We start from the raw sequence: 57,671 nt of genomic DNA, 5'->3' as shown, positions 1-57,671 counted from the left end.
AAAGAGACATATGAGCATGAAGTGTTAACGAAATTGGGAGATGATCGTCTTATTTTGTTAACGGCACATCGCCGCGAAAATTTAGGCGAACCAATGAAAAATATGTTCCGTGCTGTTAAGCGTATTGTAGATGAACATGAAGATGTGCAAGTTGTGTATCCTGTTCATTTGAATCCAGTAGTTAGAGAAACAGCAAACGATATCTTAGGAAATGACCCGCGCATTCATTTAATTGAACCGTTAGATGTAATTGACTTCCATAACTTCGCTGAGCGCGCTCATATTATTTTGACAGATTCGGGCGGTGTTCAAGAAGAAGCTCCTTCATTAGGCGTACCTGTATTGGTACTTCGCGATACAACAGAGCGCCCGGAAGGAATTGAAGCAGGAACGCTCAAACTAGCAGGCACGGAAGAAGAAACGATTTATACGCTAGCAAAAGAGCTGTTAATAGATGAAGGCGTATATAAGCAAATGTCACAAGCATCGAATCCTTACGGAGACGGCTTAGCTTCTAAACGCATTTGTGATGCTATTAGCTACTATTTCAACCGCCGTGAAAACAGACCGGAAGCTTTTAATCCGCTTTCGTAAGATTTCTAAACACCTTTCACATGAAAAGCGTCTCTTTGAGACACGATAGTGTGAGAGGTGTTTTTTTATGTGGATTAAATGGTTAATGATTAGCTTTATATTGGGGAGTGGGGGAGGGCAAATGTCGCTCAATCCGACATTTCCTTCTATAAAACAAGAAATGAATCATCAGGAAAAATCAATCATTGTGATGATTAAAAAAGAAAAATTCACGAAATTTAAAAGTCAGCTACAAAAAAATTATCCTAATATAAAGATTAAGAGCGAATTTCACACGGTGTTTACAGGACTTTCATTAAACGGCTCCATCTCTGATTTGGAAAAACTATCTCAGAATCCATCTATTATTAGTTCACATTCTATTAAAAACTATCAGGTTACAGAAGAAAATAGCGTAACGTTCATTGGCTCAGAACAGGTAAGAGGCTTGTTTGATACTCACAATCAGCGCTTAACAGGAAAAGGGATCAAAGTAGGCGTTATCGATACGGGGGTTGATTATTCTCATCCTGATTTAAAACAAACCTACAGAGGGGGTTACGATGTAATAGATGAAGATTATGAGCCGATGGAAACCACTCGTGAGCAAGGAGAACCGACTCTGCACGGTACTCATGTAGCTGGTATTATTGCAGCGAATGGGAATATTACAGGCGTAGCACCCCAAGCGGAAATCTATGCATACCGAGCTCTTGGACCTGGAGGAGCTGGAACGTCTGAAAGTGTTATTCTAGCTATTGAAAAAGCAATTCAAGATGATGTAGATATTATTAATTTATCATTAGGAAATGATGTGAATGGCCCTGATTTACCAACAAGCTTAGCGTTAGATCGAGCTGTTGAAAAAGGAATTGTAACGGTTACATCTAGCGGCAATTCAGGTCCAGGTTTATGGACGGTGGGCTCTCCGGGTACAGCGGGAAAAGCTATTTCCGTTGGCGCTTCTGTTTCTCCGACAACAGTTCAATTTCTAACAATTGGATTTAACAAAGAAAAAATTATGATGGCGCCAGTAGAAGGGTCTCGTCCATGGACGTTTAATCAAACGCTGCGTGTAATAAATGAAGAAGATTCCAAAGAGCAAAAGCATGCGTCGGGTAACGTCATTTTGCTAAAAGCAGAAGGAAATGCGGTTCAAAAAAAGATTAAACAAGCTGAACAGGCGGGAGCAAAAGCGGTTATTTTATATAGCCCGACAGAAAAAAGCATAGTCAGTAAACTAAAAGAGTCAGTAAATATTCCCGTGATATGGGTAAGTAAAAAAAGCGGTGACACCATTACCCAACACATTCAGTCTCAACAACCGTACTTACGCACTGGCCAGCAAGTGGTGCAAGACTTGCTCACATCTTTCAGTTCAAGAGGGCCTGTAACGACTACTTGGGGAATCAAACCAGACGTCGTCGCACCAGGTTACTTCATTAATAGTACAGTTCCTGGAGGATATGAACGCATGCATGGCACAAGTATGGCTGCGCCCCATGTAGCTGGAGCGTGTGCGCTGATTTTACAAGCTCACCCGAACTGGTCTCCTGAACAAGTCAAAGCTTCATTGATGAACACCAGTAAAGTAATGCAGCAGCTAAACGGTCAAACGTATCGCGTATATGAACAAGGAGCGGGAAGAATTCAAATAGCAAAAGCCGTCACAGCAGAATCTTTGTTTTATCCATCTTCTTTATCTTTTGGTATTTTTACGCGTCCATCAAAGAAAGTTTTATCTTTTAAAATTGATAACCAGTCTGATAAAGCAAAAACGTATCGCTTAAACGTTCCAAAAAGGGATGAAGGAGTGAACTGGGATGTTCCATTACCCGTCACGGTGCCACCCCGTCAGACAAAAGAGATAGCTGTCACTTTATCGGTGCAGCCCCGTTTTAAAAATAAAGGTATATATGACGGATATTTGGAAATAAATGATTCACGTGAAACATTTTCGCTTCCCTATATGTACATGATTAGCATTCCAGATTATCCTCGTGTCATGGGATTGCAAGTAGCAGCGGAAAAAGAGAAAAATACGTATAGCTATGAACTGTTTTTGCCTGAAGGAGCAGATCAGTTAGGCGTCGCTCTTTTTGATAAGCAGTCTTTACAGTTTGTATCGTATTTAGATGTTGACGTGGATGTAGAAAGAGGCATGAGAAAACGAAAAATAACGATTGATGAATCGCTTGTACCAGGAGTGTACCAAATATTTGCATTTGTGAAAAAGCATAGACAAGAGCAGGTTGTACACAGTACAATAACGATTGAATGAACCTCTTTAAATGTTTTCATTTGAAGAGGTTTTATGTGTGGCAGAAATGTGAACAATAAGAAGAGATTGTGAAGTTTTTAGCTTAAACACATTGACATTAAATATACGCTATTGTATGCTTACAGGGAATATAAATGATAAGGTTTTCAACCTGTGAAAACCGTTGATATTTCTGCGTATTTTATTAGCTGTTTTTACCTTTTTTAGCAATTTTTTTTGCCTTTCTATCATATATTGAGCTATGAAAACGATAGAGAATTCGGAAAAAAGAAAATTTTGCAAAAGGGGTATGAGCTTATGAAAGATCGCAACCGTCATCCTTTGCAAGCGATGGCATTAGTGTCAATCATTCTATCACAGTTAGCAGGTTCAGTCTTAATTGGCTTATTCTCTGGAAGATGGGCTGATCAATGGCTTGACACCGAACCACTATTTTTGATTTTAGGCCTTCTTTCAGGGCTAGCAGCAGGTGTTTTTATGATGCTGCGGACAGTCCACCATTTTTTTTCAGGAGATTAATAATTCATGCAGGATTTGCAGCACGTTTTTCCAAGACTTCGTTCATACATATTGTATTTGTTAGCATTATACGTTCTCGGCTGGGGATTTACAAGTTATAAGGCTGTTTTTGCAGGTTTAATTTTAGGAACCGCCCTGAGTTTGTATAATTTGTGGAACTTAGTAAGAAAGTTTGAGCAGTTTGGACAGGCGTTGGATGAGGGGAAAAAGCCCCGTTCAATTGGGACTGTTGTAAGATTTGCAACAGCTGCTCTCGCAGTTGTGATTACCATCTCTTATCCAAAAACCTTTCATATTATTAGTGTAGTTGTGGGATTAATGACGTATTATGTTGTCATTATCATAGATTTAGTTGTTCAAAATATGCGTAGAAGATAGAAAGAGAGGTGAACACAGTTGGGTCATGAATCACCAACTATAGAGTTTCTAGGCCTTACTTTTAGTCAAAGTAACTTGCTTATGGTTACCGTAGCTTCTGTTATTGTATTCTTAATTGCAGTTTTATGTACTCGTACTCTTGCTATGAAGCCAAGCGGTGCACAAAACTTTATTGAATGGGTCTTAGATTTTGTCAAAGGACTCGTTAATAGCAATATGGATTGGAAAACAGGTGGCCGCTTTTTGACGCTAGGTGTAACTTTACTTATGTACATTTTTGTGTCAAATATGTTGGGTCTTCCATTCGCCATCGTGATTGACCATAACTTATGGTGGAAATCGCCAACCGCTGATCCAGCAATTACGCTGACGTTAGCCGTTATGGTAGTTGTACTATCACATTATTATGGTATTAAAATGCGAGGTTTCTCTGCATACACGAAAGATTACTTCAAGCCAATGGCATTTTTATTCCCGCTTAAGATTATCGAGGAGTTTGCCAATACGTTAACGCTTGGCCTTCGTCTTTACGGTAATATTTATGCTGGGGAAATTTTGTTAAGCTTGCTAGCTGGTTTAGCAACAACAGGCTTCCTAGGTACAATTGGAGCTGCTATCCCAATGCTTTTATGGCAAGGATTCAGTATTTTTGTAGGCGCAATTCAGGCCTTCATTTTCACAATGTTAACGATGGTTTATTTATCTCACAAAGTGAGTAGCGACCATTAATTTATAAAGCTTTGTTCAAGTAATACCCAATTTGGACAAAACAAAACTTAGTTAAACAAAATCATATATATTAAGGGAGGACTTTATAAAATGGGTTTAATAGCATCTGCAATTGCGATTGGTTTAGCGGCACTAGGTGCTGGTATTGGTAACGGTCTTATCGTTTCTAAGACGATTGAAGGCACAGCTCGCCAACCAGAAGCACGTGGTACATTAACTTCAATGATGTTCGTTGGGGTTGCCTTAGTTGAGGCGCTTCCAATTATCGCCGTAGTTATTGCATTCATGGTACAAGGTAAATAATAATGTGTTACATGTGGCGAAGATCATTCAAAAGAACCTTCGCCATTACTTTATGTCTTTAAGAAGTAAATTATATATGTGGAGTCTCTGAAGGGAGTGAACATGGCCGTGTCGAACATGTTTGTGTTAGGAGCAGCAGGCATTAATGGTGGAGATATTCTTTTCCAATTAGTGATGTTCCTTATCCTACTTGCGTTACTTCAAAAATTCGCGTTTGGTCCTGTAATGGGAATCATGAAAAAACGTGAAGAGCATATTGCCGGTGAGATTGATGAAGCAGAAAAGCAAAATGAGGAAGCGAAGAAGCTTGTTGAAGAGCAGCGTGAAATCTTAAAGCAATCTCGTCAAGAAGTGCAAGTAATGATGGAAAACGCTAGAAAGTCTGCAGAAGATAAAAAAGAAGAAATCATTGCAGCAGCACGCGAAGAGTCTGAGCGTCTAAAAGCTGCAGCAAAACAAGAAATCGAACAGCAAAAAGATCAAGCAGTTGCTGCGTTACGTGAGCAAGTTGCTTCATTATCTGTTTTAATTGCGTCGAAAGTTATTGAAAAAGAACTTTCTGAACAAGATCAAGAGAAGTTAATTCATGAATATATCCAAGAAGTAGGGGATGTACGATGAGTCAACCAGCTGTAGCCAAGCGCTATGCACTAGCTCTTTTTCAATTAGCAACAGAAAAACAGATGATCGATGAAATGCAAGACCAGCTACAAATCGTTGAAGAGGTGTTTGCTAAAACACCTGAATTAATGGATGTATTAACTCATCCAAAAATTACAATTGAGCGAAAAAAACAGTTTGTAAGTGAGGCATTTGCTGAACTTTCACCAACTGTTCAACATACGGTTCTTCTATTATTAGAGCGTCACCGCATTCAAATTGTTAGCCAAATGGTGCAAGAGTATCGTTTCCTAGCGAACGAAGTACGTGGCGTGGCAGACGCAACTGTTTATTCTGTCAAACCTTTAAGCGCAGATGAGAAACGAGCAATCTCGCAATCATTTGCTTCAAAAGTTGGAAAACATACGTTAAATATTTCAAATGTAGTAGATAAAAGCCTAATCGGCGGCGTGAAGCTTCGCATTGGTAATCGTATCTATGATGGCAGCATTAGCAGCAAATTAGAAACGATCCACCGAGGACTTCTTGCACACAGATCGTAGATAGGGGTGAAATTCATGAGCATCAAAGCTGAAGAAATTAGTGCGCTGATCAAGCAGCAAATTGAAAACTATCAGTCTGAGATTAAAGTGAGTGATGTAGGTACTGTTATCCAAGTTGGGGATGGTATCGCACGTGCTCATGGCCTCGACAATGTCATGGCTGGAGAACTGGTTGAATTTTCAAATGGTGTCATGGGAATGGCACAAAACTTAGAAGAAAACAATGTAGGTATCATTATTTTAGGACCATATACAGAAATTCGTGAAGGTGACGAAGTTCGCCGTACAGGACGCATCATGGAAGTTCCAGTAGGAGAGCAGTTAATCGGTCGTGTTGTTAACTCATTAGGTCAGCCAGTAGACGGCTTAGGCCCGGTAGAAACAACAAAAACACGTCCAATTGAAGGTGCTGCACCTGGCGTTATGGATCGTAAATCAGTACATGAGCCGCTTCAAACAGGTATCAAGGCGATTGACGCACTTGTGCCGATCGGCCGTGGACAGCGTGAGTTAATTATCGGTGACCGTCAAACGGGTAAAACATCGGTAGCAATCGATACAATCTTAAACCAAAAAGATCAAGATATGGTATGTATCTATGTAGCGATTGGCCAAAAAGAATCAACAGTTCGTAACGTAGTAGAGACATTACGTAAACACGGTGCTCTAGATTACACAATCGTTGTAACAGCATCAGCTTCACAACCAGCTCCACTATTATTCTTAGCACCATACGCTGGAGTAACAATGGGTGAAGAGTTTATGTATAACGGTAAGCACGTACTTGTTATTTACGATGACTTAACAAAACAAGCATCAGCTTATCGTGAACTTTCATTACTATTACGCCGTCCTCCAGGTCGTGAAGCGTACCCAGGGGATGTATTCTATCTGCACTCTCGTTTATTAGAGCGTGCGGCAAAGTTATCGGACGCAAAAGGTGGAGGTTCATTAACAGCTCTTCCATTTATTGAAACGCAAGCAGGAGACGTATCTGCTTATATCCCAACGAACGTAATTTCGATTACAGACGGACAAATTTTCTTACAGTCAGATCTATTCTTCTCAGGCGTACGTCCTGCGATTAATGCTGGTCTTTCTGTATCACGTGTAGGGGGATCTGCACAAATTAAAGCGATGAAAAAGGTAGCAGGTACACTGCGTCTAGACCTTGCATCTTATCGTGAGCTTGAATCGTTTGCTCAGTTCGGTTCTGATCTTGACCAAGCAACTCAAGCAAAATTAAATCGAGGAGCGCGTACAGTTGAAATCTTAAAACAAGGTTTACACAAACCGCTTCGCGTAGAAAAACAAGTAGCTGTGCTTTACGCATTAACAAAAGGCTTCTTAGATGATGTTCCAGTATCAGATATTACACGCTTTGAAGACGAGTACTTAACATGGTTAGAATCAAACCGTAAAGAAGTACTTGAATCAATCCGTACAACTGGTGGCCTTCCTGAAGCTGGCGTATTCGAATCAGCACTTGAAGAATTCAAGAAAACATTTATTGCATCTGAATAATATATTGTCAGCATGGTATGTTAAGACAATCTTTCAATAAGGTGAAGGTGAACAAATGTTCACCTTTCATACCACGTGATCTTCTAAAACAAGGTGGTGAAACCTTTGGCATCATTACGTGATATACAAACTCGAATCACATCGACGAAAAAAACGAGCCAGATTACGAAAGCAATGGAAATGGTTTCAGCTGCAAAGCTGAATAGAGCGGAACAAAATGCAAAATCGTTTGTTCCATATATGGAAAAAATTCAAGAGGTAGTCTCAAGTGTAGCCCTAGGCAGCAGAGGCGCTTCACATCCAATGTTAACTGCGCGCAGCGTGAAGAAGACTGGTTATATCGTAATCACTTCAGATCGCGGTCTAGCAGGAGCATATAACAGTAATATTTTGCGAAAAGTATCTCAAGCTATTGAAGAACGCCATCAATCACCTGATGAATACGGTGTGATTGCAATTGGACGAGTAGGGAGAGATTTCTTCGTAAAACGCGGTATTCCGGTTTTGCTTGAAATCACAGGCTTAGCAGATCAGCCAGCTTTTGCTGACATTCAAGGAATTGCTTCACAAACAGTTCAAATGTTTGCGGACGGTACGTTTGATGAACTTTACTTATACTACAATCACTTTATCAATACGATTTCACAAGAAGTGACGGAGAAGAAGCTATTGCCTCTAACAGATCTTCAACCTTCTGGTAAACTTGTTGGTTATGAATTTGAACCATCACAAGAAGAGATTTTAGAAGTATTACTTCCTCAGTATGCAGAGAGTTTAATTTACGGCGGCCTGCTTGATGGAAAAGCAAGTGAGCATGCTGCTCGTATGACAGCGATGAAAAGTGCAACAGACAATGCAAAAGATCTTATCAATAATCTTACATTGTCATATAACCGTGCACGTCAAGCGGCAATTACCCAGGAAATTACGGAAATTGTTGGCGGAGCGGCAGCGTTAGAATAGAAAGTTTAATGGAAAAGCAAGTTAGGAGGGAACACGATGACAAAAGGACGCGTTACTCAAATCATGGGTCCAGTTGTAGACGTAAAGTTTGACAACGGACACCTTCCGGCAATTTATAACGCCCTTAAAATTTCACATAAACCGAGCAGTGCAAGTGAAGTTGCAATCGAATTAACATTAGAAGTTGCGATTCACTTAGGTGATAACACAGTTCGTACAGTAGCAATGTCATCCACTGACGGCTTAGTTCGTGGATTAGAAGTAGAAGATACAGGTGCAGCAATCTCAGTACCAGTTGGTGACGTTACGTTAGGTCGTGTATTTAACGTATTAGGTGAAAAAATCGACTTAGACGCCCCAATCGATGCAGGTGCACGTCGTGATCCGATCCACCGTCAAGCACCAAAGTTCGAAAATCTATCTACACAAGCTGAAATTCTTGAAACAGGTATTAAAGTAGTAGACTTATTAGCTCCTTACATTAAAGGTGGAAAAATCGGTCTATTCGGTGGTGCCGGTGTAGGTAAAACAGTATTAATTCAAGAGTTAATCAATAACATTGCTCAAGAGCACGGCGGTATTTCGGTATTCGCTGGTGTAGGTGAGCGTACGCGTGAAGGTAATGACTTATACCATGAAATGACAGACTCTGGTGTTATTAAGAAGACGGCTATGGTATTTGGACAAATGAATGAGCCGCCTGGTGCACGTCAGCGTGTTGCATTAACAGGATTAACAATGGCAGAATACTTCCGTGACGAACAAGGTCAAGACGTATTATTCTTTATCGATAATATCTTCCGTTTCACACAAGCGGGTTCAGAAGTATCAGCATTACTTGGCCGTATGCCATCAGCAGTAGGTTATCAGCCAACATTAGCGACAGAAATGGGTCAGCTTCAAGAGCGTATCACGTCAACAAGCGTAGGTTCTGTAACATCGATTCAAGCGATTTACGTACCAGCCGATGACTATACGGATCCAGCTCCAGCGACAACATTTGCTCACTTAGATGCAACAACAAACTTAGAGCGTAAATTATCAGAGATGGGTATTTACCCTGCGGTAGATCCATTAGCATCTACATCTCGCGCTTTATCTCCTGAAATTGTTGGAGAAGAGCACTATGCAATTGCGCGTCAAGTTCAACAAACGTTACAGCGTTATAAAGAGTTACAAGATATCATTGCAATCCTAGGTATGGATGAGTTATCTGATGAAGATAAACTCGTTGTACAACGTGCTCGTCGCGTTCAATTCTTCTTGTCTCAAAACTTCCACGTAGCAGAACAATTTACAGGTCAAAAAGGTTCTTATGTTCCTGTAAAAGAAACTGTTAAAGGATTTAAAGAGATCTTGGAAGGTAAATACGATCATTTACCTGAAGATGCGTTCCGTTTAGTTGGTCGCATTGAAGAAGTTATTGAAAATGCGAAACGTATGGGAGTAGAAGTTTAATTTAAGGGACATAGGAGGTTTTTTAAATGAAGACAATCCATGTCAGTGTAGTGACTCCTGATGGCCCAGTTTACGAATCAGAAGTGGAAATGGTAAGTACCCGAGCACAGAGCGGTGAGCTTGGTATTTTACATGGCCATATTCCGATGGTTGCTCCTTTACAAATTGGAGCCGTCCGCTTGAAGAAAGCAAGCAGTACAGAACTTGTGGCTGTTAGCGGAGGATTTCTTGAAGTAAGACCTGACAAAGTAACAATTCTTGCACAGGCTGCTGAAACAGCTGAAGCGATTGACGTAGCTCGTGCAGAAGAAGCGAAAAAGCGCGCTGAAATGCGCCTTGATAGCAAACAAGACGACGTTGATGTTAAGCGTGCTGAAATTGCCTTAAAACGGGCAGTCAATCGTTTAGATATTAGTCAACGTAAGTTCTAAAAAAAGCCCTCTCAAACGAATGAGAGGGCTTTTTTGCTCTATTATATAAAAGAGGAAGAGCAAATAGCATTCGTCTATGATTATATATTCTATTTAACTAAGCGTATCCGTCTTCTTTATTTTTCTTAATAATGGAAAAGGATCTTAAAATAGGGAATAAAATAAATGTTTTTCATGTTACCGTTTACGAATTTGCATAAGTGTGCTTTAATATGAAAAGAAGAGACGATGATCGTCTCTTCTTTTCATATGGTGTTTAAAAGGAGTGCTTTTATTGTTTGGAGGAATTGAGCAGCAAACGTTACTAACCATGATTTCACATTTGATTTTTATTGTGATTACTTGGTATGCTTTGCAAGGCTTTCAAATTGAAAAGCTGATGAAACCTAATCATGTGTTTCAAGCAAAATTAATGCTTATTTTATTGACCATTACGATTTCATCAACAGTAAGTAATTTCTTTTTGGATTATTTATTTTGGTCACAGCGCATTCCCTCATTTTTTCAATGATTGGCAGGCTATGAGTCTATGATAAAATAGACGTTCATTCGTTGAAGATATACGAATTTATACGCTAATGTATGTCGCTATGTCTAAATATGACGACCCTTTTCATGTATGTATCATCGCCTTCTGGAAAGACTGATGAGTACGGAGAGGGAGTGGCAAAATGTTTAAAAAAATTAGTGTCTTTTTGGCTATTTTCATTACTGGCTTATTCGTATATCATGGAAGTTATGTGAGCAATGCCCAAAACAATGAAACTACTATTGAGAAGATTGTTCACACCTTAAATAAGCAGCATGTTTCGTTAACTGAAGTATCGTTGTATGCAAGAGAAGAAGTAAAAGCTGTTACTGACCAAAAAACCTTTTATTCGCAAGCTGAAAGTATTAAAAGTAATTTTAGAGGTTTTAAATGGGAAGTGAAGAGGGAAAGAGACCTATGGAAAGCAATAGGTACACGCAAAAGTGAAGATGTGAACGAAGTCATTCTGTTAACTTATGCGATCGATGAACACAGCAATGCGTACATATCGTATCATGTAACGGGACAAGGTTTAAAAGAAAAAAATATGACCCATTTTCAAAATGTATTTCAGACAAATTATGAAAAAATTTTCCTGTCAGAACCCATAATTTTCTCTTGTGCAACAGGGGAAATCAATGATAAGATGGAAAGTGTTTTGTCTGTTGAAATTCAAGACCTATTACGAGCTTTCAATGCTAAACCAGTGGAATCTCTAGTGGAAGAGTCATTTACCTCTGTTTCAGCATATACTGGACTGTGGAAAGAAGCTCTTCAAACGAAAAAGCAGGAAATGAACTTACAAATTGCATTACGCAAGACAAGAATGGGCGGTCAAACAACCATAGTTGTTGGCACACCTATCATTACGTCTGAATATTAATATAGAGAAAATGGACGCGGAGGGGAATACCTTGGAAAAAATCATCGTCCGCGGTGGAAATAGATTAAGCGGTACAGTTAAAGTTGAAGGAGCAAAAAACGCCGTTTTACCTATTATCACTGCAACCTTATTAGCTAGTGAAGGAAAAACAATTCTAAATGATGTACCAGCTCTCTCCGATGTATTTACGATTGGCGAAGTTTTAAGACATCTGAATGCAGAAGTAGATTTTGAAACAAATCGTGTAGTTGTAGATGCATCAAGAGAGTTAAAAACAGATGCACCTTTTGAATATGTAAGAAAAATGCGCGCTTCAGTCCTTGTAATGGGTCCTTTATTGGCGCGTATGGGTGAGGCTCGTGTAGCTTTACCTGGTGGATGTGCGATTGGATCAAGACCGATTGATCAGCACCTTAAAGGCTTTGAAGCAATGGGTGCTAAAGTTCAAGTAGGAAATGGTTTTATTGATGCAAAAGTTGAAGGAAGACTAAAAGGTGCTAAAATTTATTTAGACTTCCCAAGTGTAGGTGCCACAGAAAATATTATGATGGCAGCAGCATTAGCGGAAGGCACTACAATTATGGAAAACGTAGCAAAAGAACCTGAAATTGTCGACTTAGCAAACTTCTTAAACGCAATGGGCGCTAAAGTTCGCGGTGCAGGAACTGGTACGATCCGTATTGAAGGTGTTAATAAATTATATGGTGCAGAACATGCAATTATTCCAGATCGTATCGAAGCTGGAACATTCATGGTAGCAGCAGCTATTACAGGTGGAAACGTACTTGTACGCGGTGCAGTAGCAGAGCACATCAGTTCACTTGTTGCTAAAATGGAAGAAATGGGTGTTGAAATTACTGAAGAAGGCGACGGCTTACGTGTTGTAGGACCTGAAAAGCTAAAATCAGTAGATATTAAAACAATGCCTCATCCAGGGTTCCCTACGGATATGCAATCTCAAATGATGGCATTATTATTAGCAGCAGAAGGCACAAGTATGATTACAGAAACAGTTTTTGAAAACCGCTTTATGCACGTAGAAGAGTTTCGCCGCATGAACGCTGATATTAAAATTGAAGGACGCTCTGTTATTATTAACGGACCTTCTCAACTACAAGGCGCTGAAGTAGCAGCAACAGATCTTCGTGCAGCAGCAGCGTTAACATTAGCAGGACTTGTAGCAGACGGTTATACGCGTGTAACGGAATTAAAACACCTTGATCGTGGTTATGTAAATTTCCACAATAAATTAGCCGCTTTAGGCGCTGATATTGAACGTGTAAATGACGAAACAAAGCAGGTAGAACAAACTCAACAGGCTTCAGACGTCAAGTAAATATGTCATAAAAAAGCATCTCATAGCGAGATGCTTTTTTTGTCGTTGGACGACCCTTATGGCCGGTTTGCTGTCATAAAAGGTTGTCCACCTCCATACATATGGAATATAGGGATATAGGTGTTCCTTGTCAAAATAATAGATATGGAGGCTAGGCGTTCATGAAACAAGCAAAGCCAATCGTCGTACTAGGAGTCATCTTTTTTTTCATTGTGTTACTCATCCCAACACTTCTCGTTGTTCCTTTTACTGAAAAGACAGATGGAAAGCTACATGAAAATGTCAAACAGACCCCAAAAACCGAAAAACTACAAAAAGTGACAGCGTCTCCTCTTGATGTCAGTGTTTATCGTACGGAAACGAAAAAAGTAGAAAAACTGCCGCTCGAAGACTATCTTGTAGGGGTAGTAGCAGCTGAAATGCCTGCTACTTTTGAACTTGAAGCACTTAAGGCTCAAAGTTTGGCAGCCAGAACCTATATTGTGCAAACTATGATGAATGGAAATAGTCATCTTCCCCAAGGAGCGGATGTGACTGATACCGTAGAGTACCAAGTATATTTAAATAAAGATGAGCTAAGAAGCCGATGGAACAAAGACTATGATTGGAAAATCAAAAAAATTCAAGAAGCAGTGAAGGACACCCAAGGTCAAATTCTTACGTATAAAAATAAGCCAATTAATGCTACGTTCTTTTCTACCAGCAATGGCTACACTGAAAATTCAGAAGCGTATTGGAAGAATTCCATTCCTTATCTAAAAAGTGTAGCTAGTCCATGGGATAAAAAGTCTCCTGAATTTACAAATCAGAAAGTAATGTCTGTTGCTAGCTTTGAACAGAGGCTTGGAGTGAAATTAACAAACAGTGGATCAGTAGGTGAAATCGTCTCTAGAACGCCGGGGCAGCGCGTAGATTACGTAAAGATAAACGGTAAAGAACTGTCGGGAAAAGATGTTCGGGAAAAACTGGATTTATCGTCAGCCGACTTTCATTGGACAAAAAAAGGGAATGAAATTATCATCAATACAAAAGGATATGGACATGGTATTGGGATGAGTCAGTACGGAGCAAATGGTATGGCACTGGAAGGAAAAACGTATAAAGATATTGTTACTCATTATTATACAGGTGTTGCGATTACTCCTAACGATCAGTTTGTTGCACAATTGACAGCTAAACGCTAATTCAACGACCCTTATAGCAGGGTCTTTTTTATGTTTTTCACTTTTTTTAAATAAAATGTATATTTTAGATTCATCTGTTGAAAAATAATCAAAAAAAATTTTTTATCGCTGTGTATATATTCATTCAATTGTGTTCAGACTGATTGCTGAGGTGATGATATATGAGAGAGGAAGAAAAGAAACGTACTTCTCCAAAATCGAAAGTTCAAAAATTAGTTAGAAAGCGTTGGGTGTTCCCGGCTATCTATTTAGCGAGTGCAGCAATTATTCTTACAGCAGTCCTTTGGTTTCAAGCTAATGGAAATGATATTAGCAAAGAAGACAAAAGCGGCTATAGCCAAGACGGTACGGCTTATCGAGACGACGCTGTAGAGGTAAATGCTTCGCTTGAAAATTTAAAAATGCCAGTTGCTAGTGAAGCATCAGCTATCGTGAAAAAGCCTTTCTACGACGATCAAGCATCTGAAAAACAACAAGAAGAAGCACTAGTTTTCTACAACAATACGTATCATCCAAACACAGGTGTTGATTTAGCTGTTAAGGGAGATAAATCATTTGATGTTGTAGCAGCAGCTAGCGGTACAGTAACAAAAGCAACAAAAGATCCTTTACTAGGTTATGTAGTAGAAATTGATCACAAAGATGGTTTAGTAACACAGTATCAATCTCTTGAGAAAGCTGATGTAGAAGTAGGAGATATTGTTAAACAAGGCCAAACGATCGCAAAAGCTGGAAAAAGCTTATATAATCAAGAAGCAAAAACACATGTGCACTTTGAAGTTCGTAAAGATGGTGTAGCAATTAATCCAAGCAGTTATTTTGGAAAATCGGTTAGTTCTATCAAAGAAGTCAAAGCAGCTGAAGTGACAGAACCAAAAGACGACTCTTCTTCTGAAGAATCAAAGGATAGCGAAAAATCATCTGATGAAAAGACTAAAGAAGATAAAGATTCAAAACAACCTTCAACAGATACGTCTAAACCAAATGCATAAAGCAAGACCATAAATACGAAAAGAAGCTGGATAAAACCGAGCTTCTTTTTTTATGAATTTTTCTAAAATGAGATGCATTATGTTAAAAAAGTAAATAAAAAACACTAAATTTTCAAAAAAATATAAGAAATCACTTGTCCTTACTGACTTTTCTAGCATATATCTGCACACAAGCTAATAAACTGTTACAAACCTATAAAGAGAATGTTAGAAAAGGGATAATATATACATTCCCTTGGATACTTCTCATATCCAATTTGGGGAGGGCGAGTAGTGTGCACGATTACATCAAAGAGAGAACTATCAAGATTGGAAAGTATATTGTAGAAACAAAGAAAACAGTTCGTGTAATTGCGAAAGAATTTGGCGTTTCGAAAAGTACTGTCCATAAAGATTTAACAGAGCGTCTACCAGAAATAAATCCTGAGTTAGCAAATGAAGTAAAAGAAATTCTTGATTACCATAAATCTATTCGGCATTTGCGTGGAGGAGAAGCAACAAAATTAAAGTACAAAAAAGAAGAAGAAACTGTAAAGTAAAAGAATGCCCGATATTGCCTTTTTTATAGAGGTAGTATAGGGCATTTTAATTTTTGGATAAAATAGGTATATAATAAATATTTTTGCTAATAACAACATACATATACAAATTGTGATAAAATAGTAAATTAGGAAAAAAGAATGGTTATCATGCAAAGATATGTAAATAGAAGGAGGATTTAAGGTATGTTAGCAAAAGACATTGGTATCGATTTAGGTACAGCTAACGTCTTAATTCACGTTAAAGGCAAAGGAATTGTGTTAAATGAACCGTCTGTTGTGGCGATTGATAAAAATACAAATAGAGTGCTAGCAGTAGGGGAAGAAGCGAGACGTATGGTAGGAAGAACGCCCAGTAATATTATTGCCATTCGTCCATTAAAAGATGGCGTTATCGCTGACTTCGAAATTACCGAGTCTATGCTCAAACACTTTATTAATAAATTAAATGTAAAAGGTTTTTTATCCAAGCCTCGTATTTTAATTTGTTGTCCAACAAATATTACCTCTGTTGAACAAAAAGCAATTCGCGAAGCTGCTGAAAAAAGCGGTGGAAAAACCATTTATTTGGAAGAAGAACCAAAAGTCGCGGCTATTGGCGCTGGAATGGATATCTTTCAGCCGAGCGGAAACATGGTCGTAGATATTGGTGGAGGTACAACCGATGTAGCTGTCCTTTCAATGGGCGATATTGTAACAGCAGCTTCTATTAAGATGGCTGGTGATCGTTTTGATGCCGAAATTTTGCAGTACATTAAGCAAAAATATAAGCTCTTAATTGGAGAGCGTACAGCAGAAGAAATTAAAGTGAAAATTGGCACAGTGTTTCCTAAAGCTCGTAACGAAGAGCTGGACATTCGAGGGCGAGACATGGTTTCAGGCTTACCTCGTACGGTTACTGTTTATTCTGAGGAAGTAGAGGAGGCACTTAGAGAGTCTGTCAGCGTCATTGTACAAGCTTCGAAAAGTGTATTAGAGCGTACACCTCCCGAACTTTCTGCCGATATTATAGACAGAGGCGTTATTTTAACTGGCGGTGGAGCATTGCTTCACGGTATGGATCAGCTGTTAGCGGAAGAATTAAAGGTGCCTGTGCTAATTGCAGAAAATCCAATGGGTTGTGTAGCTGTTGGAACAGGTATTATGCTTGATAATATTGATAAACTATCTCGTCGCAATATTGTTTAAATAAATGAAGACTCCTCTATTGGCTCGTTTCATACAGAGGAGTCTCTTCTTTTATTTATTATACTCTGTCAGCCGGCTATAACGAACAACGTTTACTTGTAAGGAGGATGAAGTATGTTTAAAGGGTTTTACACGGCAGCAGCGGGTATGCTGTCTCAGCAGCGTCAAACTGACTTATTAACGAATAACATAGCAAATGCTAATACGCCAGGATTTAAAGCAGATCAAGGTACGTTAAAGGCATTTCCTGATATGTTACTGCAGCGAATGGAATCTGAAGAATTACCCACTGACCGTAGCATCTCTGTTCAGAACAAAAAAGACATAGGTACAATTAATACGGGTGTGTATATGCAAGAAACAGTTCCAAATTTTACACAAGGCGATCTTCAGCAAACGTCTCAATCAACTGATATTGCATTGATGGAGCAAAATATGCCTACAAAAGAGGGCGGCCTATTTTTTGTGGTACAAAGCCCTAATAATACGCCTCAATATACAAGAAACAGTAATTTTACATTAGATCAAGAAGGGTTTTTAACTACGTCTACCGGAGCTTATGTATTAAATACAAATAATCAGCCAATTCAACTGAAAAGTGAAAACTTTACAGTTGATTCACAGGGTAACGTAACGGAAAATAATCAGCAGATTGCACAAATCGGTATTGCTTATTCTAGTGATTTACAAACGATTAAAAAGGCAGGGAATGGATTATATGAAACGTTGAACAATCAGCCCTTGCCTTCAGCAAGAAATAATCCAGGCATTTCTTATCAGTTAAAGCAAGGATTTGTTGAACGTTCCAATGTAGATGCTGCTCAAAGTATGACGGATTTACTAACAGCTTAAAGAGCTTTTGAAGCAAATCAAAAAATAATGCAAGCTTACGATAGAAGCATGGATAAAGCGGCAAATGAAATTGGACGTGTGCGCTAAAAGCAACAGGGGAGATGAGGAGAATGAACCGTACAATGATAACAGCGGCTAATACAATGGGGCAGCTACAGCAGCAGCTTGATGTCATCAGTCACAATTTATCTAATACAAATACGACAGGATATAAATCGAGAGACGCTTCATTTAACGATATGCTGTATCAACAAGTAAATAATCAAGTAGACCATGGAACAGAAAAGCGGCTTACACCGTCTGGAATTCGACAAGGTTCAGGAGCTTATCTAGACCAAACACGCTTAAATATGACGCAAGGTGCTTTTGAAAATACAGACAAACCATTAGATGTAGCTGCATCAAATCCAAACGTTTATTTTCAAGTTGCCGTAAACGATTCCGAACAGCCTGTACAATATACGCGAGATGGTTCATTTCACCTTAGCCCTGAAGGCCCCAACAATGTTAAATTAGTAAACGGTTCTGGCCAGGATGTGCTGGGGGAAAATGGTCAAGCTATTATTTTCAGTAACGCATTTAAAGATATACAGATTGATGGAAGTGGAACGATAACGGTTACTACGAATACGGGCGTTGACCAGTTTACCCTTGGGTTAACAAATGTCCAAAAGCCGCAGGAGCTAGAAGCTAAAGGAGAAAATCTATTTGCTTTTCCAGGTGGGATGAACCAACCGAATATGTTTACAGATCTGACTGGAAAAGCTCGAGAAACAGCAGGCGTAGATCAAGGGAAATTGGAACAGTCAAATGTAGATTTGAGCAAAGAACTCACTGATATGTCCATTGCCCAACGTGCGTATCAGTTTAATTCCCGCTCTATTTCAATTGCAGACCAAATGATGGGCTTGGTGAATGGAATCAGAGCTTAAGCAAGTAGTTGCTTCTCAATTGAGCATTCTGTATATTGATAATAGTATCGTATGTTACATGCGGTTTGAAAGGAGACTTATTTATGCTTGATATTGAACAAATTAAAGAAATTATTCCACACCGATATCCATTTTTATTGGTCGATCGTATTTTAGAAGTGGAAGAAGGAAAGAAAGCAGTTGGTTTAAAAAACGTATCTGCCAATGAAGAATTTTTTAACGGGCATTTCCCTGACTATCCTGTGATGCCAGGGGTTTTAATTGTAGAAGCTTTGGCTCAGGTAGGAGCAGTAGCTATGCTAAAAAAAGAGGAAAATCAAGGACGTTTAGCATTTTTTGCAGGCATTGACAACTGCCGTTTTAAAAAGCAAGTAAGACCTGGTGATCAACTGCGTTTAGAGGTTGAAATTGTACGTGCGCGTGGATCTATTGGTAAAGGAAAAGGTATCGCAACTGTAGATGGAGAGTTAGTCTGCGAAACAGATATTATGTTTGCTTTAGGCGATAAAAAAGAATAGTACATAAGAGCTGCTGATGCAGCTTTTTTTATTGGCGCTGCAAAGCAGAAAAAAGTTTCTTTAATAAAGGTATAATATCCGTTAGCAACTCTTTTTGAAGAGTTGGTGACAGAGATGAAAATTGTAAGAGCACATGTTTTAATAAGGGCTGTTTATCTATGAGGGTTAAAATGGTATTTTCCTGTGAATCCGATTCACGTTTTCTTGTTAAGTAAAGAAGTTGGAAGTCATGTAAATAATCTTGTTTATAAGAGGAAGGCTCAATAAGTTGGTCGAGCGTAATTTGAAAACAATTACATAGAGATAGAAAATCAAAAATGGAAGGCGTTTGTTTCGAACATTCCCATTTTGAAATAGTTGTACGAGAAACATTCAACTGATTTGCTAATTCTTCTTGTGAAAATCCTCCTTTTAGTCTGAAATGTTTAATTCTTTCTCCAAAATCTTTCATATGCATCACCTGATTTCGTAAAGATAAGTATATGTCTTATTGTTCGAATGTAGTTCATGTTCTTTGTAACATGCTTAATTTGCACAATATGAAACATATACACTTTACTTTCTGCAATAGAGGGAATAAAACCTGTTTTTATTTCTTTTTTTTTCTCTAAAAAGATTCATTTTTCTGCATGGATATAAAAAAAAGAACAAAAATAGAGGTTTTTATAGTAAAAAAATCCTATTTTTTGTTCGGTATATTGAAAAAAATGGTTGAATAACGGGGAAAAATGCATTAATATACGAATTACAAAGAAAAAGGAGTGAAAAAATGACAAATTTTTATTTGAAAAGGCAAGGTGCTCGCATAAGAGATAATCGCTTCAAACGTTCTAGTCATGCACATTTATTTTTAGGAAAAAAAGAAAGGTACCTCTCCAGTGAGTTCTCTTTTCTTTACCCTTCTCATGGACCAACGAAAAAGACCTCAAACAATAATCCTCTCTTTTAAATCCAGACACCTTGAGATGACTTGACTTATTTTTTAGATGTACTTTTTACCGGTCTGTTTCGAAGCTGCAGTTTGAACTGTTGAAGTAAATCTTGACCTGATAACCCTTGGTTAATTAAATCCTCTAAGAGCATTTCAGCATAATGAAGTCTCCGTTCTTTTAAAACACCTTTCATCAACAAACTAATACGATTTTCACCAATTGAAGTAATGGAAGCCACGGTAGCTATAAAGGTAGCTGGATCATTTGTTTCTTTCGTAATTTTAGCTTCTACCGTCACTTTTTGTTTATCTTTCAACAAAACATGAAATTCATCGTACCATTTCTTATCGATAACTGCTTCTAAAATCCAGTTATTTTCGCCGTCTTCTTTATTAATAATAAGGCCATTAGTTAGTGAGACAGACTGACGCTTTTCTTGATTATCAACCAATTGAAATGACACAAGTTTAAATGTTTTCATTGATGTTTCCTCCTTTACGTAAATAGTAGGTTATCCATATTATAACATGAATGAGCTTAAAGATTCCCATTATTCAATCAGTTGGAGTGGTAGACTATGATTAACCATATTGTTCTTGTAGGAAGACTGACAAAAAAGCCGGAGCTTCGATATACCCATGAAGGGATTGCCGTATCTACTATTACGTTAGCAATTAATCGAACGTTTCGAAATGTTGAAGGTGAATATGATGCTGATTTTGTCAACATTACTCTGTGGAGAAAAAATGCAGAAAATACAGCTGCTTACTGTGATAAAGGAGCGGTTGTAGGTGTGGTAGGGCGTGTACAAACGCGCACATTTGAAAATAATCTTCAGCAACGAGTATATATGACCGACGTTGTGGCTGATGCGGTTAAATTTTTAAGTGGAAAGCCATCTGATTCTTCTTCATTTGGTTCAAATCAACAAGAAGAATAAAGTGATCTAGTATGAAAGGGGGTGATTAGTTCAGCTAAGGTTTTAATTCCCCTTATCTATCATAATAGAAGATAGATCCTCCTTAAGAGCAAGGCTCTTTCTATATTCTCAAGAGAGAAAATTAAAGTATTCGCTATCCCCGAATTATTCCTCTATTTCAGCCGTTAAATTATTTAACGGTTTTTTTAATGAAAAGATCCGAACGAGTTTGATTCTCCATCAAGAATCAAACTCATTCGGATCTTCCTTCAGCTAACATACTCTTGTCTCAGCTTCTATCAGTTATTTAGCAAACCTTTTTGCACCTAAGTAGCGCTTGCTCCAGTAGCTGTTATCTAAGCTTGCAATGGTTACACCGGTAGAAGATCCAGCATGAATAAATTGACGATTACCAAGGTAAATGCCCATATGTGTAGGGCCGCTAGAATATGTATTAAAAAACACTAGGTCACCAGGCTGTGGATTACTTACGGGTGTTGATACACTCCAATAACCAGCCGTCGTATAGCGCGTTGTAGAAATTTGTTGTTTCATTACGTAATAAATGAATCCGCTGCAGTCGAAACCAGAAGGAGTTGTGCCACCCCATTTGTAAGGAACACCCATATAACGTTTTGCATCTGAAATCATTTGCGATACATTTAATGTTCCGCTAGAAGTTGAAGGTGTTGATGTACTTGGTTTTGTTGTTGGCGTAGTTGTTTGGGCGCTTTTTGATACCTTTAATTGTTGATTTACATAAATCGTATTAGACGTTAATCCATTTATTTGTTTTAATTCGCTGACGCTCATGTGAAATGCCGAAGCTATTTTAGACAGGCTATCTCCACGCTGAACTTTGTAAGTTCCGTTTGCATCCTTAGAAGGAGTTTCTGCTGGTTTACTCGTAGTTGGAGTCGATGCGCTGTTGCTTCCATTTACTTTTAACGTTTGGTTAATATAAATGATGTTGGAAGAAAGAGTGTTCAAACGTTTTAATTCTTCTACGCTCATATTAAAACGAGTAGCCACTTTCCAAAGGGTATCGCCGCTTTGAACTTTATAGGTTGAACCAGTAGCAGTAGCTGAAGGCTTTTCTTCCTTATTAGATGGTTGAGAGGTTGAAGCAGAAGGAATCGATAACGTTTGTCCTATGTGAATTGTATTTGAAGATAACTTATTTACGCTTTTTAAAGCTTCTACCGTTGTATGATATTTAGTAGATAACGACCAAAGTGTATCTCCAGCTTTCACTTGAACAGTTGAAGCAGATGCTTCAGCTGAAGCTTGATATAAGAATGTCCCGCCAACAATGGCGCCTAGAGATAAAGCGAGCTGCCTTTTTTTCATTAATAAATCCCCCTAATTATGTAAATGTTTCGTGTTTATTTTTCCAATATGTCTATTAAATTACAAAAATATTATATGTATAAATATGCTGGAATTTAAAGAGAAAGTAAAGGGTCTTTTTCGCTATAAAAATACCTTTTTATTCAAAAAACGATATTTATCGCGTTTTTTGTATCTTTATCAGTAGTTGAAGAACGATTTACACTTATTTTTTTGTGTCGAATGATCTAATAAAAAAAGAGGACAAGTAAAAAAGTCCTCTTTTTGGTAACGGTGTAACACATTTTATAATTTTTCTTATTCATTTCTGTAAGCAAGAAGCTCTTGTAGCTCTTTATTCGAAAGTTCTGTTACCCATTGATCTCCTTGGATGAGTTCATTGTTGAGATGTTGTTTTTGATTGATCACTTCATCAATTTTTTCTTCAATCGTTCCTCTTGTAATGAATTTATGAACATGAACAAATTTATTCTGACCAATGCGATGGGCCCGATCGGTTGCCTGGTTTTCAACGGCTGGGTTCCACCATCGGTCAAAATGAATAACGTGATTTGCAGCTGTTAAATTCAATCCAGTTCCACCTGCGCGAAGAGAAAGGATAAAGATGGCTTTTTTCCTTGCTTGAAATTGAGCAACCATTTCATCTCTTTGCTCTTTTGACAAACTTCCGTGAAGGAATAAAACCGGCTCGTTGATTTCTTTTTCTAAGGTTCGTTGTAGCATGAGTCCTGTTTCAATATACTGAGTAAAGATTAAACAGCTTTCTTGCTGTGTGCGAATGCTCTCTACGAGTTCAATAATTTTTTCACTTTTATGAGATCGCCGTACCGTTTGTTTAGCTGCACTTTCCTTTAAGTACAAAGCTGGATGATTGCATAATAATTTTAGCTTATTTAGTGTTTGCAAAATCATGCCTTTTCGTTCAAATCCTGTTTTTTCCTCTGTTTCTTGAAGCATTTCTTGAACTAGCTCCTGGTAAAGTGAAGCTTGTTCCGCTGTCAGCGGGATATATTCTTTTTGTTCTTGTTTATCAGGCAGTGAGCGGGCGATGCTTTTATCTTGTTTTGTTCTTCTCAATAAGAAAGGTTGAATGAGTGCTTTAAGCTCAACAGTTCGTTCAGGTTTCTCGCCTTTTTCAATGCCGGCTACAAATCGGTTTTTAAATGAATTGATTGTTCCTAAGTAACCGGGATTGATGAATTCAAATAATGACCATAGTTCCAGCAGACGGTTTTCAATTGGAGTTCCAGTAAGCGCAATTTTGTGTCTTCCTTGCAGCTGACGAATGGCTCTCGCCTGTTTAGTCTGCGGGTTTTTAACATGTTGCGCTTCGTCTAAGGAAATGCTGTTCCATATAAACCCTTTCAACAATTCGACATCCAAAAGGGCAACTTGATAAGTCGTAATCACCACGTCAGTACTTTCACATATCTTCTCAAATGCATCTCCGCCGGTTCTTTTCGGCCCGTAATGAACATGAACACGAAGAGAAGGGGCAAATTTCTGTAATTCTTTTTCCCAGTTTCCAATTAAAGAAGTTGGGCAAACGATAAGAGAAGGAAAGCTATGTAACTGATGAATGTTTGTTAAATAACTAATTAATTGAATGGTTTTACCTAGCCCCATGTCATCTGCTAGACATCCTCCTAAGTTAAACTTTCTCAAAAACATGAGCCAATTCAAGCCTTGCTGCTGATAAGGTCTTAATATCCCTTTAAATTCAGAGGGAGGCAGCACTTCCGGCAGCCGTTCTAAATCCGTTAAGGATGTAATAAATGATTGAAAGGAAGCGGGGAGTTGGAATTCAACTTTTACCTCTTCTTCATCAGTTTTACTGTCTGCCATGTAGGTTAGCTTCGTTTTTAAAATTTCATGAATTGAGACGCCTTTTTTACTAGCTTCTTTAACAATTTTCTGCGCTTGTTTAATTAATCTAGAATCCAGTTGAATCCACTGTCCGTTAATAGATAATAATCGGCGTTTTTGTTCGACTAATTTCCGAAACTCTTCTTCTGAAAAAGTTTGATCGCCAATAGAAAATGACCAGCGGAAGCTGCTGATAGCTTGTTTACCAAACAATGCAGATGAAGTATTTTCTATAGCGCCAGATACTTTTATGGTGGCTTTTTTTAATGATTCCCACCAGCTTGGCAAATGGATAGAGACACCTTGTTCAATTAATGCTGCACTATCTTGAGTTAGAAATTCCCATACTTCCTCATCTGTTAGGACAGACTGAATAAACGCTCCTTTTTGGTATAAAGTAGGAGCCAATGCTTTCCATCGTTCGTGTTCGTAAGCGATATATGATTCGTAGTGATTCCACTCTTTAGGAAGTGTTCTTCCCAGTATAAAAGGTTCTTTGGCTTCATCGTGGGGAATCACAAATGTTTCAGCCGTCCATACATCTCCATCGGTCGTTGGCTCTACAACACGCAATGAAAGGTCAAAGGGAGGATTATAGCTCTCGCCTCCTATGCTTATTAAAAAGTCTTTTCCTTCTTTTTTTAATAGGCTCTCTTTAATTTGTGCTCGCCACTCTTGCTCATCAGCTTGTGAAAGCGATCCAGTCATTTGTTTTTTTAAAGGAAGAGAATGAAATTTCCCTTGGATAATCTTCTTTGTCATATCGACTGCAATTTGCTGATAATCTTCCGCTGAAGCGGACAAAGCCGGTTTCAACACATGCTGTTGAATAGGTGATTGTATGAAAGTGAACATTTGCCATGCAGAAAGAAGAATTCCTTTTTTTCCATTAATCTCAACCTGTGTAGCTTCACTTCCGTAATAGGTCTGTTCATGCCACAGAAACAGCGCATCTTTCCATGTATCAGGGAGCAAAATTTGGCCGCTAGGTGATACACAGTAGAGAAAAAAGTCATCGTGTACAGGTTCGACTTCAAGTGTTAAATGAAACAAATCAAACATTCAGTAAATCTCCTTTTTCTAATAGTTGTTGAAATGCGCGCTGTTTCTTCGTTTTTATCGCTAATTCTTCTATATAATGTTCCCATAGTAGAGAGCGATTCATTTGTAGATAAAGTCTTTTTAATTCTTGTAAGTAGATATAGGCTTCTTGATAACTGCTTTTCTTTTTTTCATAAATCAGCTTTGAAATCATTTGATGATAAAGAGGAATAACCAGCTTTTCATCTTTTTGTTTTAAGGCCTCTATCGTTTGTTCGTCATATTTGATGCTGTCATATTGAAGAAGCACCTGTAATTCAACCCATTTTTTTAATTGGTTAGAAGCATATAGAAAATCACTGTATTCAATAAAACTATAGGGAAGTAATGTTTGCAATGCTTCAGTATACAAAGTTTGCTCGTTCGTTAAGTCTTTATAGTGCTGAAATAAATTTACAATCATGGAGACCATATTTCGGCTTCCTTGATAAGTAGTTGGAACGGTGCGTACGTAATCTCCTATATAGGTCATTATATAAGAGCCCCACTGAGCAAAGCGGTCAGTTTCTTTTTCGTGCAATAAATCATTTAACCAAGGGATAAGATAGGGAATCATTTGTAATGTTCCATCGCTCAAACGTTCTTTTGCTTCTCTATCTTTTTCTTGAAGAAATAAAAGATAGGAAAGAGCTGTATTATTTATAAAAGAACCATGCTTGGCTTTTAATTCGCGTTCCTCATTTTTTCGCCATCTTTCTAACGTGAAGACTTTTTGCCAAATAACGCGATAAATTTCAATACGCTCATATTGTAAAGGTATATCATTATGCAATAATTCTCGGATGTATGGGATGCTGTCCTCTATAATAGATAATGCATCCCGATCGTATTTCGTTTGCTTTAATGAATCAGCGGTAGCATAAATTTCATTTGTTATTTTGTAGACGTGACTATATACGAATGATTCCTCGATGTTAGTAGAAAGCTGATGTGCCTGTAATTGAGCTGATAGTTTATAAAATGTATGAACCGCTCCATAGATACAAAATAAAGCATAAAGCAATGGATGCTCAGGAGCTTTTTTCACTAAAGAACGGTAATAGTACTGATAATATTCATGATAAATGGACCGGTCATTTTCGTTCCGCCCCTGCATAAAAAGCGTATACTGCTCCTCAAAAGTTTGTCTCCACTCTTGAAAAGTTGCCTTGGGTTTTTTTAACACTTGTTTGGCAGATAGCATAGTCAAAGCTTCTTTCTCATGGTTTCGCCATTCTTTGAATAGGGGAGAAAGCGGTTCTATTAATGAATACATATAAAAAAACGCTGCAAAGCAGTGTTCACAAAATCCGTTATGCTGACAAGAACAGGTACTTTCAGGGAGCAGCTGTTTGTTTAGTTCAACATAAAACGAATCGATTTTAACGTTTAATATCTGTTCATCATTGTGCAAAATGAAGAATGAATGGGTACGGTAAAGGTCTAGTCCTGCTTGGGCATTTGTACGATAGCGTGCATCACTGTACGGGAAATGATGTATAAATTGGTGCTGTAAGTGATCTGAAAACGAACTCATAATCCCATTCCTTTCTATACATAAGTGGAACATAAAATTATATTTATAAGTGATTAATTTTCTTTTCATTATAAATGATAAAAATAGAATTATACAAAATCTTTTGTTATGATAAAGCAGAATCCAACATGACTCTTTATAAAAAGAAATGGATTCAACATGACTTTGTGTACATACTCAATCGAAGACTTACTATACTATAACCAATAAGCACGATTGACATTGACAGGAGGAAAAGTAAGTGAAAATTCGTAAAGCTATTATTCCAGCAGCTGGATTAGGGACACGCTTTTTGCCGGCTACAAAAGCACAGCCTAAAGAAATGCTGCCAATTGTAGATAAACCAACGATTCAATACATTGTGGAAGAAGCAGTAGCATCAGGTATTGAAGATATTTTAATTGTAAGCGGTCGCGGAAAACGAGCAATCGAGGATCATTTTGATAAATCATATGAGCTAGAAGAAACATTAGCGGCAAAGGAAAAGTGGGACATGCTTGAAGAAGTGCAGGGGATTTCGAATTTGGCTAATGTTCACTACATTCGTCAAAAGGAACCTAAAGGATTAGGTCATGCCATTCACTGTGCAAGAAGTTTTATCGGAGATGAACCGTTTGCTGTTATGCTAGGGGATGATGTAGTTCAATCAGAAACACCTTGTTTGAAACAGTTAATGGACGTATACGAAAAATATGAATGCGCTGTAGTTGGTGTACAGGAGGTGCCTAGGAAAGAAACCTCAAAGTACGGAATTGTAGGTCCTAAAGGAGAGCCTCTTGAAAAAGGATTATTAGACGTAGAAACGCTTGTTGAAAAACCGAATCCAGAAGATGCCCCTTCAGGCTATGCAATTATGGGGCGCTATATTTTAACACCGGAAATTTTTGATATCTTAAGCAGAGAAGAGATTGGTGCAGGAGGAGAAATTCAATTAACAGATGCTATTTTACGTCTGAATGAATTTCAACGTGTTCTTGCTTATTATTTCGAAGGAAAACGTTATGATGTTGGAGATAAATTTGGATTCATTAAAGCAACAATTGATTTAGCCTTACAAAGAGAACCGCTGCGAGAAGAGTTAGTGAGCTATTTTAGAGAAATTGTCGAAAAAGAAGGGCATATGTAAAAATAGATTTACTAGGAGAACTATTGGGAATCATGGAGATTTTCAATAGTTCTTTTGGGTTAGAGCCCGTTGTACAAAAGATGGTTATATCGTTTATTGATGAATTCTCATAAAATGTTACATAATAATAAGTAAAAGAAATTATTTCATGTTTTTATATAAATGCTATCATGAAATGACATTTTTCGATATAATATCAGATAGGTTTTATTTATTAAGCATGTCATATAAAGGAGATTTTCTGCAATGACAAAGAAATTGTGTGTAGTTGGTTTAGGATATATAGGTTTACCGACAGCTGTTATGTTTGCCAATCACGGCTTATATGTACATGGTGTTGACGTAAATGAAAAAGCAGTAGAATTAATTAAAAATAAGCAACTTCATATAGAAGAAAATGGCTTACAAGAACGTTTAGAATCAGCAGTTGACAACGGCCACTTTACGGTAGGCACAACAGCTGAAGAGGCGGATATTTTTATTATTGCTGTACCATCACCAATTAATGAAGATAAAACGGCAAACTTGAACTATGTTCGAGAAGCGACAAAATCAATTGTTCCTTACGTTCGTAAAGGAAATTTAGTTATTTTAGAATCCACAGTTCCTCCGCGTACAGTAGAAGACGTTATGCTACCTGTGCTAAAAGAAACTGGTTTAGAATTAGGCAGTGAGTTATTTGTTTCTCACTCACCTGAACGTGTTATTCCAGGAAAAGTATTTGAGGAACTAGTAAATAATGACCGTATTGTCGGTGGTATTAACGAAGAGTCCAGTCGCTTGACTGTTGAGCTTTATAAAACATTTGTAAAAGGAAATATTCACGTAACGGATGCTACAACAGCTGAAATGGTGAAAGTAATTGAAAACACATATCGTGATGTGAACATTGCCTTTGCAAATGAGCTGGCAAAAATCAGTGAAAAAATTGGTGTAAATGCGTGGGAAGCGATTAAGTTAGCGAACTATCATCCACGTGTAAACATCCATTTACCAGGTCCTGGTGTGGGCGGCCACTGTATTGCTGTTGACCCTTGGTTCTTAACGGAGCTTCAGCCAGAACTTGCGAAAATTATTTCTCTTTCTCGTCAGACAAATGATTCAATGCCTGAATATACAGCATTAAAAACGAAAAGCCTACTAGATGAGAAGGGCATTCAACATGGACGTGTAGCTGTTTTAGGTTTAGCTTTTAAAGGAAATATTGATGATATGCGTGAAAGTCCATCAACGGATGTGCTTCATCACTTAGAAAAGCTAGGTGTTGATTACACAGCATTTGATCCTCATATCAAAGAGAATAAAATCGAACGTCAGACGCAAAGTTTGGATGAAGCTGTTGCACATGCAGATGTGATTCTTATTTTAACAGATCATAATGAGTTCAAAGAGCTTCTTCCATCAGCTGTTGAAAATCATATGCGTACAAAGATTATTTTTGATACGAAAAACTGCATTCAGCGTGATCAATGGAAAGCAGCAGGCTTTGACGTAGTGTTACTTGGTGACTCAAAAGTTTCTACTTTATAAAAAGACGGGCTGAACAGCCTGTCTTTCGTTTGTAAAAAACTAAAAAATCAACATACGGGTGATTTAATGAAGGAAAACATCTTAGGAATAGACGTTTGTAGCGACACGTACGATGAGCTAGCGGCAAAGTTACTTCAGGATATAGATAAAGGCCGAAAATCATTTATTGTAGCAATCAATCCTGAAAAAATTATGAAAGCACAAGAAGATCAGGAACTAAAGTCACTGTTAAATCAAGCGACTTATCAAATTCCAGATGGAATCGGTGTGATTTTAGCTTCAAAGCTCAAAAAGGGACGTATTCGTGAGCGTGTAACGGGTATTGATATGATGCTGAAGCTGTGCAAAGAAGCAACTAATAACGGTAAAAGAATTTTTTTATACGGAGCCAAGCCTGGCATTTCAGATGAAGCCAAAGCTAAATTGGAAGAGATGTTTCCAGGGATTTCAATTGTTGGAACATTAAATGGCTATGAAAAAAATGAAGAAGTCATTGAACGTACGATTAATGATTCAGGAGCAGAAATTGTGTTTGTCGCTTTAGGCAGTCCAGCGCAAGAAAATTGGATTATTGGTCATAAAGAAAAACTCAATCCTTCTGTTTATCAAGGCGTAGGCGGCTCGTTTGATGTTATTTCAGGACGATTGAACCGGGCACCGGCTGTTTTTCAAAAATTTGGTTTAGAGTGGCTTTATCGACTATTAAAAGAACCATGGAGATGGAAGCGTCAGTTAGAATTGCCTAGGTTTCTTCTTCGAGTGTTAAGAGGTTAAAAAAGCATGCGGATGATATCCGCATGCTTTTTATTTTTAGATATCTTCTTTTTTGTTTTGTTGCTTGATTTCATCCGTTAGTTCGTGCAAGCTCTGGCGCACATTTCCTTTTCCAGAAAAGTTCTCAATCAATTCCTTTACATCTATACCTGAGGATGCTTTCAGCGATTCTTGAAGAGAAGACATTAAGTTTGTTGCATAACCAGTCACTTTATTAGCTCCGCTGTTTTCACCGTTGCTTCCTGTATCCACAACCGTAATTTTATCGATATTTGCTAAAGGACTTGCAACTTGTTTTGCATATTCAGGAAGCATTTTGATAATCATATCTAAAATAGCCGCTTGACCAAACTGCTCGAATGCTTCCGCAACTTTTTGTTTAGCCTCTGCTTCTGCTAAACCTTTTAAGCGGATAATCTCAGCTTCAGATTCACCTTGGGCACGCTGAGCGTCAGCTTTTGCTAAACCATCAATTCGAACGCGTTCAGCTTCAGCTTTAGCCATTGCTTCAATTCGATATTTGTTGGCGTCAGCTTCCGCAAGCTGTTTTGCTTTTTCAGCTTCTGCGGATTGCTCAACAGAGTAACGATCTGCATCTGCTTTCTTTTTTACTTCAGAATCGTATTGACGCTCACGACGAAGAATTTCTTTTTCTTCTAATTCAATTTGTTTCTGACGTTCAATAATGCGGATTTGCATTTCTTGTTCTGTTACATCTTGTTTCGCGCGAGCTGTTTCTAGATCATACGCTTGGTCAGCACGAGCTTTGGCAATATCTTGTTCGCGACGATATTCAGCGGTTTTTAATTGATTCATTTTTTCAGCTTCCGCGATTTCTGTATTTCGCTCAAGCTCCGCTTTTTGGGCATCTTTATGAGCCTCGGCACGCTTGATTCTTGTTTCTTTTTCAGCTTCCGCTGTTGCAATGTCAGCATCTCGCTTAACTTGAGCAATACGAGGCTTCCCTAGCGATTCTAGATAGCCGTTCTTATCCCGAACGTCTTTAATTGTAAACGATACAATAATTAATCCCATTTTAGCTAGATCTTGTGAAGCTACGCGCTGTACTTCTTGAGAGAATTTTTCACGGTTTTTATAAATTTCTTCGACCGTCATAGAACCAAGAATCGAACGAAGGTGACCTTCTAAGACTTCTCTAGCTTCGGTTTCACGATCTTCTTTTGCTTTGCCCAAAAACTGCTCAGCGGCCGTTGCGATTTCTGAAATAGAACCTCCAATTTTGATGATTGATACCCCATCAGCCATAACTGGAACACCTTGTTCTGTATATACTTCAGGTGTAGATACTTCCAGTTTGCTTGACAACAAGCTCAGAGGCTCAGCCTGCTGAAAAACTGGCAGCACAAACGTACCGCCGCCGCGAACAATTTTAATGCGGTTTCCGGATTCATCGACGTGCACGTTTTTATTTCCGAGATAGCTCCCTGTTACAATTAACGCTTCATCTGGACCTGCTGTACGGTATTTTGTAATAAATACGGCAATCAGCGCAATTAATAAAAAAACAACAATTCCAACGACAACTAATATAGGTGTTGAAAACATAAAACTCCCCCTAATACTATTTATAATGAGTGATTGGTCATAACTTCTTCGTAAATCACAACGAGTGCGTTGCCCCTTTGTATATCTACCACAAGCACTTTGCTGCCTAAAGGTATAGCAGTGTTTTTAAAGCTGGCAGCGGGTTTGGAGATCGTGCCGCTAACCCCTTCGATAAATACTTCTCCATAACCATCTGCAGGAACAGAAGTAATAATGGTACCAAGTCTTCCTTTTAACGAATCTTCAGTAAAAGCAAGAGACTCTTCAGCCGATGATAAAGGAATCAATACGAAAACGTTGAGCAAAATAACGAGTAGAAGGGCAATAAGAGCGGAAATCGAAATAATCCAATAATTTTGCAATGACGTATAGGTGAACAAATATCCACTGGCACTAAAGAATGTTAAAAAAGAAAAAAGAAGAGTGGGGTTAAAAAAAGGTATCGCTTCAGATAATCCATCTAACAAATCGCTAAATAAAATGTATAAGAAGGTGAGACTTCCGCAGATAATTAATCCATACAAATACACTGTTTGAACAGATAGACCAAACATAGTTCATTCAACACCCCCTTTATGTAAGATGAATGATACTGTTTCTACTATGTATTACGAACCGTATCAAAAAAAGTTTCATTTTTTTTGATAAAATTCCTTTTTTTGTTTAATTTTATCTCTGTCCATTTCACTATATTTTAACTTTTAAATGATATAAGATAAGGACAACGATTCAGCGAATGTGGTTTGAAGTAGTGGACATGCATAGGTCAAAAGTTTGTTCATATAATGAGTGGGGCCATGTGAAATAAAAATAAAGGTTTAAATATGCTTAATAAAAAGGAAAAAGAGTTAAAGATGACGAATAAATTAGACGAAAAGGGGGGAGTTCGCTTATATTTTAATAAAATATAGTAAAGAAAATTTTCTACATAAAATAACCACATAAGAATAAAGTAAATCAGCTGTTTATACACCAAAAAATACAGTTCTTTTCTATTAATAGTTTGTAAATGTGCTAATTTTTGAGAATAAATTTCTATTTAAGTAGTAGAATCATTGTGATATAATCCATTTTGGGAATAAGTAAGTAATTATTGTTATACGCAATTTGAAATACTATCCAATTATATAAAGTTGGATACATTTTTTATGGTTTTGGTTAACATAAACCTGAGGAGGGTCTCCATGCTATATTTGACCTTGTTTATTTGTTTTATTACATCTATTCTGATCACTCCGCTGGTTAAGAAGCTGGCGTTTAAAATAGGTGCAACGGATAAACCAAATCAACGAAAAGTTCATCAAAAAATTATGCCTCGCCTTGGAGGTTTGGCGATATTTTTTAGTTTTCTTATTGGATACCTCGTTTTACAGCCTGACAGTAAATATGCGCTGCCGATTTTAATCGGAAGCATCATTATCATCATTACCGGTGTCTTAGATGATATGATTGAGCTATCCGCTAAAATCAAATTAGGCGGTCAGCTAGTAGCGACATTAATTGTTGTTGTATACGGTGGAGTCCAAATTGACTTCATTAACTTGCCGTTTGGCGGAAAATTAGAATTCGGAATGTTAAGTATTCCAATTACGGTATTATGGATTGTAGGAATTACCAATGCTATTAATTTAATTGATGGATTGGATGGATTAGCTGCCGGCGTTTCCTCTATTGTATTGATTACCATCTCTGGTATGGCTATTATGATGGGTAATGTGTTTGTGACAAGCATGGGTTTCATCGTATTGGGAAGTACGCTTGGATTTTTGTTTTACAACTTTCACCCCGCTAAGATTTTCATGGGCGATACAGGAGCACTATTTTTAGGCTATATGATTTCTGTATTGTCTCTGTTAGGATTTAAAAATGTAGCGGTTATTTCCTTCATTGTTCCAGTTATTATTTTAGGGGTACCAATTTCAGATACGTTCTTTGCTATTATTCGCCGAATCGTAAAAAATCAACCGCTATCGGCTCCTGATAAATCTCATTTGCATCATTGCTTGTTGCGCTTAGGGTACAGCCATAGACAAACGGTTTTAATTATTTATGGAATGAGTGCGATATTTGGCTTAGCGGCAGTTATCTTTTCAAAGGTACAAACAATGTGGGGGTCTTTTCTTGTACTAGCTATCCTCCTTGTGGCGATTGAAATTATCGTTGAAAAAATAGGATTAGTTGATAAGACATATAGGCCAATTCTTAACATGGTTCGTGGGCTTCGTTTAAAAAATTAATTAAAAAGACCTCTTGGATATCCAAGAGGTCTTTTTAATTATTCTGTTGTATCTGAAGTTGATTCAATGCCTAAATGCTTGCGGAGCTTTTCACTTACTTTTTCCACTGAATCATTGTCTAGTTTGAAGTAGTAAACGCCGTTAATTTTTTCATCGCTACCGTCTAAGTTAATGGTTTCGATGTCTACTTTTTTTGAAGCGTAATCATAAAACGAAAGCATTTCACCGAACATTAAATTCGTTTTCATATTATCGCCAACAGCTTCGATAAGATTGCCATATTTATTAAGTGATCCAATGGAAGCAGTTTTTTTAATCATGGCTTCGATCAACTGCTGCTGTCTTTTTCCTCGCTCAATATCGTTGTCTTGTTTTCGTGTTCGAGCAACAGCTAACGCTTCTTCACCATTTAAATGTTGGTTTCCTGGTTTTAAGACAATAGCATTATGACGATCTTTTGAGTCCTTTTCACTCATCGCATAAGGTACATCAAAATCGATTCCCCCAAGTGAGTCTACAATGTCTGTGAAAGCTTTAAAATTCACTTTAACATAGTAATCAACAGGGACATTAAACAGCTGTTCTACCGTTTCTACAGTTGCTTTTGGACCTCCGTACGCATGCGCATGCGTAATTTTATCTTTTTTGTTCACTTCAGGTATATAAACCCGCGAATCTCGAGGTATGCTTACAAGCTTTACGGTTTTATTTGTTTCGTTAAAGGTCGCCAAAATCAAAGCATCTGTACGGGCTGATTTTCCGAACTTCCTGGTTTCACTGTCATCTACGCCCATAAATAAAATGGATATATCATCTTTTTTGGGATCGATTTTACGATCACGCATAGGAGAGTTATCGCGATCTCCAAGTCCTTCATAAGAATCAGAAGCTACTGTTTTAGCCTTAACAAATAAATAAGAGCCATAAGCGGTTGCAGAAAGCCCTAAAATAAGGATAGGTAACAGAAAAAATGTAAAAAGCCTTCGTTTTCTTTTCCGTTTGTTTACTCTTTTTTGAAAACGTCTATATTGAGCCATACGGTTTCTCCTTTTATTCGTATATTCGAACACTTATTGTGACACTTAGTATGTGTTATAAATTGGAATGTATGAATCAAACTCGTCAAAGCTATGCGTCTTTACGAGGTTTTTAATCATTGACAAGTAGCGCAACCATCAGAATAGTTGCGCTATTTATCAATTGTACAATGTTTTTTAATAAGAGTAAATAATTCATTCTACATCTTCTTCTAAATAAGTCGTCTCACCTGCTCGAATATCTGCTTGGCCGTTTGTTAGCTCGGTCATCCATTCAGTAAATGCTTCTGTTTGAGCTTCCTCTACAAATGTTTCAATCTCCACCATGTCTGCGTAGTGGATTTCTTTTAATAGATAAACGGAACTGCGAAGCTCATTTTCTAATTTTCCAAGCCATGTATAGTCGACGGTTGTATGCATAACCGCCATGAGAGTTCGTTTGACTGTACCTAATTCATTTAACGCTTCGGAAACGGATTTTCCATACGTGCGCACCAATCCACCTGCGCCCAATTTAATACCTCCGAAATAGCGCGTAACGACGACTACCGTATCTTTTAAGCCTCTCTTTTTAAGCACTTCTAACATTGGTACGCCTGCTGTTCCACTTGGTTCTCCATCATCGTTTGCTTTTTGAAATTGATTTCGTTCTCCAATTAGGTAAGCTGAACAGTTATGAGTAGCATTCCAGTGCTGTTTTTTAATGTCTTGAATAAATTGCTGAGCTTCTTCCTCAGTTGTTACACGTTTCATATGACAAATGAATCTAGATTTTTGAATAGTGATTTCATGTGAACCTTCTTGTTTTACGGTATAATATTGTGATAACAATCAAAAAATCCTCCTTAGCGTTATAAATAGAAGAAAAACGGGTATTTACGTACTGTTTACTTGCTATTAGTATAAAATGTTTATGAAAAGACATCAATTAATCAAATTCAACATCACTTAAACAAGCCATACAGAATATACGTTATAATAAAATAGTGTGCAGGCTTGTATAGCTAAATAATGAAATGATTTAAACAGGCAGTTAGTCACTGTTGAAGAGTGAGCGTAAATGGTAATCTATTCAAATAACGCGAGTCAAGCGTCGATTGATGTCGAGTTTGAGGGTACTAAAACAACCGTTACTTTTTGGATATAAAAAGTCAGATAGGGAGAAAATATGGATCTTATCCTCACAATTCAGATAGGTCATACGAATACTATATATAGCATGAACGTATAGACATTTCTCCGAATGTGAGTATAGTTTGGGGTGAGTAAATGTCGAAACATAAATTAACAAGCAAGGCACTTGATGAAATTTTTGAGAAGATTATTGGCACAGTGGGAGATAGTAAAAATGAAGTCTATCGCCTTTCTGAAGATGCCAGACAAGAATATCAGCAAATTAAAGAAGAGTTAGAAGTGTTAAAAGGAAAAGTTCTTGAGACGATAGAGCAAGGTGATAAATTGGAAACTCAGGCAAGGTTGGCTCGAAAGCGTTTGTCTGATGTGAGCCGACATTTTCAAATTTATTCAGAGCCTGAAGTAAAAGACGCTTATGAAAAAGCACACGAATTACAAACCAAGCTGCTGATGAATCAGCAAAGCGAATATCAGCTGCGTAATCGTCGAGATGAACTAGAAAGACGCTTGCTTACATTGGAAGAAACGATTAAACGTGCAGATCACTTAGTAGGTCAAATTTCCGTTGTGTTAAATTATTTAACAAGTGACTTAAAACAAGTAGGGGAAATAGTAGAAGATGCTATTCAAAAAGAGTATTTTGGCTTTCGGATTATTGAAGCTCAGGAAGAGGAACGGAAACGTTTGTCAAGAGAGATTCATGACGGCCCAGCTCAAATGCTTGCAAATGTTATGATGAGATCAGAATTAATTGACCGAATTTACCGGGAACGTAGTGCAAAAGAAGCAATGGAGGAAATTCGAGATTTACGAAAAATGGTTCGTTCTGCCCTATACGAAGTACGTCGAATTATATATGATTTAAGACCGATGGCACTTGACGACTTAGGTCTAATTCCGACGCTGCGTAAATATCTTGATACAATCGAAGATTATAACGAAGGCAAGCCTCGGATTACGTTTATTTCCATTGGACAAGAGAAGCGAACTGCTTCAAAATTAGAAGTAGCACTGTTTCGTCTAGTGCAAGAAGCTGTAACGAACGCATTAAAACACGCAGACGCGACGGAAATCCAGGTGAAGATAGAGTTCAACAATGAGCACGCTATTTTGCTGGTCAAAGATGACGGCTGTGGTTTTAATCAAGAAGAGAAAAAAGAGAATTCGTTCGGCTTAATAGGAATGAAAGAGCGTGTTGATTTGTTAGATGGGACTATTTCTGTTCATTCGAAAATTAACCAAGGCACGCTTGTTATGATTAAAGTACCGATTATAGCCGCTTAAAAAGGCAGAGATATGTATATAAATAGGGGTCAATATAGAGTAAAACATTTGTTGTTCGATTTGGGGAGGAATCAAACATGCAGACAAGAATTATCATAATCGACGATCACCAATTATTCCGTGAAGGAGTAAAAAGAATTTTAGATTTCGAAAAAGATTTTGAAGTAGTTGCAGAAGGTGACGACGGTAGCGAAGTTATTGACCTTGTAGAAGAACATCAACCTGATGTTGTAATCATGGATATTAACATGCCGGCTGTGAATGGTGTAGAAGCTACGAAAAAGCTTGTAGAAGTAAATCCGGATGCTAAAGTTATTATCTTATCTATTCATGATGATGAGACATATGTAACTCATGCCTTGCAAACAGGGGCACGAGGCTATCTGCTAAAAGAAATGGATGCGGATGCGTTAATTGAAGCGGTGAAAGTAGTTGCAGAAGGTGGTTCATATTTACACCCTAAAGTAACACATAGTTTAGTAAAAGAGTACCGTCGACTAGCAGCTCAAGGACAGTCGTCTTCTTATCCGCACGAACCAATTGAGATTCGCCGTCCACTGCATTTGTTAACACGTCGTGAGTGTGAAGTGCTACAATTGTTGGCTGATGGTAAAAGTAACCGAGGAATCGGAGAAGCATTATATATTAGTGAAAAAACCGTTAAAAACCATGTGAGTAATATTTTGCAAAAAATGAATGTAAATGATCGCACGCAAGCTGTTGTTGTGGCAATCAAAAACGGTTGGGTAGAAGTAAGATAAGTTCAAAAGTCCGATATACCACTAGGTATATCGGACTTTTTTTTTCTTTTTATAACTTTTTTTGAAATTGTGGGTAAAAAGTCATGTGTAATGAGAGAGGAAACCAACCGATAAGTTAAGGGAAGAAGATATCTTCTAGGAAGGCGAAGGGTGATACCTCTGTGCATTTACTCGTCCTTCAACTTTCGACAAAAGCATCCATACCTCAAAACAATGTCCATCCATTTGATGCAAGCTCTTGTAAAGGAAGGTCTTCAATACATTCAGATACATATGAGGTCGTAAAAGAATTTATTCAAACCTCAACTGGTATACTTTAAAAATTTAAGAGTTATAGCGCAACACATAGAAAATGGATTTAAAGAAGGCAAGAAGGTGATGAAGCTGAATTTTATAACGGAAGAATTAATCTATCATAAATCTCCTCAAGAGCTAACAGCTATGATGTATGAAAAATTTATTCAAAATATTGATGAAGCTGTTAGAGCAATTCAACACAGCGATTATTTTACAGCGAATGAAAAAATTAAACAGTGCAACGATATTTTATATCGTCTAGGAATTGGCTTAACATATCAAGCAGGTATTATTGCAGAGCAGTTAGATACCCTTTACAACTATATGTCTGAGAGATTAATTATGGCTAATTTAAAAAAAGATACGTTTATTTTATGTGAAGTTCAACAAATGATGAAGATGCTTTCTAACGCTTGGAATGAAGTGTTAAAAGAGACGCCTAAAGTTACCTCTTCGCCCCGCAAAAACAAGCTGTCTTCTTATGAACAGCACATACGTATTACTCTTAGCTAAAGGATAATCATCATATCCACGCATCAGATGCCTCTCGAAACTTTTCAGCTAATCAAGCAAGCACATCTAAAAGTCTAAACTGAATGAAGTGTATACTAACAGAGAAAGGAGAGATACATAGTGGAGTTACAGCGAATTAACGGTCTTTCTTCTTCCGTGAATCTCATTAGAGAAAAAGAAGTAAGTAGTTCGGCTTCATTTACAGGAGTAATGGTAAAGAAACAAAAAGAACTGACCTATGAACATTTAACTCAAGTGATAAATAAAATTGAAGAACAGGGAAAGCAGTTAGTAAAAAGTCAAACTATTGATTCTTTGCGGAAATACAAGACGCTTGTGAAGCAGTTTATGAACGAAGTCGTTAAAAATGGTTTTGAACTGCATGAAGAAAGAGGATTTAACCACAGAGGAACGACTAAAGTATATAAGCTAGTGAAAGAAGTGGATACGAAACTAGTTGACTTGACAAATGATATCCTTCAAAAAGAAAAAGACAGTTTAAATTTACTCAAGCAGGTAGGGGAAATTCAAGGTTTGTTAATTAATATGTATACGTGAAGGAGCTTTTACTAATAGGTAAACCTCTCGTTACATGCATTTTAATCCTAAATGTTGTAGAATAGAGTGAAATTATTTTATATAACAAAGGATGGATCCCTATCTTATGAAAACAGCAATTATTACAGATAGTACCGCCTATATATCAGAGGAAATTCGATCAAACTATCATATACATATGGTACCGCTAAGCGTTATTTTTGGTGAAGAAACATATCGTGAAGAAGTAGATATGACTGCAAATCAATATTTTGAAAAAATTAAAGAAGCAAAAAATCTTCCAACCACTTCTCAGCCTGCTATTGGAGAATTTGTAGAGTTGTTTGAACAGTTAAAACGAGATCAGTTCGATGCTGCTATCGTTATTACGTTATCTAGTGGAATTAGCGGAACGTATCAGGGTGCTTTGACGGCAGGTAGCATGGTAGAAGACTTTGATGTGCACGTATTTGATTCAGAAATCAGCTGTATGGTTCAGGGCTTTTATGCGATTGAAGGAGCCGAGATGGTCCGATTAAATAAACATCCTGACGAAATCATTGCGCGTTTCGAAGAGATGAAACTATCAATGCGTGCGTATTTTATGGTAGATGATTTATCTCACTTACAGCGCGGAGGTCGCCTAAATGCTGCTCAGGCTATTATTGGCAGTCTTCTTCAAGTGAAGCCCGTGCTCCATTTTGAATCTAAAAAAATCGTTCCGTTTGAAAAAATTCGTACGCGTAAGCGAGCATTAAAACGAATTATCGAGCTTCTTGATGAAGATGCAAAAGAAAACGTACCTATGAAAGCTGTAGTTATTCATTCTAATCGTGAAAATGAAGCAAAAGAAATTCAACGAGACTTAGAACAAGAATATCCTCATATTGAATGGAGCCTTTCTTATTTTGGGGCTGTCATTGGCACGCATTTAGGTGAAGGTGCCATCGGTATAGGCTGGTATAAAAAGTAATCGAAAACCAAATCATTTGATTTGGTTTTTTTGCAGGAAAAAACACCTTTTTTTGCGTATATAGATGTGTACGATAAAAATGGAAAGGAATGAAGAGATGCTTTTTACTGTTAAACAAGAACTGCTAGATCCCGTTCAAGTGCCTAGTCCTGATGCTTTTCCTCTCTCTCAAATCGATACGTGGAGAACTCCACCTTTAAATCCTTCATACCCTTACTCTTTAGATCTTCAGCGCTCTTTAAGCGGAAAGCAGCTGCTACTCAATCAGACTCCCTATCCTTTACCCCTCATTCATGAACATTACCTAAACGGATATATTTCCTATCAAAAAGCAATAACCCAAAAAGAAAATCGATATAGATGCAACCGGTGTGGAAGTGATAGCCCTTTTTATTTCGCTTCATTTCCATGCAGTAGATGTCACCAGAACTGCTACTATTGCCGAGCATGTATTGTAATGGGCAAAGTAAGTGAATGCACACCCTTTATAAACTGGGAAGGGCCAGCAAGTAATGTCCTGCCAAAAAGCAGCGTGATGAATTGGAAAGGCACGCTGTCTAAAGCTCAAGAACGTGCTTCAAATGAACTCATTCAAGCTATAAAAAAGGATGGAGAGCTGTTAATTTGGGCTGTTTGCGGAGCAGGAAAAACGGAAATTTTATTTAAAGGTATTGAATCCGCGTTGAACAGCGGAAAGAAAGTCTGTATTGCTACTCCAAGAACAGACGTGGTTATTGAGTTAAAGCCAAGAATTCAATCGGCATTTCCGGATATATCTGTGCTGGCTATGTATGGAGGCAGCGAAGACCGTTTTCATGAATCCTCTCTTATTATTTCCACCACTCATCAACTTTTGCATTATTATCAAGCATTCGATGTGCTGATTATTGACGAAGTAGATGCATTCCCGTATTCAACAGAGCCTATGCTGCACTATGCTGTTGCAAAAGCAGCTAAACACGTTGCGTCAAAGATTTATTTAACAGCGACTCCAAGTGAATCATTAAAAAAAGACGTTGAGCAAGGAAAAAAACAAGTAGTTAAAATTCCAGCCCGCTATCACCGAATGCTTATTCCTGTTCCTCGGTTTGAATGGTGTGGCAATTGGAAGAAAAAAATAAAAACAGATACCTTGCCTGCTAATGTTGAGAAATGGGTAAAAAAAAGAATAGATGAAGGGAAACAATGCTTTGTCTTCGTCCCGCAAATTAAGTGGATTGCTCCGATCACAGACATGATTCGAAAGCTGACCGAAAAGGTAGACGGTGTCCATGCTGAAGATTCCCAGCGAAAAGAAAAAGTAATGAAATTTAGAGAAGGGCAGCTCGTTATTTTAGTAACGACAACCATATTGGAGCGAGGCGTAACGGTTCCCAACATAGATGTTGCAGTATTGGGAGCAGAAGAAACGATTTTTACTGAAAGTGCTCTTGTGCAGATTTCAGGAAGGGTGGGGAGGAGTGCTCAATTTCCAACGGGAGACGTGGTCTTTTTTCATTATGGACAATCTCTGTCTATGCGAAAAGCAAAAGGACATATTGAACATATGAATGCTCTAGCTTATAAGGAAGGGCTGATTGATCGATGACAATATGTCTGATTTGTTTTGAACCTCTTGTCTCTTCTTTCGATTGGAGGTCATTGTTAAAATCTTCTTCAACGGATAGGATTTGCACTGTTTGCTTGCAAAGATGTCCCATCATCACCAGTAGCGTTTGCAGGGGATGCGGCCGCTCTCTTGCAGACCTGGCTCCTTCTCATTATGAGCTAGACACATGTAAGGACTGTCAGAAATGGAATGATGCTTCTTTTTTTAACCGTTCTCTTTATACGTACAGTGATTTTATGCAAAGCATAATAGAGCGTTTTAAATTTCAAGGAGACTATGAAATTATCCAAGCATTCAAGGAGCAGTGGTATAAGTTCTATAAAAAAGAATGTAACCCAAAAGCTATACTAGTTCCTGTACCTTTAACGGAGGAGAGATTATACGAAAGAGGGTTTAACCAATCTTTAGCACTAGCTGAACTGATCAGTGACAACATAGAAATGCCTCTTGTTCGTTGTTCAGGAACAAAGCAATCAAAGAAAAATAGGCGAAGTCGGCTGACAGAAAGGCTGCAATTTAAAGTAGTCGACTCCTCAATGGTTACGAATCAAGAATTTCTCTTGATTGATGACATTTATACAACAGGAGCAACCGTGCGCCAAGCGGCAAAGTGTTTGCAGGAAGCTGGGGCACGTTCAGTTCGTTCGCTCACTTTAATTCGTGCATGAAGATGTATAATTTAAAACTTTGACCGATAGTAAAATAAAAAACAAATGAGGAGTTTCGAATATGGGAACGTTAGATAATTGCAGGGAATGCGGTCATTTATTTGTGAAAATTGGATCAATAAGTATATGTAAATCATGTTTTGACAAAGAAGAAGCTCTGTTTCAACGTGTTTCTTCATTCTTGAAGAAAAGAGCAAATCGTACAGCAACGACTTACGAAGTGATGAAAGAAACGGGCGTTTCAGATTTGTTAATTCATCAATTTATTCGACAAGGTCGCTTAGTGTTAGCTAACTTTCCAAATATAAGCTATCCATGCATGCAATGCAACGCTCAGATTCGGGAAGGGAAACTTTGCCATTCATGCTCTCAAGAAATTAAACATGGGTTAGAAAAGCATAATCGTGAGATGATTCGTTCAAATGAAGAGCCCACGCGTCCCACCTATCGTTCTAACGAAAGGAAAAAAGAGTAAAAGTGTGCTGAATGTTTGCAGACTCTCTATCTATAGACCTATGTTTAAGGTGGACTGTGAAAATGGTCTCAACTTCCTTGCGGATGCTAAAGGTTTAGGTGGAAATTCCGATATAATGAATAGAGATAACGGATACAAATATAAAAAGAGGTGAGAGAGATGAAGATTAACCCATCGAACTTATTTGGAATAAATCCGTACAAAAAACAATCAGAAAAAACAGAACAGGTCTCTAAAAAAAATCCACAAGATCAGATTCATATTTCATCTGAGGCGAAGAAACTTCAGGGAAATGAACCATCTCCAGAAAGACTTGAAAAATTGGAGAAGCTCAAACAGCAAATTAACAGCGGAACATACGAAATTAACGGAAAAGAAATTGCTAAAAGTATTGTAGATTTCTATAAAAAATAAAAGGACTGACATTGATTGAACGTGCAAGAAATTCAAACGATACTAGAAAAACAAGTAACGCTTCATAAAAGTTTGTATGTCATTGTTAAAGAGAAAACGAATTTTATTATTAAACAAGATGTAAAGGCATTGACGGCTTCTTTGCAAAAAGAGCAATCTCATATAGCTGCTATTTCTGCACTGGAAACAAAACGTATAGAAGCAATGGAAAAAAGCGGACATACTGCTCGCTCCATTGAAGAAATAGCAGGCTCATTCTCTGAATACTCCATCTTGATACCCTTTCAAAAACAGCTAATAGATATCATTCAAGATATAAAGTATGCAAATGACTTAAACAATCAGCTGCTCACACAGTCTTTACAGCTGATTCATACCGAACTAGACCTTCTTGTTCCATCGAAGCGAGAGGATTCGTTCAATTACACAAAAACAAATAATAGATCGTTTCAGTCCAACTCTATTTTTAATTCGAAGGCATAAAGAACGGAGGAAAGCAGAATGAGTTCAACATTTCATGGTTTGCAGGTGGCTAAACGAGGAATGGATGCCCAACAAGCGGCTCTTTACACGATTGGCCATAACGTATCTAATGCAAATACGCCGGGCTATACGCGTCAGCGAGTAAGTTTAGAAACGTTCCCAGCTTATCCGGCCCCAGGGATGAATCAGACTGGGACTGCGGGTCAAATAGGAATGGGAGTAGAAGCCAGCACGGTAGAGCGAATACGTGATACATTTTTAGATACCCAGTATCGAGATGAAACCATTAAAGTGGGGTATTGGGATGCACGCGCTGGTGCTCTTGAAAAAATGGAGGAAATTATGAATGAACCTACTGAAGATGGACTTTCAGCTGTTTTTAATCAATTCTTTGAGGCCATTCAAGATGTAGCTTCACACCCTTCAGAAGCAGGAGCCAGGTCTGTTATGATTGAACGAGCTGAAGCAGTAGGCGATACTTTCTCTTATTTATCTACTTCTTTAAAAACGATTCAAGGTGATTTACAAAACGAGCGTGACGTAGCCGTAACACAAGTAAATTCGTTGCTAGAGCAAATAAATAATGTGAACCAACAAATACAAAACGTAGAACCAAATGGCTATTTACCTAATGATTTGTATGATGAAAGAGATCGGCTGCTAGATGAGATTTCTAAATTTATGCCGGTTTCTTTAGAGTATACAAAAAGCAGCGGGAACGCTTCTGCAACGTCAGAAGGAGTGGTAACGGTTCAGCTTCAAACGTCTCAAGGACCTATTACTCTTTTAGATGGGAAAACTCATCAAATAAATGCCATCAGTTTGACAACAAATCAAGATTCCTATGTGACGGGCATTCATATAGGGGATGAGATACGGAACCCTGAGTCATTTCCTCAAGGAAAACTTAAAGGGTTAATTGAGGCTTCTGGATATATAGATAATAGTGGTAATAGAACTGGTGTTTACGCTTCAATGATTGATGATTTAGATGAAATGGCATATGAATTTGTGAACTGGTTTAATGATAAGCACGAACAAGGTGTCACGCTAGATGGTGAGAATGGTGTGTCCTTTTTTAATGAGATTTCTCAAAAAGAAGGAGCTGCAACTGGAATTGTTATTGCTGATAAAATCAAACAAAACACAAACAATATCGCTGCTGCTTCTTCGGCCTCTTCTGAAGATGATGGAACTGGCCGCAAAGGAGATGGACAAAATGCTCAGCTGTTGTCTCAATTTCGTCAAAAGGTGCTTATTAATTCCGGAAACGGAGCTGTTTCATTAGATGGATTTTATCAATCTGTCATTGGCCAAATGTCAGTAGATGCCCAACAAGCCAACCGCTTAAAAAGTAATTCAGAAACTCTCCAAGGAGCTGTGGAGCAAAGGCGCCAGTCTACCAGTGCAGTTTCATTGGATGAAGAGATGACCAATATGATTCAGTTTCAGCATGCATATAACGCTAGTGCCCGTATGGTGACTATGATTGATGAAATGCTTGATAAAATTGTAAACGGTCTTGGAACTGGAGGAAGGTAAAGATGCGTGTCACACAAGGAATGTTAGCGGCTAATTCGTTAAAACAGATTAGCAATAGCTATAATAAGCTGGAAACCCTTCAAAACCAATTATCAACGGGAAAGAAAATTACTCGTCCTTCCGATGACCCGGTAGTCGCTACGAAAGGAATGGCGTATCGGTCTAATCTTTCTGAAGTAAATCAATATAAACGTAATTTAACAGAAGCTCAGTCTTGGTTTGATAGTTCAGAATCAGGACTTGAACAAGTCAATTCCATTCTTCAGCGCACTAAAGAGCTGGTCGTGCAAGGGTTAAACGGTACGAATGAAAGTGATGACCGACAAGCGATTGCACGTGAAATTGAACAGTTAAAGCTGGATTATATGCAAGTCGGCAATACGCAGGTGGCAGGAAACTATATCTTTAACGGTGTAAATGTGGGAGCACCGCCGATTAGTGAGAATGCAAGCGGTATGATAGAATCGAATATTAATCTGGATCCTTTTTCGGTTGAGGTATCAAAAGGTATCCAGCTGAGAGTCAATATTCATCCTGAAAACATCTTTGGACAAGGTGCATTCGACTTAATGAACAATGTTCAAACAGCTTTTGAACAAAACGATGTAAACTCACTAAAAGATCTTTCTACACAGGTAGACACGCAGCTGTCTACGCTATTAGCGGAGCGATCTGAATTGGGAGCAAGGAGCAATCGGCTTGAGCTGATCGAAAACCGCCTTGATTCACAGGAAATTACGGCTACTAAGATGCTTTCAAATAATGAAGATGCAGATATTGAAAAAGTCATTACGGATTTAACCGTACAAGAAAGCGTGCATCGTGCTGCTTTGGGAGTAGGGGCTCAAATTATTCAGCCTACGCTGCTAGATTTCTTGCGTTAAAAAGCTCCTTCTAAACAGAAGGAGCTTTTTTATAATGAAAAAAGATAACAAGAAAAAATTAATTAGCAAAGGTGTGATGAGATGAAAATTTCCACAAGCTATCATGGAGATATAGAAATAGATAATCAGCAAACACTGACATTTAATCAAGGGATTCCAGGATTTTTGGAAGAAACTGAATTTGTTATTTTACCACTTCCGGAAGCCGAAGCTTTCCAAGTTCTGCAGTCTATTCAAACCAAAGAATTAGCTTTTATTATCACGGATCCATTTCAGTTTTTTTTAGATTATGATTTTCAACTAGAACCTCAGGAAATCGAAAAGCTTCAATTACAACAAGCGGAAGATGCAGCTGTTTACGTATTGCTTACGATGTCAGATTCTGTGGAAAAGATAACGGCTAATTTGCAGGCTCCTGTTATTATTAATACAAAGCAACAGCTTGCTAAGCAAGTGATTTTAATGAATACAGCTTACGAAACGAAGCACAGGTTATTTGAGTAAGAGGAATAGATAAGGAGTGAGTCCATGCTTGTTTTAACACGAAAGTTACATGAAACAATCAAAATAGGTGATGAAATTGAAGTGACCGTCCTTGCAGTTAATGGTGATCAAGTAAAGTTAGGAATTCAAGCTCCAAAGTCTGTAGATATTCATAGACAAGAGATTTATGAAGAAATACGTAACGAAAATAAAAGTGCTTCTCAAATTACATTACATGCTATTGATATGCTGAAACAATTACCGAAAAAGAAATAAAACAATCAGGTTGAAAATAATTAAAAATATACCGTATAAATAATATCTAAATCGGGAAAGATAAACATATAGTATTCCCCACTATGTCTTAAGCCTTTCTCTTTAAGAGAAGGCTTCTTTTTTATCAAAAAATTGAACTGAATTTCTGTTTTTTTCCTTTTTATCGTGTATCATTAAATTTATTAAGTATAATTCAAATAAATTTAACAAAAGAGGAGAAGAGTAAATGAGTGATGTTCAAGAGTATCATGATTTATTAAAAGAAGCCGAAGATGTGGTTGTCAGTGCTTTAGCTGATACGATGGATTTATATGGTGTTACACCTTCAGTAGGAAGGCTGTATGGCATGCTTTATTTTATGGATGAACCTGTTACATTAGATCAAATGAGTGAAGAATTGGGTATGAGTAAACCAACGATGAGTACATCTATTCGTTCACTGCAAAATATTGACATGGTCCACAAAGTGTGGAAAAAAGGTGTTCGAAAAGACTTATATGAAGCAGAAAAAGATTTTTCTAAGTCCTTTTTTTCATTTTTCTGTAAGAAGTGGCAAAGAGAAATTTCAGTTAATTTAGAGGCAATCGAAGAAGCGGAAAACAAGCTGCAGATTCTTTTAAATGATGAAGATGTACCTGAGGAGATCGCAGTAAAAGCAAAGCGTAATTTAGCGCAGATTATAGAGTCCAAACATTATTATCATTTCTTGAAAAAAGTAGTGAAAGTTTTTGACGACCGAAGAATCATCGATATTTTAAATGAAGAATTAGCGAAAGAGTAACATAAAAAAGGCTGTTGAAAAATCAACAGCCTTTTATCATTTTTATACGGTTAATGGTGTAGCTTCAAAACAGCGGTTATAAATCCATTCGTAACTTTTTACAGTTAAATCACGAGGATTCCCAACTGTTTGAGGATCATTAAATGCTTCTTGCGCTAAGCGAGAAACCGCTTCTTTTGGAACACCTTGTTCTTCTAAAGAAGGGATTTGTACATCTTTAACTAATTGATATACTTCACGAACAGCTGCTTGAGCTGCTTCTTCAAGTGTTAGTTCATGTGTATTGACCCCTAGAGCTTGAGCTATGCGCGCAAATTTCTCAGGCTCACCCATCCAGTTATACTCCATTACAGGACCTAGCATTGCTGCTACGCAAGGGCCATGGGCAATTGGATAAATGCCTCCTAATGTTTGAGCCATCGCGTGAGCTGCTCCTGCAGATTCACTTCCATATGAAAGGCCAGCAAGCATAGCTGCATGCGCCATTCCATAGCGTGCTTCGATATCCTGTCCATTTGCAACTGCACGTCGTAAGTATTTTCCAACGTACTCAATAGCCAATAAAGCAACAGAGTCTGTCATTGGTTGCGCAAAGTGGCATGTATAACACTCAATTGCATGAGCTAATGCGTCAATTCCTGTACCGGCCGTAATATGTGAAGGCATAGATACGTGCAGTTCTGGATCAATAATTGTTAAGTGAGCAGCAATTAAAGGTCCACCTGTATTAAACTTAAACTCACGAACAGGATCCGTAATGACGGCCCATTGTGTGACTTCGCTTCCTGTACCCGCAGTTGTAGGGATTGTTGTTAAAGGAGGGATACGTTTTGTTAAAGGTTTTTTTCCTTCAGCTGCTTCATAATCTAAGACGGGAGCATTATGAGCTACTTCTACACCAATAGCTTTTGCCGTATCCATTGAACTTCCGCCTCCAACAGCTACTAGTCCGTTGCATCCATTTTCCTTGTACATTTTTGTGCCGTCTGCTACTACGTGAATAGAAGGGTTGGCTTCTACTTGGTCAAATAGAATAACGTCTACGTCCGCTTCTTTTAAACTAGCGATTACGGGATCTGCTAAACCTACTTTTTTTACACCAGGATCTGTTACTAATAAAACTTTAGACACACCTAGGTTTTTTACTTCCTCTCCAGTATGTTTTACAGCACCAATTCCATGCTTTACAACCGTTGGCATCTCAAAACTTTTTAAACGTTCCATTCTTTCAAATCGCATAAACATCTTTAAATTCCCCCTTAATTTTTATTGAAACCAGCGCATTGGCTGTGGATTTGTATTGGTATAAATATGTTTAATTTCCGTATACTCTTCTAGACCGATATGGCTAAGCTCTCTTCCAATCCCAGATTGCTTATAACCTCCCCAAGGAGCCTGCGGGAAGTAGGGATGATAATCGTTAATCCAAGTTGTTCCCATACGGAGTGCTTTCACTACACGTTCAGCTCGGTTCATATCACTTGTCCAAACAGCTCCAGCTAATCCATAGATCGTATCGTTAGCAAGTGCGACTGCTTCTTCTTCAGTACTGAAGCGCTCAATTGTCATAATCGGACCAAATGACTCTTCTTGGACAACTTTCATGTCTCCATGACAGTTTGTAAAAATAGTTGGTTCGATAAATAAGCCTTTTTGTAAAGAATCCTGAGTCGGACGCTTGCCTCCTAAAACAAGAGAAGCACCTTCTTGTTTCCCTAGCTCAATATAATGTTCCACTTTAGCTAGATGTTCTTTTGAGATAACGGGTCCCATTTGAGTGGCTTCGTCCATGCCGTCCCCTAGCTTAATTTTTTTGGCTTGTTCAATAACTGCTGAAACAAATTTATCGTGAATATCATCTTGAACGAGTAATCTCGCACCAGCTGAACAAACTTGACCAGCATGAAAGAAGACCGCATTTAATGCATAGTCAACCGCAGTGTCAAAGTCAGCGTCAGCAAAGACGATATTCGGATTTTTCCCTCCGAGTTCAAGAGCAATTTTTTTAAAGTTGCCTGCGGCAGCCTGCATGACTTTACGTCCAGATACTCCGCCACCTGTAAAGGAAACTAAATCTACTAAGTGACTCTCTGCCATTTCTTGTCCAACGGTCGCACCTGGACCGAGTACAATGTTAATGACGCCTGCTGGAAAGCCAACTCTTTCAAAAATTTTCATCATATGAATAGTTGTTAAAGGGGTGATTTCGCTTGGTTTAATAACAATTGTGTTCCCAGCAGCAAGTGCGGGAGCCAATTTCCAAGAGGCTTGCAATAACGGGTAATTCCAAGGAGTAATTTGGCTGCACACGCCTACAGGCTCACGGACAACGCGGCTAACAGAATCGGGATTAGGTGACTCAATCATCTGTCCGCCATCTTTATCTGCTAATCCAGCATAGTATTGAAAGACATCAGCAATTCCATCCATGTCTGCTAGGCTTTCAACGAGGGTTTTTCCGGTATTTAAGGTTTCAAGCTTTGCTAGTTCCTCGCGATCATTGCGAATTTCTTCCGCTACTTTAAATAACAAAGAACCTCTTTCGGCCGCTGTAAATTTAGACCATTCACCTGCATCAAAAGCTTTTCTAGCTGATTCAATGGCTTCTATGGCATCAGCACGATTTCCTTCTGTAACGACAGCGATAACCTCTTGATTAAAGGGGTTTACAATTTCTCTTTTCTCGCCGCTGCGTGCTTCAACCCATTGGCCGTTTATGTGCATTTTCTCAAGCATAAGTGTTTGTTCCAATAGCATCGACCTCCAAATAATAGAATTTGTTAAATTTATATTTAACGTTCTTAACAATTTGGATTATAGCATCGGCCATTTAATTTAGTCAAATCTAAAAACTTTAAATGTTCTGAATTTAAATTGATTTTCTTCTCTATTAAGAGCTGATTATTCGGATATTAAGAAAAAATTTAACAAAAAGTAATTAAAAAATACTGATTGCTATGTCCCTTGATACAAAAGGTTTTTTTATGTATGAGCTATGAGAATATTATTCTTTTTTTATATGAAAACCCTTAAACTTTTTTGACAATATCCTAAACATTCAGATATATTAACCATAGTACGATATCTGCTTGCATACAAACCTTGAGAAACAAAGGATTTTGAATGTGAAAATTAAGAAAGGAGTTTAGAGAGAAGATGAAAATAATTATGAATTTTTAGCTGAATAATAAAATAAGTCAATTTAAATTATTTTAATATAATTATATAAACGTAATTTCTCCCCTTCGTATTGGTATTTATAATCCAACTATTTATAGTTTATTCTAAAAAAATCTATTTTTAGGTTTAATTGTATGCTGGTAGGAAAAAGGAATAGAGGACAGTTATGTCTTTAGATTTCTTTATCAATTTAAAGGATGTGAGACGATGCAAAATGCTAAAAAGCCATTTCGTTCAGACACACAACAAGCCAGACCTGAAAAGTCGAATGAGACTTCTGACTTTTCAGGGAAATCAAACAGAAACAACCGTCTACTAACCCCCTTATGGACAACTATTATAGGATTTTTCATCTTTATGGTTGTCGCATTTATCTATTCTCTCTATAATCCAGATCTCTATTGGCCAGGCCTCATTTTAATGTTCATTATGTATGGTGTTATTTACTTTATTGGTGCTCGAGCTGCTGCAAGTAAAAAAGGAAAATCAGATGATATGCTTGTTGCGGGAAGATCTATGCCGCTATGGATTTCAATGTTCACAATGACCGCTACTTGGGTAGGTGGAGGGTATATTGCTGGAACGGCCGAAACTGTTTATTCCTCAGGACTGACTTGGACGCAAGCGCCATGGTGTTATTCAATCAGCTTAATTTTAGGCGGTATCTTTTTTGCTAGAAAGATGAGAAGGTTTGAGTTTATGACAATGCTCGATCCTCTAGAATCTCGTTTCGGTAAGAAAATGGCTACGGTTCTTTATTTTCCAGCTATATTAGGAGAGCTGTTTTGGAGCGCAGCTATCTTAACTGCTTTAGGAACAACATTCGGTGTGATTTTAGGCCTCAGTTTTTCAATTTCCATCATTCTTTCCGCACTTATTGCCATTGCATACACCGTGATTGGCGGCTTGTGGGCAGTAGCACATACCGATATCTTACAGCTTTCTATTATGTTTTTAGGATTATTTCTGGTGCTTCCTTTTGCATTTTCGAATACGGGAGGGGTGGGAGCCGTTTTTTCTACTTATTCAGAAGGTATGACTGGTTCTCTTCATTTATTTCCTCCATTAAAAGGCTGGGAAGATCCAAAATGGGGAAATACATATTGGCAATGGTGGGATAGCACATTTTTACTTATTTTTGGTGGTATTCCATGGCAGATTTATTTTCAGCGCGTGTTATCTGCTAAAAATGAAAAAGCAGCAATGTGGCTATCTATTACAGCCGGCATTTTTTGCGCTCTAGCGGCCTTGCCTCCAACTTTAATAGGAATGATTGGTTACAGTGCGGACTGGTCTTCATTTGGAGCGTCAAGCCCTGAGAGCGCGTCTATGATTTTAACATACGTATTTAAATATCTAACACCTGATTTAGTAGGAGCGATTGCGCTTGGAGGACTAGCTGCTGCCGTCATGGCTGCAGTAGCGGCTTCGTTACTTTCAGCTTCGGGAATGGCAGCTTGGAACGTGTATCGTCCGATTGTAAAACCAAATGCGACACAGGCGCAGTTAGATAAAGTTATTAAACGTTCTATCATTATCATTGGAACTGGAGCAACTCTAATTGCTTTAAACTCTGAGAGTGTCTACTCTTTATGGTATTTATCAGGGGACCTAGTGTATTGCATACTTTTTCCGCAGTTGGTTTGTGCTTTATTCTTTAAAGGAGCTAACTGGTACGGATCTTTGGCTGGGTTTATTGTGTCTCTTGTTCTTCGAATCGGTGGAGGAGAACCATTGCTTCATTTAAAGGCACTGCTTCCGTACCCGATGATTGAAGACGGAGTGGTCATGTTTCCGTTTCGTACATTTGCGATGGTAGGCGGGTTGTTAACTATTTTTATCGTTTCTTACACGACGCGACGTATTTGCCCTCCTCAGCCGCTTCGAAATCTTCATCGTGACATATCGGTTGAGAAATAATCAAAAGCAAAATAAAAAAGCCGCATCTGCGGCTTTTTTATTTTGCAATATTTTCTGACTCGGAAAATTGATCGTCAGGTCGCTTATTGTTCGTTTTTTTGATGAACGAGTATGAAAGAAGAACCACAACGGTTAATCCAAGAGTTAAGAAAAACTGTGAGCGCATCGAATCAATAAATGCCATTGATAAGAAGATCACGGTAATAACAGCAATTGTTACGTATGTTAAATATGGAAACAACCACATTTTCATCCCTTTAATTGGCTGGTTGGCTTGAATCATTTTTTTGCGCAGGCGTAAATGAGAAATAGCGATAGCTAAGTACACAATAAGAGCAATGGCTCCTGATGCGTTAACTAAGAATAAAAAGAGTTTATCCGGCGAAACGAAGCTAAAGATAGCACATACATATGCGGCAGCTGTGCTAATCCATACGGCTCTTGCCGGCACGCCTGATTTGCTTACCTTTGCTAAAGCACGAGGAGCTTGTCCTTTTTGAGCTAATGATAAAATCATTCGCGAGTTCGTATATAAAGCAGAGTTTAAGCAAGACAAAACGGATACTAATACGACTAAATTCATAATTTGTGCAGCTGCTGGAATGTTGACCATTTCTAACATTGTTACGTACGGACTTTTTAGTAAATCAGCTGAGTTCCAAGGTAAAAGAGTTACTAAAATAGCAACTGAACCAATATAGAAAATTAAAATTCGCCATACGACACTGCGAATAGCAGTTGTAATAGCTTTTGCTGGATTTTCTGATTCACTAGCTGCAATAGCCGCAATTTCAGCTCCAAAATAAGAGAAAATAACGGTAATAACTCCTAAAAAGATAGAGTTCGTACCTTTTGGCATAAAGCCTCCGTGCCCCGTTAAATTAGCTAAACCAGGTGAAGATGTACCTGGGATTAATCCGAAAATAATAGCTAAACCGATTCCCATAAAAGCAACGATTGCCACAATTTTAATCATTGCAAACCAATATTCAAATTCTCCAAATGATTTGACAGAGAATAAGTTTGTTAAGGTTAATGCAAAGGTTAAGATTAAGCTTAAAAGCCAAATTGGTACGGAAGGGAGCCATTCATGAACAATTGCTCCTCCTGCAGTGGCTTCGATTGCAATTACAATTAGCCAGAAAAACCAGTAAAGCCATCCAACAGCATAACCTGCCCACGGGCCAATTCCTTGCTGAGCATATGTCGCGAATGAACCTTTATCTGGATTTACCATAGCCATTTCACCGAGCATACGCATTAATAGAACGACTAACAGTCCGGCTGCTGCATATGAAACTACTGCTGCTGGGCCTGTTGCGTTAATAACGGATCCGCTTCCTACAAACAAGCCGGCCCCGATAATACCTGCAATGGAAATCATGGAAACGTGACGTTGCTTTAACTTTCCGTGTGATTCTGTTTTGTTTCCCATCGTATTCACTCCTTTAAAATTATCGAAAGACTATTAGAAAATAAAGTAAATTCTGAAAATATAAATAGAAATTCCTCCCCTTACCTTTATAATAAGCAAGAAGTGTGCCAATTATCAAATTCCTATAAAAATCGACTTTAAGTTACTAAAATTGACGCATTTTAAGTTGAAAAAGACTCGTTTTATTCACTATAGACTTATTCGCCATTTGGGATGTCGAGTATATACGTACATTTTATACAAGTTTTCGACATACATCTTATTTATCTTGTATGATAAAAGATAAATCGGTATTATGTTCCAAGAAGAATGTTTGAAAGGGTGCGTGTGTTTGAGAAAATTTATAGCTGTTATTTTTCTATTTATTATCCTTTTATTTGGGTTGTATTTTTTCGTTAGTCCAGTTAGAAATGTTGAAAAGCTTGATCAGACTGCTTCATTATCTTCACTAGCACAAGAAAAGTCCGCTCGTGCGACGTCGCTAGAACTGAACGGAGGCTCCCCTATTTTAGGCTACCGATTGAGTGAGAGCGATGTTAACGATTATTTGCGCAGCTACCTTTATGAAAATGATGAAACGGTTGAGGGAGCAGAAGTGGAGTTGCTTCCGGAACATATAAAATTTTATATTAATAAACATGTAGTATCTTTTATGGAATCACAGTTTGTAGTTGATGTAACACCAAATGCCGAGAATGGAAAGCTTGTTTTGAAGGTGAATAGTGTGCATTTAGGAAGAATGCCGATTCCGAGGTCTCTTGTATGGGATCGCTTAAATATTAACGAGTCTTCTGATGTCACGGTCGATAAAGAAATGAATGAAATTACTCTGCTCAATAATTTGCCAGATTCCATTTCGTTTGAGCAAGCAGATACAACGGATGAATATATAAATTTATCTGCCTCTGTAACCATTGATTCGTTACGAGATATTATAAATCTAGCACCATACCTTATTCCTAAGGATATTCAAAGGAATTTATCCCAGAAACTGAACTTGTTTGGCCAATAATAAAAAGCTCACTTATTGTAAAAAAATAAGTGAGCTTTTTCTATCTTGCACCATTTGACCTATGAAAAAAATGTTCGTTTTACCGATACAAAATAGGAAGTGGTAAACCCATGAACGAATAGGGAGATTCGAAAAAATATACTTATATTTTATGGCTAACAGTTGATGGATAGATGAATAAAAAAACGGTGGTGATGGTAAGTGGTAAGAGTAAGTGGATTAGCAAGCGGGATGGATATTGATCAAATCGTCAGTGATTTAATGAAGGCTGAACGAATGCCTATTGATAAGATGAAAAAACAAAAGCAAACGTTAGAGTGGCAGCGCGACGATTATCGCTCTATGAATTTGCTGTTATCAGACTTTAATAATCTTGCTTTTAATATGACCTTGCAGTCTTCTTATTCGTCTAAAACGGTATCTTCAGCAGATGAAACGAAAGTAAAAGCAACTGCAACTTCCTCAGCAGGAAACGCGTCTTATACCCTTTCAAACGTGACAATGGCGACTGCTGCTCAGAGTATTAGCTCTGAGAGTATTGCTTCTAAGATTGATCCAACGAAAAGCTTGTGGTCTCAACGGAATTTAATAGAAACTGATTCAAGTGTGTGGACTGAGAAAACAGTGGAACAAGCGGCTATAACGTTAAGTGCTGATACTAGCACAATAAAATTAGCTAAGGGTTCTGTTTCTGCTGTAAATCAGGGCACAGGCACTTTATCTGTTACCACTGATGGTATAAGTAAAGCGTATACCATAAAAATAGGAACAAAGGCGGAAACATTAGGCTCTGATGAAGTCTTCATTAACGAAGACACAGGTGAAATGACGTTTGGTACCACATTAACAAGCGGCAGCACAATTGAAGCGTTTTCCTATCAGCAAAACGTGCTGAATTTTTCTATTACAACTTACGACAGCAATGGAAAAGCCACAGGAGATGGTCCAGACGGCAGCACTGTATTTGAATTTGACGGTTCAACTTCATTAAACAACGTTCTCACACAAATCAGCAATTCGAAAGCAGGCATTTCAGCTTTTTTTGATGAAGGAACGAATAAAGTTGTCATGACTCGTAAAGATACGGGGAATTTATCTTCTGCTAACAGTGTGGAGGGTGCAAATATGGTTTTTTCAGACGGGTTTTTGACGGACTTTTTGCAGCTCAAAAGTGAAGTCAAAGGAACAGATGCAACATTTACGCTAAACGGTCTAGAAACAACTCGTAAATCCAATACATTTACAACGGGAGGCGTTACCTATACCCTTCAAAATAATTTCACAGGAGATGTGCGCGTTAACGTAAGCAATGATACGCAAAAAGTATTTGATACAATCAAAGATTTTGTGACTAAATATAATGAGCTGATTGAGAAAATTAATGGAAAGATTACCGAAGAAAGAGACCGAAACTATCAGCCTTTGACGGATCAAGAAAGAGAAAAGCTAACGGACAAACAAGCTGAGCAGTGGGATGATAAAGCAAAAAGCGGTTTGTTAAAAGGAGACACAATTTTATCAAGCGGGCTGAATCAAATGCGTTCTAACTGGTATGCCTCTGTATCAGGAGTGAGCGGAGCATTTTCACAGCTAACGGACATCGGTATTTCAACTAGCGCAAACTATAGTGATCGAGGCAAGCTAGTGATTGAAGGTGACGGGACTAAATTAAAAGAAGCAATTGAAAAAGACCCGCAGTCTGTTATGGATTTATTTATGAAAAGTGGAAGTACAACAAGTGAAAAAGGGATTGTACGACGTTTACGAGATACGATTACTCA

At 37.9% G+C, this 57,671-nt stretch carries 56 protein-coding genes and 1 pseudogene (2 of these 57 only partly in view); 45 read left to right on the top strand and 12 right to left on the bottom strand.

All coding sequences use genetic code 11. The annotated features are described in order from the left end of the window. From wecB to fabZ, 22 genes and pseudogenes are all read left to right on the top strand, one after another. On the top strand, nt 1-594 hold the 3' portion of the coding sequence (gene wecB, locus WKH56_RS25450) for a non-hydrolyzing UDP-N-acetylglucosamine 2-epimerase (protein WP_063248427.1). It extends 558 nt beyond the left edge of the window; 594 of the gene's 1,152 nt are visible here — the last part of the coding sequence; its start codon lies off the left edge, out of view; the stop codon is at nt 592-594. Between the two features lie 67 nt (nt 595-661). Further along, nucleotides 662-2,854: a S8 family serine peptidase gene (locus WKH56_RS25445; protein ID WP_028411984.1), complete on the top strand. Its 2,193-nt coding sequence runs from the start codon at nt 662-664 to the stop codon at nt 2,852-2,854. Nucleotides 2,855-3,151: 297 nt separating this feature from the next. Further along, on the top strand, nt 3,152-3,373 hold the full coding sequence (locus WKH56_RS25440) for an AtpZ/AtpI family protein (protein WP_013085464.1): 222 nt from the start codon (nt 3,152-3,154) through the stop codon (nt 3,371-3,373). A 6-nt stretch (nt 3,374-3,379) separates the two neighbouring features. After that, the gene (locus WKH56_RS25435; RefSeq protein WP_013059806.1) at nt 3,380-3,751 is read left to right on the top strand and encodes an ATP synthase subunit I; all 372 of its coding nucleotides are present in this window, start codon (nt 3,380-3,382) and stop codon (nt 3,749-3,751) included. Between the two features lie 18 nt (nt 3,752-3,769). Beyond that, complete coding sequence (atpB, locus tag WKH56_RS25430; RefSeq protein ID WP_013059805.1) at nt 3,770-4,480, top strand: F0F1 ATP synthase subunit A; 711 nt, start codon at nt 3,770-3,772, stop codon at nt 4,478-4,480. A 90-nt stretch (nt 4,481-4,570) separates the two neighbouring features. Further along, on the top strand, nt 4,571-4,783 hold the full coding sequence (atpE, locus tag WKH56_RS25425; protein ID WP_013059804.1) for a F0F1 ATP synthase subunit C: 213 nt from the start codon (nt 4,571-4,573) through the stop codon (nt 4,781-4,783). Between the two features lie 102 nt (nt 4,784-4,885). Next, nucleotides 4,886-5,404 (top strand): F0F1 ATP synthase subunit B, encoded by a 519-nt coding sequence (locus WKH56_RS25420; RefSeq protein ID WP_013085463.1) that lies wholly within the window; start codon nt 4,886-4,888, stop codon nt 5,402-5,404. Next, nucleotides 5,401-5,946 (top strand): F0F1 ATP synthase subunit delta, encoded by a 546-nt coding sequence (locus WKH56_RS25415; RefSeq protein ID WP_028411987.1) that lies wholly within the window; start codon nt 5,401-5,403, stop codon nt 5,944-5,946. Before WKH56_RS25420 ends, WKH56_RS25415 begins: the two co-directional genes overlap by 4 nt. A 15-nt stretch (nt 5,947-5,961) precedes the next feature. Further along, a complete protein-coding gene (gene atpA, locus WKH56_RS25410; RefSeq protein ID WP_013085461.1) occupies nt 5,962-7,470 on the top strand; it encodes a F0F1 ATP synthase subunit alpha in 1,509 nt (502 codons plus the stop codon). Between the two features lie 105 nt (nt 7,471-7,575). Continuing rightward, nucleotides 7,576-8,433 carry a F0F1 ATP synthase subunit gamma gene (locus WKH56_RS25405; protein ID WP_013059800.1) on the top strand — a complete coding sequence of 286 codons (858 nt, stop codon included), beginning with the start codon at nt 7,576-7,578 and terminating at the stop codon, nt 8,431-8,433. 36 nt (nt 8,434-8,469) lie between these two features. After that, the gene (atpD, locus tag WKH56_RS25400; protein ID WP_013059799.1) at nt 8,470-9,891 is read left to right on the top strand and encodes a F0F1 ATP synthase subunit beta; all 1,422 of its coding nucleotides are present in this window, start codon (nt 8,470-8,472) and stop codon (nt 9,889-9,891) included. A 26-nt stretch (nt 9,892-9,917) separates the two neighbouring features. Continuing rightward, nucleotides 9,918-10,322, top strand: a complete 405-nt coding sequence (locus WKH56_RS25395; RefSeq protein ID WP_028411988.1) for a F0F1 ATP synthase subunit epsilon — start codon at nt 9,918-9,920, stop codon at nt 10,320-10,322. 274 nt (nt 10,323-10,596) lie between these two features. Further along, nucleotides 10,597-10,833, top strand: a complete 237-nt coding sequence (locus WKH56_RS25390; protein WP_013059797.1) for a DUF1146 family protein — start codon at nt 10,597-10,599, stop codon at nt 10,831-10,833. A 160-nt stretch (nt 10,834-10,993) separates the two neighbouring features. After that, nucleotides 10,994-11,734: a YwmB family TATA-box binding protein gene (locus tag WKH56_RS25385; protein ID WP_028411989.1), complete on the top strand. Its 741-nt coding sequence runs from the start codon at nt 10,994-10,996 to the stop codon at nt 11,732-11,734. A gap of 31 nt (nt 11,735-11,765) precedes the next feature. Beyond that, nucleotides 11,766-13,070: a UDP-N-acetylglucosamine 1-carboxyvinyltransferase gene (gene murA, locus WKH56_RS25380; protein WP_028411990.1), complete on the top strand. Its 1,305-nt coding sequence runs from the start codon at nt 11,766-11,768 to the stop codon at nt 13,068-13,070. 161 nt (nt 13,071-13,231) lie between these two features. Beyond that, nucleotides 13,232-14,254, top strand: coding sequence for a stage II sporulation protein D (spoIID, locus tag WKH56_RS25375; RefSeq protein WP_168761644.1), 1,023 nt, complete (start codon nt 13,232-13,234; stop codon nt 14,252-14,254). Between the two features lie 161 nt (nt 14,255-14,415). Continuing rightward, the gene (spoIIQ, locus tag WKH56_RS25370) at nt 14,416-15,246 is read left to right on the top strand and encodes a stage II sporulation protein SpoIIQ (protein ID WP_028409695.1); all 831 of its coding nucleotides are present in this window, start codon (nt 14,416-14,418) and stop codon (nt 15,244-15,246) included. Between the two features lie 275 nt (nt 15,247-15,521). Then, the gene (gene spoIIID / locus WKH56_RS25365) at nt 15,522-15,785 is read left to right on the top strand and encodes a sporulation transcriptional regulator SpoIIID (RefSeq protein WP_013059792.1); all 264 of its coding nucleotides are present in this window, start codon (nt 15,522-15,524) and stop codon (nt 15,783-15,785) included. Between the two features lie 186 nt (nt 15,786-15,971). Further along, the gene (gene mreB / locus WKH56_RS25360; RefSeq protein ID WP_013059791.1) at nt 15,972-16,973 is read left to right on the top strand and encodes a rod shape-determining protein; all 1,002 of its coding nucleotides are present in this window, start codon (nt 15,972-15,974) and stop codon (nt 16,971-16,973) included. Between the two features lie 114 nt (nt 16,974-17,087). Then, nucleotides 17,088-17,912, top strand: a pseudogene (locus tag WKH56_RS25355) (flagellar hook-basal body protein). A 23-nt stretch (nt 17,913-17,935) separates the two neighbouring features. After that, nucleotides 17,936-18,757, top strand: a complete 822-nt coding sequence (locus tag WKH56_RS25350) for a flagellar hook-basal body protein (protein ID WP_168761651.1) — start codon at nt 17,936-17,938, stop codon at nt 18,755-18,757. A gap of 83 nt (nt 18,758-18,840) precedes the next feature. Next, nucleotides 18,841-19,275, top strand: coding sequence for a 3-hydroxyacyl-ACP dehydratase FabZ (gene fabZ / locus WKH56_RS25345; RefSeq protein ID WP_013059788.1), 435 nt, complete (start codon nt 18,841-18,843; stop codon nt 19,273-19,275). Nucleotides 19,276-19,303: 28 nt separating this feature from the next. Here the strand turns inward: fabZ and WKH56_RS25340 are convergent, their stop codons facing one another. Together WKH56_RS25340 and WKH56_RS25335 are read right to left on the bottom strand one after the other, a co-directional pair. Beyond that, entirely contained in the window at nt 19,304-19,726 is a 423-nt protein-coding gene (locus WKH56_RS25340; RefSeq protein ID WP_028411995.1) for a helix-turn-helix domain-containing protein, read from the bottom strand. Between the two features lie 524 nt (nt 19,727-20,250). Further along, nucleotides 20,251-20,688 (bottom strand): YwpF-like family protein, encoded by a 438-nt coding sequence (locus WKH56_RS25335; RefSeq protein WP_048021732.1) that lies wholly within the window; start codon nt 20,686-20,688, stop codon nt 20,251-20,253. A gap of 96 nt (nt 20,689-20,784) precedes the next feature. On the opposite strand from WKH56_RS25335, the gene ssb reads away from it, so the two are divergent. Then, nucleotides 20,785-21,147, top strand: a complete 363-nt coding sequence (gene ssb, locus WKH56_RS25330) for a single-stranded DNA-binding protein (RefSeq protein ID WP_028411997.1) — start codon at nt 20,785-20,787, stop codon at nt 21,145-21,147. Nucleotides 21,148-21,429: 282 nt separating this feature from the next. Here the strand turns inward: ssb and WKH56_RS25325 are convergent, their stop codons facing one another. The 3 genes from WKH56_RS25325 to WKH56_RS25315 form a co-directional block, all read right to left on the bottom strand. Next, nucleotides 21,430-22,476, bottom strand: a complete 1,047-nt coding sequence (locus WKH56_RS25325; protein WP_048021734.1) for a C40 family peptidase — start codon at nt 22,474-22,476, stop codon at nt 21,430-21,432. Between the two features lie 297 nt (nt 22,477-22,773). Continuing rightward, nucleotides 22,774-25,404, bottom strand: coding sequence for a DEAD/DEAH box helicase (locus WKH56_RS25320; protein WP_049166295.1), 2,631 nt, complete (start codon nt 25,402-25,404; stop codon nt 22,774-22,776). After that, on the bottom strand, nt 25,397-26,959 hold the full coding sequence (locus WKH56_RS25315; RefSeq protein WP_048021738.1) for a hypothetical protein: 1,563 nt from the start codon (nt 26,957-26,959) through the stop codon (nt 25,397-25,399). Before WKH56_RS25315 ends, WKH56_RS25320 begins: the two co-directional genes overlap by 8 nt. Before the next feature lie 241 nt (nt 26,960-27,200). Between WKH56_RS25315 and galU the strand changes: the two genes are divergently transcribed. From galU to WKH56_RS25300, 3 genes are all read left to right on the top strand, one after another. Next, entirely contained in the window at nt 27,201-28,085 is an 885-nt protein-coding gene (gene galU, locus WKH56_RS25310) for a UTP--glucose-1-phosphate uridylyltransferase GalU (RefSeq protein ID WP_028412001.1), read from the top strand. A gap of 246 nt (nt 28,086-28,331) precedes the next feature. After that, the gene (locus WKH56_RS25305) at nt 28,332-29,615 is read left to right on the top strand and encodes a nucleotide sugar dehydrogenase (protein WP_028412002.1); all 1,284 of its coding nucleotides are present in this window, start codon (nt 28,332-28,334) and stop codon (nt 29,613-29,615) included. A gap of 66 nt (nt 29,616-29,681) precedes the next feature. Next, on the top strand, nt 29,682-30,389 hold the full coding sequence (locus tag WKH56_RS25300) for a WecB/TagA/CpsF family glycosyltransferase (RefSeq protein ID WP_310884133.1): 708 nt from the start codon (nt 29,682-29,684) through the stop codon (nt 30,387-30,389). 36 nt (nt 30,390-30,425) lie between these two features. On the opposite strand, the gene WKH56_RS25295 is transcribed toward WKH56_RS25300, so the two are convergent. Further along, nucleotides 30,426-31,955 (bottom strand): flotillin family protein, encoded by a 1,530-nt coding sequence (locus WKH56_RS25295; protein ID WP_028412004.1) that lies wholly within the window; start codon nt 31,953-31,955, stop codon nt 30,426-30,428. A 20-nt stretch (nt 31,956-31,975) separates the two neighbouring features. After that, the gene (locus tag WKH56_RS25290; RefSeq protein WP_013059777.1) at nt 31,976-32,509 is read right to left on the bottom strand and encodes an NfeD family membrane protein; all 534 of its coding nucleotides are present in this window, start codon (nt 32,507-32,509) and stop codon (nt 31,976-31,978) included. A 630-nt stretch (nt 32,510-33,139) separates the two neighbouring features. Between WKH56_RS25290 and WKH56_RS25285 the strand changes: the two genes are divergently transcribed. Next, complete coding sequence (locus WKH56_RS25285) at nt 33,140-34,192, top strand: glycosyltransferase family 4 protein (protein WP_013059776.1); 1,053 nt, start codon at nt 33,140-33,142, stop codon at nt 34,190-34,192. A 38-nt stretch (nt 34,193-34,230) separates the two neighbouring features. On the opposite strand, the gene WKH56_RS25280 is transcribed toward WKH56_RS25285, so the two are convergent. Further along, complete coding sequence (locus WKH56_RS25280) at nt 34,231-35,229, bottom strand: LCP family protein (protein ID WP_048021740.1); 999 nt, start codon at nt 35,227-35,229, stop codon at nt 34,231-34,233. 195 nt (nt 35,230-35,424) lie between these two features. Continuing rightward, nucleotides 35,425-36,060: a YigZ family protein gene (locus tag WKH56_RS25275; protein WP_275210639.1), complete on the bottom strand. Its 636-nt coding sequence runs from the start codon at nt 36,058-36,060 to the stop codon at nt 35,425-35,427. Between the two features lie 438 nt (nt 36,061-36,498). On the opposite strand from WKH56_RS25275, the gene WKH56_RS25270 reads away from it, so the two are divergent. The 15 genes from WKH56_RS25270 (at nt 36,499) to cudC (ending at nt 48,343) form a co-directional block, all read left to right on the top strand. Next, nucleotides 36,499-37,647 carry a sensor histidine kinase gene (locus WKH56_RS25270; RefSeq protein ID WP_013059773.1) on the top strand — a complete coding sequence of 383 codons (1,149 nt, stop codon included), beginning with the start codon at nt 36,499-36,501 and terminating at the stop codon, nt 37,645-37,647. A gap of 77 nt (nt 37,648-37,724) precedes the next feature. Further along, nucleotides 37,725-38,408 (top strand): response regulator, encoded by a 684-nt coding sequence (locus WKH56_RS25265; protein WP_013059772.1) that lies wholly within the window; start codon nt 37,725-37,727, stop codon nt 38,406-38,408. Nucleotides 38,409-38,786: 378 nt separating this feature from the next. After that, nucleotides 38,787-39,218, top strand: coding sequence for a flagellar export chaperone FliS (gene fliS, locus WKH56_RS25260; protein ID WP_080968679.1), 432 nt, complete (start codon nt 38,787-38,789; stop codon nt 39,216-39,218). A 120-nt stretch (nt 39,219-39,338) separates the two neighbouring features. Next, on the top strand, nt 39,339-39,776 hold the full coding sequence (locus WKH56_RS25255; RefSeq protein ID WP_033580405.1) for a YaaR family protein: 438 nt from the start codon (nt 39,339-39,341) through the stop codon (nt 39,774-39,776). A gap of 106 nt (nt 39,777-39,882) precedes the next feature. After that, nucleotides 39,883-40,728, top strand: a complete 846-nt coding sequence (locus WKH56_RS25250) for a DegV family protein (protein WP_048021751.1) — start codon at nt 39,883-39,885, stop codon at nt 40,726-40,728. A 79-nt stretch (nt 40,729-40,807) separates the two neighbouring features. Then, nucleotides 40,808-42,316, top strand: coding sequence for an ATP-dependent helicase ComFA (locus WKH56_RS25245; protein WP_099000239.1), 1,509 nt, complete (start codon nt 40,808-40,810; stop codon nt 42,314-42,316). Continuing rightward, nucleotides 42,313-43,005, top strand: a complete 693-nt coding sequence (locus WKH56_RS25240) for a ComF family protein (protein WP_275210640.1) — start codon at nt 42,313-42,315, stop codon at nt 43,003-43,005. Before WKH56_RS25245 ends, WKH56_RS25240 begins: the two co-directional genes overlap by 4 nt. Before the next feature lie 61 nt (nt 43,006-43,066). Next, nucleotides 43,067-43,480: a TIGR03826 family flagellar region protein gene (locus tag WKH56_RS25235; protein ID WP_028412012.1), complete on the top strand. Its 414-nt coding sequence runs from the start codon at nt 43,067-43,069 to the stop codon at nt 43,478-43,480. 159 nt (nt 43,481-43,639) lie between these two features. Then, nucleotides 43,640-43,894 (top strand): flagellar biosynthesis anti-sigma factor FlgM, encoded by a 255-nt coding sequence (gene flgM / locus WKH56_RS25230; RefSeq protein ID WP_014457790.1) that lies wholly within the window; start codon nt 43,640-43,642, stop codon nt 43,892-43,894. Between the two features lie 21 nt (nt 43,895-43,915). Then, on the top strand, nt 43,916-44,377 hold the full coding sequence (locus WKH56_RS25225) for a flagellar protein FlgN (protein ID WP_223546706.1): 462 nt from the start codon (nt 43,916-43,918) through the stop codon (nt 44,375-44,377). 18 nt (nt 44,378-44,395) lie between these two features. After that, nucleotides 44,396-45,919, top strand: coding sequence for a flagellar hook-associated protein FlgK (gene flgK, locus WKH56_RS25220; protein ID WP_028412014.1), 1,524 nt, complete (start codon nt 44,396-44,398; stop codon nt 45,917-45,919). 2 nt (nt 45,920-45,921) lie between these two features. Then, complete coding sequence (gene flgL, locus WKH56_RS25215) at nt 45,922-46,803, top strand: flagellar hook-associated protein FlgL (protein ID WP_028412015.1); 882 nt, start codon at nt 45,922-45,924, stop codon at nt 46,801-46,803. An 81-nt stretch (nt 46,804-46,884) separates the two neighbouring features. Then, the gene (gene fliW, locus WKH56_RS25210) at nt 46,885-47,307 is read left to right on the top strand and encodes a flagellar assembly protein FliW (protein WP_045293745.1); all 423 of its coding nucleotides are present in this window, start codon (nt 46,885-46,887) and stop codon (nt 47,305-47,307) included. Between the two features lie 24 nt (nt 47,308-47,331). Beyond that, complete coding sequence (gene csrA / locus WKH56_RS25205; protein ID WP_029714345.1) at nt 47,332-47,562, top strand: carbon storage regulator CsrA; 231 nt, start codon at nt 47,332-47,334, stop codon at nt 47,560-47,562. 226 nt (nt 47,563-47,788) lie between these two features. Next, the gene (gene cudC / locus WKH56_RS25200; protein WP_028409671.1) at nt 47,789-48,343 is read left to right on the top strand and encodes a choline uptake/conversion transcriptional regulator CudC; all 555 of its coding nucleotides are present in this window, start codon (nt 47,789-47,791) and stop codon (nt 48,341-48,343) included. Nucleotides 48,344-48,385: 42 nt separating this feature from the next. Here cudC and WKH56_RS25195 read toward each other — a convergent pair whose 3' ends face one another. Beyond that, nucleotides 48,386-49,588 (bottom strand): iron-containing alcohol dehydrogenase, encoded by a 1,203-nt coding sequence (locus WKH56_RS25195; protein ID WP_016765895.1) that lies wholly within the window; start codon nt 49,586-49,588, stop codon nt 48,386-48,388. Between the two features lie 21 nt (nt 49,589-49,609). Beyond that, nucleotides 49,610-51,100 carry a betaine-aldehyde dehydrogenase gene (gene betB / locus WKH56_RS25190; RefSeq protein WP_176521382.1) on the bottom strand — a complete coding sequence of 497 codons (1,491 nt, stop codon included), beginning with the start codon at nt 51,098-51,100 and terminating at the stop codon, nt 49,610-49,612. Nucleotides 51,101-51,730: 630 nt separating this feature from the next. On the opposite strand from betB, the gene WKH56_RS25185 reads away from it, so the two are divergent. Continuing rightward, nucleotides 51,731-53,443, top strand: coding sequence for a high affinity choline transporter 1 (locus WKH56_RS25185; RefSeq protein WP_275210642.1), 1,713 nt, complete (start codon nt 51,731-51,733; stop codon nt 53,441-53,443). Nucleotides 53,444-53,480: 37 nt separating this feature from the next. On the opposite strand, the gene WKH56_RS25180 is transcribed toward WKH56_RS25185, so the two are convergent. Continuing rightward, the gene (locus tag WKH56_RS25180; RefSeq protein ID WP_275210643.1) at nt 53,481-54,878 is read right to left on the bottom strand and encodes an amino acid permease; all 1,398 of its coding nucleotides are present in this window, start codon (nt 54,876-54,878) and stop codon (nt 53,481-53,483) included. Between the two features lie 331 nt (nt 54,879-55,209). On the opposite strand from WKH56_RS25180, the gene WKH56_RS25175 reads away from it, so the two are divergent. After that, nucleotides 55,210-55,890, top strand: a complete 681-nt coding sequence (locus WKH56_RS25175) for a hypothetical protein (protein ID WP_048021764.1) — start codon at nt 55,210-55,212, stop codon at nt 55,888-55,890. A gap of 201 nt (nt 55,891-56,091) precedes the next feature. Next, on the top strand, nt 56,092-57,671 hold the 5' portion of the coding sequence (locus WKH56_RS25170) for a flagellar hook-associated protein 2 (RefSeq protein ID WP_275210644.1). The gene runs 220 nt beyond the window's last position; 1,580 of the gene's 1,800 nt are visible here — the first part of the coding sequence; the start codon lies at nt 56,092-56,094; the stop codon falls past the right edge of the window.

This window comes from Priestia sp. SB1, from assembly GCF_038898415.1.
Note: the sequence above shows the minus strand (reverse complement) of the source record. Positions and strands in the feature narration are given on the sequence as shown.

Coding starts and splice junctions, on each gene's coding strand:
- WKH56_RS25445 (WP_028411984.1), top strand. CDS start 662: ATGTGGATTAAATGGTTAATGATTAGCTTTATATTGGGGAGTGGGGGA.
- WKH56_RS25440 (WP_013085464.1), top strand. CDS start 3,152: ATGAAAGATCGCAACCGTCATCCTTTGCAAGCGATGGCATTAGTGTCA.
- WKH56_RS25435 (WP_013059806.1), top strand. CDS start 3,380: ATGCAGGATTTGCAGCACGTTTTTCCAAGACTTCGTTCATACATATTG.
- atpE (WP_013059804.1), top strand. CDS start 4,571: ATGGGTTTAATAGCATCTGCAATTGCGATTGGTTTAGCGGCACTAGGT.
- WKH56_RS25420 (WP_013085463.1), top strand. CDS start 4,886: ATGGCCGTGTCGAACATGTTTGTGTTAGGAGCAGCAGGCATTAATGGT.
- WKH56_RS25415 (WP_028411987.1), top strand. CDS start 5,401: ATGAGTCAACCAGCTGTAGCCAAGCGCTATGCACTAGCTCTTTTTCAA.
- atpA (WP_013085461.1), top strand. CDS start 5,962: ATGAGCATCAAAGCTGAAGAAATTAGTGCGCTGATCAAGCAGCAAATT.
- atpD (WP_013059799.1), top strand. CDS start 8,470: ATGACAAAAGGACGCGTTACTCAAATCATGGGTCCAGTTGTAGACGTA.
- WKH56_RS25395 (WP_028411988.1), top strand. CDS start 9,918: ATGAAGACAATCCATGTCAGTGTAGTGACTCCTGATGGCCCAGTTTAC.
- WKH56_RS25385 (WP_028411989.1), top strand. CDS start 10,994: ATGTTTAAAAAAATTAGTGTCTTTTTGGCTATTTTCATTACTGGCTTA.
- spoIID (WP_168761644.1), top strand. CDS start 13,232: ATGAAACAAGCAAAGCCAATCGTCGTACTAGGAGTCATCTTTTTTTTC.
- spoIIQ (WP_028409695.1), top strand. CDS start 14,416: ATGAGAGAGGAAGAAAAGAAACGTACTTCTCCAAAATCGAAAGTTCAA.
- mreB (WP_013059791.1), top strand. CDS start 15,972: ATGTTAGCAAAAGACATTGGTATCGATTTAGGTACAGCTAACGTCTTA.
- WKH56_RS25350 (WP_168761651.1), top strand. CDS start 17,936: ATGAACCGTACAATGATAACAGCGGCTAATACAATGGGGCAGCTACAG.
- fabZ (WP_013059788.1), top strand. CDS start 18,841: ATGCTTGATATTGAACAAATTAAAGAAATTATTCCACACCGATATCCA.
- WKH56_RS25340 (WP_028411995.1), bottom strand. CDS start 19,726: ATGAAAGATTTTGGAGAAAGAATTAAACATTTCAGACTAAAAGGAGGA.
- WKH56_RS25335 (WP_048021732.1), bottom strand. CDS start 20,688: ATGAAAACATTTAAACTTGTGTCATTTCAATTGGTTGATAATCAAGAA.
- ssb (WP_028411997.1), top strand. CDS start 20,785: ATGATTAACCATATTGTTCTTGTAGGAAGACTGACAAAAAAGCCGGAG.
- WKH56_RS25325 (WP_048021734.1), bottom strand. CDS start 22,476: ATGAAAAAAAGGCAGCTCGCTTTATCTCTAGGCGCCATTGTTGGCGGG.
- WKH56_RS25320 (WP_049166295.1), bottom strand. CDS start 25,404: ATGTTTGATTTGTTTCATTTAACACTTGAAGTCGAACCTGTACACGAT.
- WKH56_RS25315 (WP_048021738.1), bottom strand. CDS start 26,959: ATGAGTTCGTTTTCAGATCACTTACAGCACCAATTTATACATCATTTC.
- WKH56_RS25305 (WP_028412002.1), top strand. CDS start 28,332: ATGACAAAGAAATTGTGTGTAGTTGGTTTAGGATATATAGGTTTACCG.
- WKH56_RS25300 (WP_310884133.1), top strand. CDS start 29,682: ATGAAGGAAAACATCTTAGGAATAGACGTTTGTAGCGACACGTACGAT.
- WKH56_RS25295 (WP_028412004.1), bottom strand. CDS start 31,955: ATGTTTTCAACACCTATATTAGTTGTCGTTGGAATTGTTGTTTTTTTA.
- WKH56_RS25290 (WP_013059777.1), bottom strand. CDS start 32,509: ATGTTTGGTCTATCTGTTCAAACAGTGTATTTGTATGGATTAATTATC.
- WKH56_RS25285 (WP_013059776.1), top strand. CDS start 33,140: ATGCTATATTTGACCTTGTTTATTTGTTTTATTACATCTATTCTGATC.
- WKH56_RS25280 (WP_048021740.1), bottom strand. CDS start 35,229: ATGGCTCAATATAGACGTTTTCAAAAAAGAGTAAACAAACGGAAAAGA.
- WKH56_RS25270 (WP_013059773.1), top strand. CDS start 36,499: ATGTCGAAACATAAATTAACAAGCAAGGCACTTGATGAAATTTTTGAG.
- WKH56_RS25265 (WP_013059772.1), top strand. CDS start 37,725: ATGCAGACAAGAATTATCATAATCGACGATCACCAATTATTCCGTGAA.
- fliS (WP_080968679.1), top strand. CDS start 38,787: ATGAAGCTGAATTTTATAACGGAAGAATTAATCTATCATAAATCTCCT.
- WKH56_RS25250 (WP_048021751.1), top strand. CDS start 39,883: ATGAAAACAGCAATTATTACAGATAGTACCGCCTATATATCAGAGGAA.
- WKH56_RS25245 (WP_099000239.1), top strand. CDS start 40,808: ATGGAAAGGAATGAAGAGATGCTTTTTACTGTTAAACAAGAACTGCTA.
- WKH56_RS25240 (WP_275210640.1), top strand. CDS start 42,313: ATGACAATATGTCTGATTTGTTTTGAACCTCTTGTCTCTTCTTTCGAT.
- WKH56_RS25235 (WP_028412012.1), top strand. CDS start 43,067: ATGGGAACGTTAGATAATTGCAGGGAATGCGGTCATTTATTTGTGAAA.
- flgM (WP_014457790.1), top strand. CDS start 43,640: ATGAAGATTAACCCATCGAACTTATTTGGAATAAATCCGTACAAAAAA.
- flgK (WP_028412014.1), top strand. CDS start 44,396: ATGAGTTCAACATTTCATGGTTTGCAGGTGGCTAAACGAGGAATGGAT.
- flgL (WP_028412015.1), top strand. CDS start 45,922: ATGCGTGTCACACAAGGAATGTTAGCGGCTAATTCGTTAAAACAGATT.
- fliW (WP_045293745.1), top strand. CDS start 46,885: ATGAAAATTTCCACAAGCTATCATGGAGATATAGAAATAGATAATCAG.
- csrA (WP_029714345.1), top strand. CDS start 47,332: ATGCTTGTTTTAACACGAAAGTTACATGAAACAATCAAAATAGGTGAT.
- cudC (WP_028409671.1), top strand. CDS start 47,789: ATGAGTGATGTTCAAGAGTATCATGATTTATTAAAAGAAGCCGAAGAT.
- WKH56_RS25195 (WP_016765895.1), bottom strand. CDS start 49,588: ATGTTTATGCGATTTGAAAGAATGGAACGTTTAAAAAGTTTTGAGATG.
- betB (WP_176521382.1), bottom strand. CDS start 51,100: ATGCTATTGGAACAAACACTTATGCTTGAGAAAATGCACATAAACGGC.
- WKH56_RS25185 (WP_275210642.1), top strand. CDS start 51,731: ATGCAAAATGCTAAAAAGCCATTTCGTTCAGACACACAACAAGCCAGA.
- WKH56_RS25180 (WP_275210643.1), bottom strand. CDS start 54,878: ATGGGAAACAAAACAGAATCACACGGAAAGTTAAAGCAACGTCACGTT.